This is a genomic window from Brevibacterium pityocampae (assembly GCF_039541555.1).
In the GTDB taxonomy this organism is placed as follows: Bacteria; Actinomycetota; Actinomycetes; order Actinomycetales; family Brevibacteriaceae; genus Brevibacterium; species Brevibacterium pityocampae.
Genome location: NZ_BAABGL010000012.1, coordinates 54,978 through 112,522 on the forward strand (window position 1 = coordinate 54,978; position 57,545 = coordinate 112,522).

46 protein-coding genes (1 of these 46 only partly in view) are annotated in these 57,545 nt (G+C 71.7%); 26 read left to right on the plus strand and 20 right to left on the minus strand.

Annotated features, from left to right (window positions below):
- Window positions 1–57: 57 nt before the first annotated feature.
- The 4 genes from ABD883_RS09285 to ABD883_RS09300 form a co-directional block, all read right to left on the minus strand.
- Window positions 58–1,254 carry a zinc-dependent alcohol dehydrogenase gene (locus ABD883_RS09285; RefSeq protein WP_295687520.1) on the minus strand — a complete coding sequence of 399 codons (1,197 nt, stop codon included), beginning with the start codon at window positions 1,252–1,254 and terminating at the stop codon, window positions 58–60.
- A complete protein-coding gene (locus ABD883_RS09290; RefSeq protein ID WP_137319349.1) occupies window positions 1,251–1,772 on the minus strand; it encodes a CinA family protein in 522 nt (173 codons plus the stop codon). Before ABD883_RS09290 ends, ABD883_RS09285 begins: the two co-directional genes overlap by 4 nt.
- Window positions 1,769–3,433 carry an NAD-dependent epimerase/dehydratase family protein gene (locus ABD883_RS09295; protein WP_295687523.1) on the minus strand — a complete coding sequence of 555 codons (1,665 nt, stop codon included), beginning with the start codon at window positions 3,431–3,433 and terminating at the stop codon, window positions 1,769–1,771. The genes ABD883_RS09290 and ABD883_RS09295 overlap by 4 nt, the downstream gene beginning before the upstream one ends.
- Window positions 3,434–3,552: 119 nt before the next feature.
- Complete coding sequence (locus tag ABD883_RS09300) at window positions 3,553–4,128, minus strand: PH domain-containing protein (RefSeq protein ID WP_295687525.1); 576 nt, start codon at window positions 4,126–4,128, stop codon at window positions 3,553–3,555.
- A gap of 207 nt (window positions 4,129–4,335) precedes the next feature.
- Here ABD883_RS09300 and ABD883_RS09305 point away from each other — a divergent pair, with 207 nt between their 5' ends.
- From ABD883_RS09305 to ABD883_RS09335, 7 genes are all read left to right on the plus strand, one after another.
- Window positions 4,336–6,171, plus strand: coding sequence for an ABC transporter family substrate-binding protein (locus ABD883_RS09305; protein WP_345031593.1), 1,836 nt, complete (start codon window positions 4,336–4,338; stop codon window positions 6,169–6,171).
- Between the two features lie 133 nt (window positions 6,172–6,304).
- A complete protein-coding gene (locus ABD883_RS09310; RefSeq protein ID WP_295687529.1) occupies window positions 6,305–7,846 on the plus strand; it encodes an ABC transporter permease in 1,542 nt (513 codons plus the stop codon).
- Window positions 7,843–8,949, plus strand: a complete 1,107-nt coding sequence (locus ABD883_RS09315; RefSeq protein WP_295687532.1) for an ABC transporter permease — start codon at window positions 7,843–7,845, stop codon at window positions 8,947–8,949. Before ABD883_RS09310 ends, ABD883_RS09315 begins: the two co-directional genes overlap by 4 nt.
- A gap of 1 nt (window position 8,950) precedes the next feature.
- A complete protein-coding gene (locus ABD883_RS09320) occupies window positions 8,951–10,765 on the plus strand; it encodes an ABC transporter ATP-binding protein (RefSeq protein ID WP_295687535.1) in 1,815 nt (604 codons plus the stop codon).
- Between the two features lie 113 nt (window positions 10,766–10,878).
- Entirely contained in the window at window positions 10,879–12,792 is a 1,914-nt protein-coding gene (gene typA / locus ABD883_RS09325; RefSeq protein ID WP_137319355.1) for a translational GTPase TypA, read from the plus strand.
- A complete protein-coding gene (locus ABD883_RS09330; protein ID WP_295687539.1) occupies window positions 12,789–14,339 on the plus strand; it encodes a PIG-L family deacetylase in 1,551 nt (516 codons plus the stop codon). Before typA ends, ABD883_RS09330 begins: the two co-directional genes overlap by 4 nt.
- Before the next feature lie 78 nt (window positions 14,340–14,417).
- Complete coding sequence (locus ABD883_RS09335; RefSeq protein ID WP_137319357.1) at window positions 14,418–16,136, plus strand: VanW family protein; 1,719 nt, start codon at window positions 14,418–14,420, stop codon at window positions 16,134–16,136.
- Between the two features lie 9 nt (window positions 16,137–16,145).
- On the opposite strand, the gene ABD883_RS09340 is transcribed toward ABD883_RS09335, so the two are convergent.
- A complete protein-coding gene (locus ABD883_RS09340; RefSeq protein ID WP_137319358.1) occupies window positions 16,146–17,207 on the minus strand; it encodes a GNAT family N-acetyltransferase in 1,062 nt (353 codons plus the stop codon).
- A gap of 99 nt (window positions 17,208–17,306) precedes the next feature.
- On the opposite strand from ABD883_RS09340, the gene fdxA reads away from it, so the two are divergent.
- The 3 genes from fdxA (at window position 17,307) to ABD883_RS09355 (ending at window position 20,294) form a co-directional block, all read left to right on the plus strand.
- A complete protein-coding gene (gene fdxA, locus ABD883_RS09345; protein WP_175406932.1) occupies window positions 17,307–17,624 on the plus strand; it encodes a ferredoxin in 318 nt (105 codons plus the stop codon).
- Between the two features lie 55 nt (window positions 17,625–17,679).
- Window positions 17,680–18,801 carry a succinyldiaminopimelate transaminase gene (dapC, locus tag ABD883_RS09350; protein WP_295687550.1) on the plus strand — a complete coding sequence of 374 codons (1,122 nt, stop codon included), beginning with the start codon at window positions 17,680–17,682 and terminating at the stop codon, window positions 18,799–18,801.
- 206 nt (window positions 18,802–19,007) lie between these two features.
- Window positions 19,008–20,294 (plus strand): citrate synthase, encoded by a 1,287-nt coding sequence (locus ABD883_RS09355; RefSeq protein WP_137319360.1) that lies wholly within the window; start codon window positions 19,008–19,010, stop codon window positions 20,292–20,294.
- Between the two features lie 90 nt (window positions 20,295–20,384).
- Here the strand turns inward: ABD883_RS09355 and dapD are convergent, their stop codons facing one another.
- The gene (gene dapD, locus ABD883_RS09360; protein WP_295687554.1) at window positions 20,385–21,329 is read right to left on the minus strand and encodes a 2,3,4,5-tetrahydropyridine-2,6-dicarboxylate N-succinyltransferase; all 945 of its coding nucleotides are present in this window, start codon (window positions 21,327–21,329) and stop codon (window positions 20,385–20,387) included.
- 51 nt (window positions 21,330–21,380) lie between these two features.
- Here dapD and dapE point away from each other — a divergent pair, with 51 nt between their 5' ends.
- The 5 genes from dapE to ABD883_RS09385 all read left to right on the plus strand — a co-directional run bounded on the left by dapE (window position 21,381) and on the right by ABD883_RS09385 (window position 25,341).
- The gene (dapE, locus tag ABD883_RS09365) at window positions 21,381–22,577 is read left to right on the plus strand and encodes a succinyl-diaminopimelate desuccinylase (protein WP_265808529.1); all 1,197 of its coding nucleotides are present in this window, start codon (window positions 21,381–21,383) and stop codon (window positions 22,575–22,577) included.
- Window positions 22,574–23,443 (plus strand): LOG family protein, encoded by an 870-nt coding sequence (locus ABD883_RS09370; RefSeq protein ID WP_295687560.1) that lies wholly within the window; start codon window positions 22,574–22,576, stop codon window positions 23,441–23,443. The genes dapE and ABD883_RS09370 overlap by 4 nt, the downstream gene beginning before the upstream one ends.
- A 77-nt stretch (window positions 23,444–23,520) precedes the next feature.
- Complete coding sequence (locus ABD883_RS09375; protein WP_295687563.1) at window positions 23,521–23,820, plus strand: DivIVA domain-containing protein; 300 nt, start codon at window positions 23,521–23,523, stop codon at window positions 23,818–23,820.
- Window positions 23,817–25,073: a hypothetical protein gene (locus ABD883_RS09380; RefSeq protein ID WP_295687566.1), complete on the plus strand. Its 1,257-nt coding sequence runs from the start codon at window positions 23,817–23,819 to the stop codon at window positions 25,071–25,073. The genes ABD883_RS09375 and ABD883_RS09380 overlap by 4 nt, the downstream gene beginning before the upstream one ends.
- Window positions 25,074–25,170: 97 nt before the next feature.
- On the plus strand, window positions 25,171–25,341 hold the full coding sequence (locus tag ABD883_RS09385; protein ID WP_137319365.1) for a DUF3117 domain-containing protein: 171 nt from the start codon (window positions 25,171–25,173) through the stop codon (window positions 25,339–25,341).
- Between the two features lie 68 nt (window positions 25,342–25,409).
- Here the strand turns inward: ABD883_RS09385 and ABD883_RS09390 are convergent, their stop codons facing one another.
- Both ABD883_RS09390 and ABD883_RS09395 read right to left on the minus strand, forming a co-directional pair.
- Complete coding sequence (locus ABD883_RS09390; RefSeq protein ID WP_137319366.1) at window positions 25,410–26,042, minus strand: O-methyltransferase; 633 nt, start codon at window positions 26,040–26,042, stop codon at window positions 25,410–25,412.
- A 34-nt stretch (window positions 26,043–26,076) separates the two neighbouring features.
- The gene (locus ABD883_RS09395; RefSeq protein WP_137319367.1) at window positions 26,077–26,424 is read right to left on the minus strand and encodes an MGMT family protein; all 348 of its coding nucleotides are present in this window, start codon (window positions 26,422–26,424) and stop codon (window positions 26,077–26,079) included.
- Window positions 26,425–26,464: 40 nt separating this feature from the next.
- On the opposite strand from ABD883_RS09395, the gene ABD883_RS09400 reads away from it, so the two are divergent.
- Window positions 26,465–26,893, plus strand: a complete 429-nt coding sequence (locus ABD883_RS09400) for a twin-arginine translocase TatA/TatE family subunit (RefSeq protein ID WP_137319368.1) — start codon at window positions 26,465–26,467, stop codon at window positions 26,891–26,893.
- A gap of 115 nt (window positions 26,894–27,008) precedes the next feature.
- Here ABD883_RS09400 and ABD883_RS09405 read toward each other — a convergent pair whose 3' ends face one another.
- Genes ABD883_RS09405 through ABD883_RS09415 form a run of 3 tightly spaced genes read right to left on the minus strand, consistent with a single transcriptional unit; the run spans window position 27,009 to window position 30,092 of the window.
- Window positions 27,009–28,136 carry an Mrp/NBP35 family ATP-binding protein gene (locus ABD883_RS09405; RefSeq protein ID WP_137319369.1) on the minus strand — a complete coding sequence of 376 codons (1,128 nt, stop codon included), beginning with the start codon at window positions 28,134–28,136 and terminating at the stop codon, window positions 27,009–27,011.
- Window positions 28,137–28,143: 7 nt separating this feature from the next.
- Window positions 28,144–28,788: a DUF1003 domain-containing protein gene (locus ABD883_RS09410; RefSeq protein WP_265808531.1), complete on the minus strand. Its 645-nt coding sequence runs from the start codon at window positions 28,786–28,788 to the stop codon at window positions 28,144–28,146.
- On the minus strand, window positions 28,785–30,092 hold the full coding sequence (locus ABD883_RS09415) for a magnesium transporter MgtE N-terminal domain-containing protein (protein WP_265808532.1): 1,308 nt from the start codon (window positions 30,090–30,092) through the stop codon (window positions 28,785–28,787). The genes ABD883_RS09410 and ABD883_RS09415 overlap by 4 nt, the downstream gene beginning before the upstream one ends.
- 41 nt (window positions 30,093–30,133) lie before the next feature.
- On the opposite strand from ABD883_RS09415, the gene ABD883_RS09420 reads away from it, so the two are divergent.
- Entirely contained in the window at window positions 30,134–30,595 is a 462-nt protein-coding gene (locus tag ABD883_RS09420) for a YflT domain-containing protein (RefSeq protein ID WP_295687578.1), read from the plus strand.
- Between the two features lie 126 nt (window positions 30,596–30,721).
- On the opposite strand, the gene ABD883_RS09425 is transcribed toward ABD883_RS09420, so the two are convergent.
- Window positions 30,722–31,882, minus strand: a complete 1,161-nt coding sequence (locus tag ABD883_RS09425; RefSeq protein ID WP_345031623.1) for a P1 family peptidase — start codon at window positions 31,880–31,882, stop codon at window positions 30,722–30,724.
- The gene (locus ABD883_RS09430) at window positions 31,879–33,405 is read right to left on the minus strand and encodes an aminopeptidase P family protein (protein WP_295687583.1); all 1,527 of its coding nucleotides are present in this window, start codon (window positions 33,403–33,405) and stop codon (window positions 31,879–31,881) included. Before ABD883_RS09430 ends, ABD883_RS09425 begins: the two co-directional genes overlap by 4 nt.
- 108 nt (window positions 33,406–33,513) lie before the next feature.
- Between ABD883_RS09430 and ABD883_RS09435 the strand changes: the two genes are divergently transcribed.
- Window positions 33,514–34,359, plus strand: coding sequence for a PHP domain-containing protein (locus ABD883_RS09435; RefSeq protein ID WP_137319375.1), 846 nt, complete (start codon window positions 33,514–33,516; stop codon window positions 34,357–34,359).
- Window positions 34,360–34,451: 92 nt separating this feature from the next.
- Here the strand turns inward: ABD883_RS09435 and ABD883_RS09440 are convergent, their stop codons facing one another.
- Window positions 34,452–35,960, minus strand: a complete 1,509-nt coding sequence (locus ABD883_RS09440; RefSeq protein WP_137319376.1) for a DEAD/DEAH box helicase — start codon at window positions 35,958–35,960, stop codon at window positions 34,452–34,454.
- Window positions 35,961–36,028: 68 nt separating this feature from the next.
- Here ABD883_RS09440 and ABD883_RS09445 point away from each other — a divergent pair, with 68 nt between their 5' ends.
- Window positions 36,029–36,661, plus strand: coding sequence for a ferritin-like fold-containing protein (locus ABD883_RS09445; RefSeq protein ID WP_247425302.1), 633 nt, complete (start codon window positions 36,029–36,031; stop codon window positions 36,659–36,661).
- A 26-nt stretch (window positions 36,662–36,687) separates the two neighbouring features.
- On the opposite strand, the gene ABD883_RS09450 is transcribed toward ABD883_RS09445, so the two are convergent.
- Together ABD883_RS09450 and ABD883_RS09455 are read right to left on the minus strand one after the other, a co-directional pair.
- The gene (locus ABD883_RS09450) at window positions 36,688–36,912 is read right to left on the minus strand and encodes a DUF3107 domain-containing protein (protein WP_137319378.1); all 225 of its coding nucleotides are present in this window, start codon (window positions 36,910–36,912) and stop codon (window positions 36,688–36,690) included.
- A gap of 66 nt (window positions 36,913–36,978) precedes the next feature.
- Window positions 36,979–37,617, minus strand: a complete 639-nt coding sequence (locus ABD883_RS09455; RefSeq protein WP_295689489.1) for a TetR/AcrR family transcriptional regulator — start codon at window positions 37,615–37,617, stop codon at window positions 36,979–36,981.
- Window positions 37,618–37,816: 199 nt separating this feature from the next.
- Here ABD883_RS09455 and ABD883_RS09460 point away from each other — a divergent pair, with 199 nt between their 5' ends.
- Together ABD883_RS09460 and ABD883_RS09465 are read left to right on the plus strand one after the other, a co-directional pair.
- Window positions 37,817–41,113 carry a UrvD/REP family ATP-dependent DNA helicase gene (locus tag ABD883_RS09460; RefSeq protein WP_295689490.1) on the plus strand — a complete coding sequence of 1,099 codons (3,297 nt, stop codon included), beginning with the start codon at window positions 37,817–37,819 and terminating at the stop codon, window positions 41,111–41,113.
- Window positions 41,110–44,595, plus strand: coding sequence for an ATP-dependent helicase (locus ABD883_RS09465; protein WP_295689491.1), 3,486 nt, complete (start codon window positions 41,110–41,112; stop codon window positions 44,593–44,595). The genes ABD883_RS09460 and ABD883_RS09465 overlap by 4 nt, the downstream gene beginning before the upstream one ends.
- On the opposite strand, the gene ABD883_RS09470 is transcribed toward ABD883_RS09465, so the two are convergent.
- The gene (locus tag ABD883_RS09470) at window positions 44,573–45,847 is read right to left on the minus strand and encodes a phosphotransferase (protein ID WP_295689492.1); all 1,275 of its coding nucleotides are present in this window, start codon (window positions 45,845–45,847) and stop codon (window positions 44,573–44,575) included. The two genes, ABD883_RS09465 and ABD883_RS09470, sit on opposite strands and share 23 nt — an antisense overlap.
- Window positions 45,848–45,954: 107 nt before the next feature.
- On the opposite strand from ABD883_RS09470, the gene nudC reads away from it, so the two are divergent.
- Together nudC and ABD883_RS09480 are read left to right on the plus strand one after the other, a co-directional pair.
- Window positions 45,955–46,938 carry an NAD(+) diphosphatase gene (gene nudC / locus ABD883_RS09475; RefSeq protein ID WP_295689494.1) on the plus strand — a complete coding sequence of 328 codons (984 nt, stop codon included), beginning with the start codon at window positions 45,955–45,957 and terminating at the stop codon, window positions 46,936–46,938.
- The gene (locus ABD883_RS09480) at window positions 46,935–49,025 is read left to right on the plus strand and encodes an ATP-dependent DNA helicase UvrD2 (RefSeq protein ID WP_295689496.1); all 2,091 of its coding nucleotides are present in this window, start codon (window positions 46,935–46,937) and stop codon (window positions 49,023–49,025) included. The genes nudC and ABD883_RS09480 overlap by 4 nt, the downstream gene beginning before the upstream one ends.
- A 19-nt stretch (window positions 49,026–49,044) precedes the next feature.
- Here ABD883_RS09480 and ABD883_RS09485 read toward each other — a convergent pair whose 3' ends face one another.
- Window positions 49,045–49,938: a hypothetical protein gene (locus ABD883_RS09485; protein WP_137319385.1), complete on the minus strand. Its 894-nt coding sequence runs from the start codon at window positions 49,936–49,938 to the stop codon at window positions 49,045–49,047.
- Window positions 49,939–50,491: 553 nt separating this feature from the next.
- Here ABD883_RS09485 and ABD883_RS09490 point away from each other — a divergent pair.
- Entirely contained in the window at window positions 50,492–51,046 is a 555-nt protein-coding gene (locus ABD883_RS09490; RefSeq protein WP_137319386.1) for a M48 metallopeptidase family protein, read from the plus strand.
- Between the two features lie 153 nt (window positions 51,047–51,199).
- Here the strand turns inward: ABD883_RS09490 and ABD883_RS09495 are convergent, their stop codons facing one another.
- A complete protein-coding gene (locus ABD883_RS09495) occupies window positions 51,200–51,802 on the minus strand; it encodes an NUDIX hydrolase (RefSeq protein ID WP_254668758.1) in 603 nt (200 codons plus the stop codon).
- Entirely contained in the window at window positions 51,799–53,346 is a 1,548-nt protein-coding gene (locus ABD883_RS09500; RefSeq protein WP_295689499.1) for a zinc-dependent metalloprotease, read from the minus strand. The genes ABD883_RS09495 and ABD883_RS09500 overlap by 4 nt, the downstream gene beginning before the upstream one ends.
- 330 nt (window positions 53,347–53,676) lie before the next feature.
- Here ABD883_RS09500 and ABD883_RS09505 point away from each other — a divergent pair, with 330 nt between their 5' ends.
- Window positions 53,677–54,786, plus strand: a complete 1,110-nt coding sequence (locus tag ABD883_RS09505; protein ID WP_295689501.1) for a YlbL family protein — start codon at window positions 53,677–53,679, stop codon at window positions 54,784–54,786.
- 28 nt (window positions 54,787–54,814) lie between these two features.
- Window positions 54,815–57,545: the 5' portion of a UPF0182 family membrane protein gene (locus ABD883_RS09510; RefSeq protein ID WP_425548429.1), read on the plus strand. It continues 269 nt past the right edge of the window; the window shows 2,731 of its 3,000 coding nt (coding positions 1–2,731); the start codon lies at window positions 54,815–54,817; its stop codon lies beyond the right edge, outside the window.

Below are 57,545 nucleotides of genomic sequence, written 5' to 3' on the forward strand. Positions count from 1 at the left end.
TGACAAGTTCCCTTGTGATTTCTGAGATGGCCCCGTCAGCGGTGCGCACGCTCGGTGTCAGGGCTGGACATGGTGTTCCTTCCGGGGATCGAGGACGACTTTGATGCACCCGTCGGACTTCTGCTGGAACATCGCGTACGCCTGGGGTGCGGCCCCGAGCGGCACCCGGTGGGTGACGAGGTCATCGATCCCGAGCGGGTCGGCAGGGTCCTCGACGAGCGGCAGCAGATCGTCGATCCAGCGCTTGACGTTGCACTGGCCCATCCGCAGCTGGATCTGCTTGTCGAACAGCGTGAGCATCGGCATCGGGCTCGCCTGACCGCCGTAGACGCCGCTGAGCGACACCGTCCCACCGCGGCGCACGAGATCGATCGCCGCATGGAGCGCGGCCAGCCGGTCGACGCCGCCGGTCTCCATGAGACGCCGGCCCAGGGCATCGGGCAGCAGGCCGACGGCTGCGTGCGCAGCGCCGCCGAGAGGGGACCCATGCGCCTCCATGCCGACGGCATCGACGACGGCGTCGGGGCCGCGGCCGCCGCACACCTCCCGGATCGCCGCGATCGTGTCGGACCCGGGGTCGAACACCTCGACCCCGTGGCGCGCGGCCATCTCCCGCCGTTCGGGCACCGGGTCGATGCCGAACACGCGGGCCCCCCGGTGCACGCCGATCCGCGCCGCGAACTGGCCGACCGGACCGAGGCCGAGCACGGCGAGGGTGTCCCCGGCCCCGACACCGGCGTACCTCACCCCCTGCCACGCCGTGGGGAGGATGTCGCTGAGGAAGAGGTAGCGATGGTCGGGCAGCTCCGTGCCGACCCGAATCGGTCCGAAGTCCGCGTGCGGGACGCGCAGGAACTCGGCCTGGCCGCCGGGCACCGACCCGTAGAGACGCGAGTAGCCGAACAGGGCGGCTCCGGAGCCGTGCTCGGTCACCTGCGTGGTCTCGCACTGGGAGAACAGACCGCGGCTGCACATCCAGCACCGGCCGCAGGAGATCGTGAAGGGCACGACCACGCGATCACCGACCGCCAGTCGGGTGTCCCTCCCGGCCTCGACCACGATCCCCATGGGTTCGTGTCCGACGATGTCACCGGGATCCATGAATGGGCCGAGCACCTCGTAGAGATGGAGGTCCGAACCGCAGATCGCGGTCGATGTCACCTCGATGATCGCGTCGTCGGGGCTGTGCAGGACGGGGTCCGGGACGGTCTCGACGCTCATCGTCCGCTTGCCCTGCCAGGTCACTGCTCTCATCGCTGGTCTCCTCTCGCATCGATGTCGTGGAGCGTGTCGTGCATGGTGCGGTGGAGCAGCCGGAGGGCGGCGACCTGGGTCCGGGCGAGGACCTCGACCGGGTCGCCCTCGAAATGATGGAGCGCAGTGCGCACCTGCCCGCGGACAGCAGCCGCCAGCCAGGCGGTGCCGGGCGGGTTGCCCTCCTGCTCCCCGGGCCCGCCGGACCCGGTCACCGCGACGACGGCATCGGCCCCGAGCAGCCGAGCGGCACCCGACGCCATTGCGATCGCTGCATCCTCACTGATCACCGGCCCCTCCGGGACCCCGAGCGCGCGGTGCTTGACGGCGGACTGATAGCTCACCACCGCACCGGCGAACCACGCGGAGGAATCCGGCGCGGCAGAGAACTGCACGGCGATCTTCCCGCCCGTGAGCGATTCGGCGGCGGCGACGGTGAAATCGTGGGTGCGCGCGAGCTCGGCGACCTCCACGGCGATGGCGGCCGCGGTGCTCTCGAGCTCCTCCGGTGCCGTCACGCGAGCCCGTCCGGGTCGGTGCTGTCGGCGGGATCGGTCCCGTGACCGGTCGCGGCCGCGGTGAAGCTGTCGCGACCGGTCCGGAAGGCCCGCTCGCGGGCGTAGGCGTGGACGGCATCGAGCACGGTGAGCTGCCCGTCGACCTTCTCCGAGAGCTCGGCGAAGACGTGCGGATCGAGACCGAGCAGGTCGGCGTTGGTCTCCAGCGTCTGCCAGCCGCCGCGCTTGCCGACCACCGCGCTGCGCATGAGCTCGGCCTCGAGCACGAGGGTCATGGGGGATCGGGAGAATAGGGTGCCGTTGGTCTTGAGGCGCGCGGCTCTCTCCCCGGCCCACGACAGCGCCTGACGGTGCGGAAGCTGTTTGAGCCCGAGTCGCCGGATGATCCGGCGGAGGAGCTCGCGCTCGCCGCGGATCTCCTCGGCGAGGGAGGACAGGCGGGCGAACACCGGCGAGTCCGCGTAGGCCTCGGCCATCCGCTCGATCCGCTCCACGCCCGCGGTCGCGCCGGTGAGGTGATCGGAGAGGTACAGGCCCAGGAGGTCCCGGTCGACGACCGCGGCGATCGCCGGCGTTCCCTCGTCACGATCCCGATCCGGGCCGCCCACGGCAGTCCGCAGTCGGCGCTCGTCGCTTGGCCGGAGCGGCACGGAGTCGCCGCCCTGTCCCTCGGACAGGGCGGCCAGCAGCTCGCGGAGCGTCTCCGCAGCGGTGTGCTGCGGCTCCCAGGCGAACTCTCTGCGGGCGCGGGAGCCGTCCATCACCGGGACCTGCATCCCCATGTCGAGCCACCCCGGATCCGCCGGCACGGCTCCGGTCCGATGGGCGGCGGCAAGGGCGGCGCGCACCGCCCCCACCGGCAGCTCGACGAAGCGTCCGTGATCGACGAGGTCGGCGAGCTCCTGAGCGCCGAGCACGTCATCGGTGCAGATGTTGAACGCACCGGGAGCGCGCGTGGCCACGGCCGCCGCATAGGCACGGCCGACGTCGGCGGAGTGCACCGCCTGGACGCGCAGCCCCTTTGGCACCGGCAGGGCCGGCAGGCGCCCGGCGCGCAGGGCCTGCACCGGTGCCAGGTCCCCGAGGAAGTACCGCTGGATCTCCGAGGCGGCCGCGGCCTGGAAGGTCAGGGCGGGCCGCAGACGGGTGAGGAGGATCTCGGGGTGGTCGGCGGCGAACTCGTCGAGCAGCCGTTCCTGGGCCGCCTTGTCGACGCTGTAGTGCGAGCTCGGAATGCCGCCGTGCGGCCAGGTCTCGTCGTGCGCTCGGTCGTCCTGGGCCGGCGAGTACGCGCCCACCGACGAGGCCACGACGAGGTGGGGCACGCCTGCGGCGGCGACGGCGCGGGCGACGTGGGCGGTGCCCGCGACGTTGACCCGGCGCAGCAGGGCGCGGTCCGAGTTCGGCTGGATGAGCCAGGCGAGATGGACGACCGCGTCGACCCCGGCGAACGCGCGGGTCAGCTGTGCGACGGCGGTGTCGGGGTCGGTCGCGGCCCCGATGTCGATCGAGGTCCACGCGCACCCGCTGTAGGGAGGACGGGACTCGTCCGGCAGGCGGCGCGCGATGCCGAGGACATCTGTCACCTCCGGGCGCTCGTGCAGTGCTGTGAGCACTGCGGTTCCGACGTTTCCGGTGGCGCCGACGACTGCGACTCGCATGGGATCCCCTCGGTTGGGCGGCGGTGCGGCGAGCACCGCCGGATGCATCGAACCTACCGCTCGCGGCCGCCCGCTGTCGAGAGTCGGAGCAGCAAGATCCCTTGTGATCTCCGGAGGGTTCAGAGCGTGGCGAGGCCGATCGCGAACCAGCTCGCGGCGAGGCCGAGGAGGACGAGGTTGGGAACGTTCCAGCGGGATTCGACGACCGCGCCGGCCCGGTCCGCCGGCGCCGCGGCCGAGGCGGCGCGCGCCGCGTGCACGGCGGCGATCTGCGGTGAGGTGCGGGCGGCGATGCGCGCCCGGGTGCCCGTCGTACGGACGATCCCGCGTCCGGCCGCGGGCAGCGCCCAGGCGGCGATCGGGCCGCCGTCCGTCCGTTCGACGCTGAGTCCCAGGCGCTCGTCGAGCCCGGTGATCGCCGACCACGGCACATCGTGGGTGCGCAGCGGATTGGCGATCCACAGGCCGTCGGGGGCGATCCGCAGGTGGGGGTGGCCGTAGAGGACCCAGGCGAGGACGGCCGGGGCGACGGCGATTCCCGCCAGCCCTGCCGCGCGCCCGGGAGGCGCCTGGAGCATGACGGTGACGAGGGCGATCGCGCAGGTCAGGCCCACCGTGGCGACGATGAGGCGCGAGCCGCCGGTGCGGAGCACCGAGGACTGCGGTGCGGGAGGGGGTGGGGTGTGCGCGGTCATGGCTCCGGCTCGACTCTGGCGGTGTCTCGAATTGATAACGATAGCCGATTTATTTCGGCATATGAGACGCGGATCACACGGCGCGCATTAGTGTCCTCATCAATTCGTGTTGTGCTCGAACCACTGTAGTTGACCGTTCGGTGAACTCGTGGTCGCACGACACCCGGTCGGACCGCAGGTCCACGAACCCTCGAGGGAGCGAACACGGTGAAGAGACGACTTCTCGCAAGCGGAGCAGGCCTGGCGGCCGCCGCACTGGTGCTCAGCGCATGCACTCCGCCCGGCAGCGGCGGCGACGGCGGCGGCGACGGCGGAGGAGGCGGCGGTGAAGGCGGCGACTCCGTCATCAACGTCGGCTGGAACGAGCCCTTCCGCTCGATGAACACCCTGACCGCCAACGGCAACGCGGTGGCCAACTCGATCGTCACGTACATGATGAACGACAACTTTGGATACTACGACGACGCTCTCGAGATCCAGGACGGCCAGCTGGGCTCCGTCGAGCAGGTCTCCGAGGATCCGCTCAAGGTCAAGTACACGTTCGCAGATTCCGCGCAGTGGTCCGACGGCACCCCGGTCGATGCCGCTGACCTCGTGCTCCAGTGGGCGGCGTCATCCTCGAACTTCAACACCGTCGAGTCGAACAACGACGACGAGGGCAACGTCAACGAGAACCCTGAGGGCACCGTCTACTTCGACTCCTCGAGCATCGGCCCGAAGCTCATCGAGGAGTTCCCGGAGGTCTCCGAGGACGGCAAGGAAGTCACCGTCACCTATTCGAAGCCCTTCGCGGACTGGCGAACGACCCTTGGGCTCGGTGCGGACGGGGTCGGAGTGCCCGCGCACATCGTTGCCAAGAAGGCGCTCGGCACCGAGGACGCAGCGGAGGCGAAGCAGGGGATCCTCGATGCGATCGAGAACGAGGACGCCGAGGCGCTGTCGAAGATCTCGAACACGTGGAACACCGCGTTCGACTTCACGTCGTTGCCCGATGACCCCGATCTCCTCGTCCACAACGGTCCCTACAAGATGACCGCCTTCGAGGAGGGCCAGTACCTCACCCTCGAGGTCGACGAGAACTACTCCGGCCCTATCGAGCCGCAGGTGCAGACCGTCACCTTCCGGTACAACGAGGACCCGATGGCGATGGTCCAGGCGATCGAGAACGGCGAGGTCGACATCACCCAGCCGCAGGCCACCGCGGACGTCCTCCAGGCCGCCGAGGGCATCGAGGGCGTCACCGTCGACACCGGCGACGGCGCGACCTACGAGCACGTCGATCTCACATTCAATAACAACGGCCCCTTCGACCCGGCGACCTACGACGGCGACGAGGAGAAGGCCAAGAAGGTCCGGCAGGCGTTCCTCATGACGATCCCGCGCGAGCAGATTGTCGAGACGATCATCAAGCCGCTCAACGAGGAAGCCGTCGTCCGCAGCTCCCTCTACCAGGTGCCCGGTTCCCCGATGTACGACACTGTCGTGGAGGGCAATGGCAGCGACATGTACCCGGCGGCCGCGGACGTCGAGGGCGCCAAGGCGCTCCTCGAGGAGGCCGGCGTCGAGGCGCCCGAGGTGCGCTTCCTCTACGGTGCGTCCAACCAGCGCCGCGCCCAGCAGTTCCAGCTCATCAAGGAATCGGCTGAGGAGGCCGGCTTCACGGTGATCGAGGACGGCGACGACAATTGGGGCACCCGCCTCGGTGACGGCACCTATGACGCCTCGCTGTTCGGCTGGCAGTCCGAGGGTACCGGCGTCTCCGATGCCGATCCCAACTGGCGCAGCGGTGCCCAGAACAACTACGGCGGCTACAGCAACGATGAGCTCGACGGGATGCTCGACGAGCTCCTCAGCGAGACCGACGAGGCCGCGCAGGGGGAGAAGGTCGCGGAGATCGAGAAGACCCTGCTCGAGGACGGCTTCGGTGTGCCGATCTTCCAGCACCCCGAGCTCCTCATCTACCGCGACCGCGTCCAGGGCGCCAGCTCCACCACGGTGTCCCCGACGATGTTCTGGAACTACTGGGAGTGGCAGGTCTCCTGATCACGCCCGGTCCGCGGGCCGTGAGGCCCCGCGGAACCCTCCGCCCGCCGCGTGATCGGACCCGGTGGCGCCGCTCCGTTTCGGAGTGGCGCCACCGGTGAGGTTCACCGGCCCAGAGCCCGCCGGAAGCCCTATGCTCACATTCCTGCTCCGCCGATTCCTCTCCTCGGCCCTCGTCCTGCTCGTCGTGTCGTTCGTCATCTATCTGCTGCTCGACGCGGCGATGGACTACTACTACGACCTGCGGACCTCGACCTCGCCGAACATCGCCGCGCTCTACGAGAGCCGCACCCGGCTCCTCAACCTCGACACCCCCGTCATCGTGCGCTACTTCCTGTGGCTCGGCGGCGTCGGCGGGTGCCTCATCGGCTCCTGCGACCTCGGAACCGCGTGGCAGAGCGGCCAGGAGGTCACCTCGATGCTCCCGGGCGCGATCGGCAACACGATCAAGCTCGTCACCGCCGCGACCGTCGTGTCGATCGTGCTCGGCATCGGCGTCGGCATGATCTCCGCGATCCGGCAGTACACCGGCTTCGACTACTTCATCACCTTCGTCTCCTTCCTCCTCTACTCGCTGCCGGTGTTCTGGGTCGCCGTGCTGCTCAAGCAGTACGGCGCCATCCGGTTCAACAACTTCCTCGGTGATCCGGTTGTCGGGTGGACGCCGATCATCGTCCTCACCGTGTTCGCCGGCCTGTTCTGGATGGCCGCGCTCGGCGGATCCGCGAAGCGGCGGCTCATCACCTTCCTCATCGCCGCCGCCGCGACCTTCGCGACGATCTACTACATCCTCGCCACCGGCTGGTTCCAGAGCCCGAGCGTCGGGATCGTCGGCGTCGGGGTCACCGGCCTCGCCGCGGCGATCGTCGTCGTGTTCCTCTCGACCGGCCTGAAGAACCGCCGCTCGCTGTACACCGGCCTCACCATCGCCGTGCTCGGCATCGCGCTCTACATCCCGCTCCAGTGGCTCTTCTTCTATGTGCCGATGAACTGGCTCCTCATCCTCGGCCTCGCGGTGGTCACCGTGCTCGTCGGCCTCGGCGTGGGGCTGGCGTTCGGCGGCCCGGACAAGTGGGCCTCGGCGCGCACCGGCGCGATCATCGCCGTGATCATCTCCGTCGTCGTGTTCTTCGACCGGATCTTCCAGGAGTGGGGCGCCTACAACCGGCACCCGGCGATCAACGGCCGGCCGGTCGCCACGATCGGCGCCTCGACGCCGAACATCGAGGGGAGCTTCTGGTTCCTCAACCTCGACACCTTCACCCACCTGCTGCTGCCGTCGATCGCGCTCATCCTCATCTCCTTCGCCACCTACACCCGTTACACCCGCGGGTCGATGCTCGAGGTGATGAACCAGGACTACATCCGCACCGCCCGGGCCAAGGGGCTCGGCGAGCGCACGGTGATCATGCGGCACGCGCTGCGCAACGCGCTGCTGCCGCTCGCCTCGATCATCCCGGTCGACATCATCACCCTCATCGGCGGCGCCGTCATCACCGAGACGATCTTCGGCTGGAACGGGATGGGCAAGATGTTCATCGACGCGATGAACCGCAACGAGCTCGAACCCGTCATGGCCTACATCCTCATCACCGGCATCCTCGCGATGGTCGCCAACCTCGTCGCCGACTTCCTGTACGCCGTCCTCGATCCGCGAATCCGGGTGCAAGCATGAGCACACCACTGAATACCCACGACCACCCCGACGCCCACGGCGACGGGGAGACCACCTCGATCGAGCTCAAGGAGACCGAGGGCCTGTCCCAGTCGGCCATCGTGTGGCGCAAGTTCATCCGCCACACCGGTGCGATCGTCGGGTTCACCGTGCTCGGGTTCGTCGCGCTGCTCGCCTTCACCTCGCAGGGGGTCGGTCCGATCCCCGGCTGGTGGATCCACGGCCATCAGGCGTCGAACCCGGTGATCAACCCCTCCGGCGCACCCACGTGGTCGCTCGCCGATCCGTTCGACCTTGGACCGCACCCGTTCGGGCAGGACGACATCGGCCGAGACAACTTCGCGCGCGTGATGAAGGGCACCCAGATCTCGATCATGGTCATGCTCATCATCGGCGCGATCTCCATGGTCATCGGCACCGTCGTCGGCTCCCTCGCCGGGTTCTACCGCGGCTGGCTCGACGCCGCCCTCATGCGGATCACCGACGGCTTCATCATCCTGCCGACGATCGTCGTCGGCGCGATCCTCGGCAAGCTCGTGTCGAACTCGAACGCCGTCATGCTCGGCGTGGCGCTCGGCGCCATCCTGTGGACCGGCCTCGCCCGTCTGGTGCGCGGCGAGTTCCTCGCTCTGCGCGAGCGCGAGTTCGTCGACTCCGCGCGCGTCGCCGGCGCCTCGGACTTCCGGATCATGTTCAAGCACATGCTCCCCAACGCGCTCGGCGTCGTCATCGTCAACACCACGCTGCTCATGAGCCAGGCGATCGTGCTCGAGACCGCACTGAGCTTCCTCGGGTTCGGCATCCGCTCGCCCGAGGTGTCGCTCGGCGCGCTCATCAACGAGTACCAGACCGCGTTCTCCACCCGCCCCTGGCTGTTCTGGTGGCCGGGCCTGTTCATCATCGTCATCGCGCTGTGCATCAACTTCATCGGCGACGGCCTGCGCGATGCGAACGACCCCCGCCAGAAGAAGATCCCCAGTCAGCGCCAGATGGACCGGGCGGCGAAGCGCGAGTCGCAGGCCCCGGCGGCCGGCGGCCTCCGCGGAGACGCCCTGACGAACCCGAACGCCGCCAAGCCGGGCCAGCGCCCGACGGAGGAATGACATGTTGGACACCACAGACGCAGTCGCGGCCGATGCGCCCGTGCTCTCGGTGCGCGACCTCGGGGTCCGCTTCTGGGTGGGCGGCGAATGGTTCACCGCCGCGGAGAACATCAGCTACGACGTCCGCCCCGGCGAGGTCCTCGCGATCGTCGGCGAGTCCGGTTCGGGCAAGTCGCAGTCGTCGATGTCGCTCATCGGCCTGCTCCCGGCCAACGGGCGGGCCTCCGGGTCCGCGAAGCTCCGCGGCCGCGAGCTCATCGGGATGCCGCAGGCGCAGATGCGCGAGGTCCGCGGCGACGACATCTCGATCATCTTCCAGGAGCCGATGACCGCCCTCAACCCCGTCTACACGGTGGGCTATCAGATCGTCGAGACGCTGCGCACGCACTTCGACATGGGGCCGAGCGCGGCCAGGGAGCGGGCGCTCGAGCTCATGCGGCTCGTCGAGATCCCTGACCCGGAGAAGCGCTTCTCCTCCTTCCCGCATCAGCTCTCCGGCGGGCAGCGGCAGCGCATCATGATCGCCCAGGCGCTCGCCTGCGACCCCACGCTGCTCATCGCCGACGAGCCGACGACCGCGCTCGACGTCACGGTGCAGGCGGAGATCCTCAAGCTCATGCGCGAACTCCGTGAGCGGATCGACTCCGGGATCATCCTCATCACCCACGACATGGGTGTCGTCGCCGACATGGCCGACCGGATCATCGTCCTGCGCAACGGGCGCGTCGTCGAGGCCGGCACCTCGGCGGAGATCTTCAGCGATCCCCAGCACCCCTACACTCGCCAGCTCCTCGACTCCGTGCCCCACCTCGGCGCGAACGTGCGCGGCGGGGCGCTCGGCGGGGTCGACCTCGCGGCGATGTCGGAGGACCCCGACCACACGGTGGTCGCGGCGGACCGGGAAGCCGAGACCGCCCCGCTCGAGGTGTCCCTCGACTCCACCGACATGCTCGTCCACCCGGGTGGGGAGAGCCCCGACACGGGGGTGCCGGCGCTGCGCCTGCGCGGGGCGTCCATCGAGTACCCGGCGAGCGGTCGGCAGAAGGCGTTCCGCGCCGCCCACCGGATCGACCTCGGGATCGGACCCGGCGAGGTCATCGGCCTCGTGGGGGAGTCCGGTTCCGGCAAGACGACGATCGGGCGCGCCGCGCTCGGCCTGCTGCCGGTCGTCGAGGGCTCGATCGAGGTCGTCGGCACCGACATCACGGGGCTGAAGAACTCCCAGCTGCGCAAGCACCGCCGCGACGTCGGGATCGTGTTCCAGGACCCCGGCTCCTCCCTCAACCCGCGCCTGCCGGTGGGGGAGAGCATCGGGGAACCGCTGCTCCTCCACGAGAACCTCAAGGGCAGGCCGCTGAGCGACCGGGTCGAGGCGCTCCTCGACTCCGTCGAGCTGCCGCGCTCCATGCGCAACCGCTACCCGCACGAGCTGTCCGGCGGTCAGCGGCAGCGGATCGGCATCGCCCGGGCGCTCGCGCTCAAGCCCAAGCTCCTCATCGCCGACGAGCCGACCTCCGCGCTCGACGTGTCGGTGCAGGCGAAGGTGCTGCGGCTGTTCTCCGACCTCCAGGCCGAGTACGGCTTCGCCTGCCTGTTCATCTCCCACGACCTCGCGGTGGTGGAGAGCGTGGCGGCGCGGATCGCGGTCATGCGCCACGGCCACATCGTCGAGGTCGGACCGTCGCCCGCTGTGATCTCCGCTCCGCTCCACCCCTACACCCGCCGGCTGCTCGCCGCGGTGCCGGTGCCGGATCCCGAGGAGCAGCGCCGTCGCCGCGAGACGCGCGATGCGATGCTCGAGGCGACTGCGGAGTGAGGCCGCCCCGGCTGCGGCGCCGGGGCGGGCCCGCGCCGTGCGCGTCACGGAGGCGGGTCCGGCGACCCTATACTGGACTGTTGGACACCTGACTGCATCTCCAAAGGGAATCGATGACTGAACTCACCTCACGCCGCGCCGACCGCCGCAACGTCGCGATCGTCGCGCACGTCGACCACGGCAAGACCACCCTGGTCGACGGCATGCTCCGCCAGGCCGGCGCCTTCGGCGACCACGGCGAGGTGCTGGAGCGGGTGATGGACTCCGGCGACCTCGAGCGCGAGAAGGGCATCACGATCCTCGCGAAGAACACCTCGATCAGCTACAGCGGCCCCTCGGCCGACGGCGAGACCATCATCATCAACGTCATCGACACCCCCGGCCACGCCGACTTCGGCGGCGAGGTCGAGCGCGGCCTGTCGATGGTCGACGGCGTGGTGCTCCTCGTCGACGCCTCGGAGGGCCCGCTGCCGCAGACCCGGTTCGTGCTGCGCAAGACGCTCGCCGCGAAGAAGCCGGTGATCCTCGCGATCAACAAGACCGACCGGCCCGACGCCCGCATCGACGAGGTGCTCGAGGAGGCGCAGGACCTGCTCCTCGGCCTCGCCGGCGACCTCGTCGACGAGGTCCCCGACATCGACCTCGACGCCGTCCTCGAGGTGCCCGTCGTCTACACCTCCGGCAAGGCCGGGCGCGCCTCGACGCACCAGCCCGCCGACGGCGAGCTGCCCGACACCCCGGACCTCGAGCCGCTGTTCGCGACCATCCTCGAGCACATCCCGGCACCGGCCTACAACGACGACGGGGTCCTCCAGGCCCACGTCACCAACCTCGACGCCTCGCCGTTCCTCGGCCGCCTGGCGCTCCTGCGGATCTACGGCGGGACCCTGCGCAAGGGTCAGCAGGTCGCGTGGATCCAGGGCGACGGGACGGAGAAGACCGCGAAGATCACCGAGCTGCTCGAGACCCAGGGCCTCGACCGGGTGCCGGCCGAATCCGCCTCCGCCGGAGACATCGTCGCGATCGCCGGCATCCCGGAGATCATGATCGGCGACACGATCACCGACCCCGAGGACCCGCGCCCGATGCCCGCGATCACCATCGACGATCCCGCGATCTCGATGACGATCGGCATCAACACCTCGCCGCTCGCCGGCCGCGAGAAGGGCACGAAGGTCACCGCCCGGATGGTCAAGGACCGCCTCGACGCCGAGCTCGTCGGCAACGTGTCCCTGCGCGTCCTGCCCACCGAGCGCCCCGACGCCTGGGAGGTCCAGGGCCGCGGCGAGCTCGCACTCGCGATCCTCGTCGAGCAGATGCGCCGCGAGGGCTTCGAGCTCACCGTCGGCAAGCCGCAGGTCGTCACCCAGGAGATCGACGGGGTCGTCCACGAGCCGCTCGAGCACGTGACGATCGACGTCCCGGAGGAGCACCTCGGCGCCATCACCCAGCTCATGGCCGCCCGCAAGGGCACGATGGAGACGATGTCGAACCACGGCAGCGGCTGGGTCCGGATGGAGTTCAAGGTGCCGGCCCGCGGTCTCATCGGCTTCCGCACCCGCTTCCTCACCGAGACCCGCGGCACCGGCATCTCGAACTCGATCTCCGCCGGCCTCACCCCGTGGGCCGGGGCGATCGAGCTGCGGACCAACGGCTCGCTCGTCGCCGACCGCCCCGGTGCGGTCACCCCGTTCGCGATGATCAACCTCCAGGAGCGCGGCACGTTCTTCGTCGAGCCCACCTCCGAGGTGTACGAGGGCCAGGTCGTCGGCGAGAACTCGCGCAGCGATGACATGGACGTCAACATCACCAAGGAGAAGAAGCTCACGAACATGCGCTCGGCGACCGCCGACTCGTTCGAGAACCTCACCCCGCCGCGCAAGCTCACGCTCGAGGAGAGCCTCGAGTTCGCCGGCAACGACGAGTGCGTCGAGGTCACCCCGGGCACCGTGCGGATCCGCAAGGTCGTGCTCGACCAGAAGGAGCGGCAGAAGCTCTTCAACGCCCGCCGTCGCCAGAACGCATGACCGTTCGCCCCGCCGCTGCCGCCACCCGCTCGCTGTCCGCGGCCGAGGCGCGCGTCCTGTTCGTCCACGCCCACCCGGACGACGAGTCGATCCTGACCGGCGGGACGATGGCGCAGCTGGCCGCCGCCGGCGCGGCCGTCACCCTCCTCACCGCCACCCGCGGCGAGGGGGGCGAGGTCATCGGGGAGGAGCACGCCGCGCTGTTCGGGGACCGCCCGGGGCTCGCCGCCCACCGCGAGACCGAGCTCGCCGCCGCCGTCGCCGCGCTCGGCGTGAGCGACCACCGGTTCCTCGGCGACGGTGAGGCCGGGGGCGCGCGCGGCGGTCTGCCCGCCCGCCGCTTCGAGGACTCCGGCATGGAGTGGGGTCCTGACGGCCACGCCCGGGAGCCCGCCGAGATGCCGGCCGCGGCGCTCTGCCGCACCCCGGTGGGCGAGGTCGCCGCCTACATCCGCGAGGTCGTCCGCGACGTCGACCCCCACCTCGTCATCACGTACTCCGACGGCGGCGGCTACGGCCACCCCGATCACCGACACGTCCACCGCGCCACCGTCGAGGCGCTGCGCGGGATCGTGCCCGCACCGGGGGAGCCGGGTGCCGCGGCGGCCGCGGTCCCCGCCGCCCACACCCCGCCGGTGCTCCTCTTCGCCGACACCCCCGCCGAGGTCGCCGCCCAGGCCTTCGACCCGCAGCGCCCCGGCTTCGACCTCACGGGCTTCGCGCCGGCCGAATCGATCCCGACGATCGCCGCCGAGGCGCCCATCAGCGTCATCGAGGACGTGTCCGCCTTCGCCGGGGCCAAGGCCATGGCGATGGCCGCCCACGCCACCCAGGTCACCGTCGCCGGGGAGTTCTTCGCCCTGTCGAACGGGGTCGGGCAGCACATCGGCGACGTCGAGTACTACACGTCCGCCGCGTTCCCCGGACCCGTTCCGGATCCGCACGGCCCCTACGAATCCGTGCTCGACACCGTGCGCGTCCCGCTCGCCCCGGCGGCAGCGGCGGGCGAGCGCGACGAGCGCGGGCCGGGCGCCCCAGGTTCCGATGCCGCGGCAGGCGCTGCGGGTGCCGGTGCGGCCGCCGGGACGACCGCGGGCTCCGACTCGGCGGACGCCGCGGGAACCCGCCGGAAGGTCGGTGTGGGCGCTGCGATCCATGCGATCATCGTCGGCGTGCTCATCGGCGCGCTCGGGACCGCTCAGCACCTCAACGCGACCGCGGTCGACCTCGCCGGGCAGGACGTCGTCGTCCCCTGGGGGCTCGTGCTCGCCCTGGTCCTCGTCACCGCCGGGCTGTGGCACATCGCCACGCTCTACCGGTCCACCGGGCTCGTCGTGCTCACCGCCGCGGTGATCTCCGGCATCGGGTTCCTGTTCGGGCAGCCCGCTCTGCTGCCCGGCAGCGATCTCCTCGTCACCGGCTCGCTGCGAAGCATCACCTGGATCTTCGCGCCGATGATCATCGCCGCGATCCTCGCCTTCACCCTGCCCGCGCTGCGCCGCCGGCGGTCCGCTCCCGAGCCGCAGTCGTCAGCTGACCGAAACTGAACAGAGATCGGACAGGTGACCCTGCTGTAGTAGATTGTGCTGAACCGTCCGCCCGCACACCTCGACAGTGAGACCTCCATGGCCGCCCGCACCGCAGCGCCGAACCGCGCCCGCACCACCGCTCTCGTCCTCCTGGGCATCGTCGTGCTGCTCGCCGTCGTGTACGTCGTCGCGGCCTTCTTCGCCTCCCGGCAGATGCCCTCCGAGGCCTCCGTGGGCGGGGTCGACATCAGCGGACAGAGCGAGGAGGAGGCCGTCGCCACCCTCGAGCGCGAACTCGGTCCGCGGGCCGCGGAGGAGTTCCGGCTGCAGGCCGGGGACATGGAGGCGACCGTCGTCCCGGCCGACGCGGGTCTGGGCTTCGACGCCGCCGCCACGATCTCCGGTATCACCGACTTCACCCTCGACCCGCGGGTGGTCGTGGAGAAGCTGTTCGGCGACCGCGTCTACGATCCCGCGCTCGTCGTGGACGAGGACGCCTTCACCCCTGTCGCGCGCACCGTCGCCGAGGACTTCACCGTGGACCCCGTGGACGCGGAGCTCGCGTTCGACGACGGGGAGATCGCGCTGAGCGAGGGCGAGGCCGGCACGGTGGTGACGGAGGACATGATCCGCACCGCCGTCGCCGAGCAGTGGCTCCGCAGCGAGGACGCGCTCGCCGTGCCCGCCGAGGAGACCGCGCCGGACATCACCACCGAGGAGGCGCAGACCGCGCGCACCGAGGTGGCCGAGCCCGCGATCAGCGGCGACGTCACCCTGCGCGCCGCCGAGGAAGACGAGGAGGGGCAGCCCGTGGGCGAGCCCTCCGAGCTCGTCGTGTCCCCGGAGGTCATTGCGAGCACCCTGTCGTTCGAGGCCCACGAGGGCGCGCTGCGCCCGGTCCTCGACGTGGAGAAGCTCCAGACCGCGGTGCTCGAGGACAACCCCGACGTCGGTGCCGAGGCGAAGGATGCGAGCTTCCGGATCGTCGACGGGAAGCCCGAGGTCGTCCCCGGCGAGAGCGGCATCTCGGTGGAGGAGCAGGAGCTCGCCGACGCGGTGCTGCCCGCACTGACGTCCGAGGAGCGCAGCGGCGAGGTGGCGCTCAAGGAGTCCGAGCCGGAGTTCACCACGGAGGAGGCCGAGAAGGCCGAGGTCAGCGAGGAGATCTCCGCGTTCTCCACCTCCTACAGCTCCGAGCCGAACCGCGACACCAACCTCCGGGTCGCCTCGGAGAAGGTGTCCGGCACCGTCGTGCAGCCCGGCGAGCAGTTCAGCCTCAACGAGGCGATCGGCCAGCGCACGGCGGCCAACGGCTACCGCCCGGCCGGTGTGATCTCCGGCGGGCAGATGAAGGAGGACTACGGCGGCGGCGTGTCCCAGGTGTCGACCACGCTGTTCAACGCCGCGTACTTCGCCGGGTTCCAGCTCGACGAGCACCAGGCGCACTCCCGCTACATCTCCCGCTACCCGGAGGGCCGGGAGACCACCCTCGACTGGCAGTCGATCGACCTCAAGTTCACCAACGATTCGGAGACCCCGGTGGTGCTCGACATGTACCTCGCCGGGGGAGAGGTCCACGCCCGCGTGTTCGGCGTCAAGACCGTCGACGTCGAGTCCTCCTCATCGGGTCGCTTCGCCTTCATCTCGCCGTCGACGATCACCGAGTCCGGTCCGAGCTGCCGTCCGCAGTCGGCGCGCGAGGGCTGGTCGATCACGATCTCGCGCACGATCAAGGACCACGACAGCGGCTCGGTCGTCAAGCGCGACGAGTTCACCACCGTCTACCGGCCGGTCAACCGGGTCGTCTGCGAGTAGCCGGATCGCTCACGAGCGCAGCGCGTACCAGTAGCGATGATGCTCGACGGCGCCGAGCGCACCGAACAGCCCGAGCGAGGCGGCGTTGTCCGCCTCGACCTCCGCGAGCAGCGAGCGCACGCCCCGCTCGGCGGCGGCGGCCGCCGCCGCGACGACGAGCGCCCGGCCGGCGCCGCGCCGGCGGACACCGGGGTCGACGACGAGGTTCGACACCACCGCCCACTTCTGGGTGATCGCCAGGCGCACCGTGCCGACGAGCGTGCGGGAGCCGTCGGGGTGGAGCGCGAGCGCGGAGTAGAACCGGTGCTGCTCCGGGGAGGTGACGAGCCGGGCGAAATCCTCATGGGTCGGGGAGTCGACCGGGTGGCCCCATGCGGTCCAGTGCACCGCGTGCGCCTCCTCGCTCTCCACGATCTCGAGGCCGGGCAGCGCCGCATCGGCGGCGCGCCCGACCGGGCCTGCGACCTCCCGGGTCGCGGCGGTGAGCGCCAGCGTCGCCCCCGAGGGCGCGAAACCGGCGGCCCGGAGCAGCGGGCCGAGCTCCGCGCACGGCTCGGCGAGCTCGGAGGTGCCGTGGGCGGAGTAGATCTGGAGCTGCGGGGGCAGTCCGCGCTGCTCGTACCAGCGGATGATGAGCTCGAGGGCCTCAGCCGCGGGGATCCCCGTCCGGCCGAGCGGGAGCGCGGAGTTGCCGCGCGTGGAGACCCCGCCGGCGGCCCGCAGCAGCACCCCGGTCTGGGTGAGCGGCACCTCGGCGCCGGCGCCCTCGGCCTCGTGGTGCAGATTGTCCGTGTGGAGCCACGCGATATCGGCGGGCAGCCACACCTGCGCGGAGATCCGGCGCAGGTCGAGCGGGGACACGATCTCATGGAGCCGGCCCGGGCGCTGCGGGGCCGGCGGCACCTCGTGCACGAGGAGGATGTCGGCGCGTGCCACGGTCACCTCGCCGCGCCGGGTGTCCACGGTCACGCTCGCCTCGTCCGCGGCCGTCACGGTGCCGAGCGCATCGGTCGGCTGCCCGTCGGCGGCGTACCGCAGGACCACGCGCATACCGGCGCGGGGAGTGAGCATGTGTGACCTCTTCGACTGGGGGACCGGGCCGGTGTCCAGCCTATAAGGGAGTACCCTGGGAGGGCGCACACCATGCCCGTTCGATGAGGAGACAATCCCGTGACGTACGTCATCGCCCAGCCCTGCGTGGATCTCAAGGACAAGGCCTGCATCGATGAGTGCCCCGTCGACTGCATCTACGAGGGCGAGCGCTCGCTCTACATCCACCCCGACGAGTGCGTGGACTGCGGTGCCTGCGAACCGGTCTGCCCGGTCGAGGCGATCTACTACGAGGACGACGTGCCGGAGCAGTGGGCGGAGTACTACAAGGCCAACGTCGAGTTCTTCGACGACATCGGCTCCCCGGGCGGTGCCGCGAAGCTCGGCAACACCGGCAAGGACCACCCGATCATCTCCGCCCTGCCCCCGCAGCAGTGACCCGCGCCGGCCACACCACCGAGCGGAGCCGGAGCCTGAACCCAGGAGCGCCAGCGTGAACTACGGACTCGACCTGCCCGATTACCCCTGGGACACCCTCGCCCCCTACCGGGCGCGCGCCGCCGAGCACCCGAGCGGCATCTGCGATCTGTCGATCGGCACGCCGGTCGACCCGACGCCCGCGGTGATCCGCGAGGCTCTCGCCGCGGGATCGGACTCCCACGGCTACCCGACGACCGCCGGCACGCCCGAGCTGCGCGCCGCCATCGCCGGCTGGTACGAGCAGTGGCACGGGATCGCGCTCGACCCGCGGACCCAGGTCATGCCGACGGTCGGCTCGAAGGAACTCGTCGCCTGGCTGCCGACCCTCCTCGGCCTGCGGCAGCGCGGGCTCGCGGTCGCCTGCCCGTCCGCGGCCTACCCGACCTACGAGATGGGGGCGACTCTCGCCGGCGTCGACTGCGTGCGCCTCGACGCCGCGGACATCGCCTCCGGTGCCGCCGGGCTCGAGGGCATCGGGCTGCTCTGGCTCAACACCCCGGGCAATCCCACCGGCACGGTGCTCGACGTCGAGGTGCTCGCCGCGGTCGCCGAGCGCGCGCGGGCCGCCGGGGTCGTCGTCGCCTCCGACGAGTGCTACGCGCTCCTCAACTGGCAGGGTGAGGACGCGACGCCGTCGATCCTCCACCCGGCCGTCACCGGCGGCGATCCCACCGGTCTGCTCGCGGTGTACTCGATGTCCAAGCAGTCGAACCTCGCCGGCTACCGCGCGGCCTTCACCGCCGGCGACCCCGCGCTCGTCGGCGACCTGACGAACTCGCGCAAGCACGCCGGGATGATCGTGCCGGGCCCCGTGCAGACGGCGATGATCGCCGGGCTCGGCGACACCGCCCACGTCCGCGCCCAGAAGGAGACCTACCGGGCGCGCCGCGACACGTTGCTCCCGGCGGTCACGGAGTTCGGCCTGCGGGTCGAGCACTCCGAGGCCGGACTCTACCTCTGGTGCACCCGCGACGAGGACTGCTGGGACACCCTGGCCGCGCTCGCCGAGCGCGGCATCCTCGCCGGCCCCGGAGCGTTCTACGGGGACGCCGCGGGCCGCTTCGTGCGGATCGCGCTCACCGCGAGCGACGAGCGGATCGCACAGGCCGCCGATCGCCTGCGCGCGGGGGGCTGAGCGCCCCGGGTGCGGCTGAGCGCGCCTCGGGTGCGGGAACCGGCCGGGTGCCCACCGAGCGGACCGCGTGCGCCGGTCCGCGCCTCGGACGCGGGAGCGCTCGCAGGGCGGGCGCGATTTTCGCTCAGGCCGGGGAGTCGGTAACCTCTACCGTGACTGTGAATGAATACTCAGGAACTTCTTGAGGTGACCCCAGAGGAGCGAATATGGCAGAGGATGCAGTTCTGCGCGTCGACGGCACGGATCTCTCCCTCCCCACGGTGACGGGGACCGAAGGCACAGCAGGGCTGCGAATCGGATCGCTGCTCAAGGACACCGGCCGGGTCACCTACGACCCCGGGTTCGCGAACACCGCCTCGACCTCCTCGGCCGTGACCTACATCGACGGCGACGAGGGCATCCTGCGCCACCGCGGCTACTCGATCGAGGACCTCGCGGAGAACTCGACCTTCGTCGAGGTCGCCTACCTCCTCATCTACGGCGAGCTCCCCACGCAGGAGCAGCTCGATTCCTTCGACGCGCGCCTGCGCCGCCACACGATCGTCCACGAGGACCTCCGCCGCTTCTTCCAGGCGTTCCCCTACGACGCCCACCCGATGCCCATGGTGTCGGCCTCGATCATGGCGATGTCGACGTTCTACCAGGACAACCTCTCGGTGTTCGACGACGAGCAGATCGATCTCTCGACGATCCGCCTGCTTGCCAAGATGCCGACCATCGCCGCGCTCGCGCACCGCAAGGTCGCCGGCCTGCCGGTGGTCCACCCGGACAACTCGCTCAACATCGTGGAGAACTTCCTCCGCGTGAACTTCGGCTTCCCGTCCGAGCCCTACGAGGTCGACCCGCTCATGGCGAAGGCCATGGACCAGCTCTTCATCCTCCACGCCGATCACGAGCAGAACTGCTCGACCTCGACGGTGCGGATGGTCGGGTCCTCGCAGGCGAACCTCTTCCAGTCGATCTCCGCCGGTGTCAACGCCCTGGCCGGGCCGCTGCACGGCGGCGCGAACTCCGCGGTGCTCGAGATGCTCGAGGAGATCTCGGAGTCCCACGACGGCCCGCAGAAGTTCATGGAGCGGGTGAAGAACAAGGAGCAGGGCGTCCGGCTCATGGGCTTCGGCCACCGGGTCTACAAGAACTACGACCCCCGCGCGGCGATCATCAAGAAGACCGCCCACGAGATCATCGACCAGATGAGCGGTGCGGACGAGATGCTCGACCTCGCGATGAGCCTCGAGGAGATCGCGCTCGCCGACGACTACTTCGTCGAGCGCAGCCTGTACCCGAACGTCGACTTCTACACCGGCCTGATCTACAAGGCGATGGGCTTCCCGACGAACATGTTCACCGTGCTGTTCGCCGTCGGTCGACTGCCGGGCTGGATCGCCCAGTGGCGCGAGATGATCAAGGACCCGGAGACGAAGATCGGCCGCCCGCGCCAGATCTACACCGGCGAGCCCGAGCGGAAGTACGTGCCGATCGCCGAGCGCTGATCCCCGCTCCACATCCCAGAATCCGAAGGTTCCTGAGAAGGGAACCTTCGGATTCTGCGATGTCAGGGGCGGTGTGCAACGGGTGCTGGGTCAGTGGAGGTCGGGGTTGAGCGCGATGCCCTTCGCGGTCCGTCCGAGCGCCTCGATCGACCCGGTCGTCGAATTGCGGCGGTACAGTACGTTGTCCGCCCCGTCGAGCTCGCGCGCCTTGACGACGCGGCCGCCCTCGTCGACGAGCGACACCCGCGAGCCGGCGGTGAGGTAGAGGCCGGCCTCGACGATGCAGTCGTCGCCGATCGAGATCCCGATCCCGGAGTTCGCGCCGAGCAGCGTTCCCGAGCCGACGGAGATCCGGTGCTCGTTGCCGCCGGACAGGGTGCCCATGGTCGAGGCGCCGCCGCCGATGTCCGAGCCGTCGCCGACGACGACGCCCTGCGAGATCCGGCCCTCGATCATCGCCTGCCCGAGGGTGCCGGCGTTGAAGTTGACGAAGCCCTCGTGCATGACGACGGTGCCCGGCGCCAGGTGCGCGCCGAGTCGGACGCGGTCCGCATCAGCGATCCGCACTCCGGCGGGCACGACGAAATCGGTCATCCGCGGGAACTTGTCGACCCCGTGGACGGTGACGTACCCGCGCGCCGTGAGCTTGGCGCGGGTGAGCTCGAAGTCCTCGACCGCACAGGGGCCGTGCGAGGTCCACGCGACGTTCGCGAGCTTCCCGAACAGCCCGTCGAGGTTGACCTCGTTGGGCGCGACGAGCCGGTGGGACAGTGCGTGGAGGCGCAGGTAGCCGTCGGCGGCGTCCGCCGGCGCGGCGTCGAGATCGATGGTGTGCTGCACGACCTCGGTGCGAGTGCCGCGCAGCTCGTCGGCGCCGACGAGGGCGTCGAGCCCGGCGGTCGCGACACCGGACGCGGCGTGCTGCTCGGCCTGCGCGGAGTCGTCGAACAGGGCAGGGGTGGGGTACCAGACGCTGAGCACGGTGTCGCCGTGCGCGGTGGACACTCCGGCGGAGGATACGAATCGTTGAGTCATGTGTCCCAGCCTACTGCTCGCCCTCGCGCAGCCGGTACTAGGCTGGGCTCCATGAGCAGTGATCCCCACGACCCCGCGCCCGCCGCCGAGACCGCGCCCGGCGCACATCCCACCCCCGACGCCGATGCCGCCCGTCTCATCGAGGCGCTGGCCGACCCGGTCGAGCTCACCGCCCGGCTCTGCGACATCCCCTCGGTGTCCGGGGACGAGGCGCGCCTGGCCGATGCCGTCGCCGGCGTCCTCGCGCACATCTCCGCCGGCCCCGGCCCGGACCTCGACATCCACCGCGACGGCGACACGGTCGTCGCCGCGACCCGGCTCGGCCGCGGCGAACGGATCGTCATCGCCGGCCACCTCGACACCGTCCCGATCGAGGACAACGTGCCCGCGGAGCGTCGCACGCTCGACGGGGCCGAGGTGATCTGGGGGCGCGGCGCCTGCGATATGAAGGCCGGAGTCGCGATGCAGCTGTGCACGGCCGCCGCCCTGCGCAGCCCCGAGCGCGACGTCACGTGGATCTTCTACGACCACGAGGAGGTCGAGGCCGAGCTCAACGGGCTCGGCCGGGTGGCCCGCAGCCATCCCGAATGGCTCGCCGGCGACTTCGCGATCCTCGGGGAGCCGAGCAACGCCGGCATCGAGGGCGGCTGTAACGGCACGATCCGCATCGAGGTCACCACCGAGGGCGTGCGGGCCCATTCGGCACGCGCCTTCACCGGGGTCAATGCGATCCACCGGGCCGCCGACATCCTCACCCGTCTCGCCGAGCACACCCCGGACACCGTGACCGTCGACGGACTCGAATACCGCGAATCGCTGTCGGCTGTCGGGATCCACGGGGGAGTGGCCGGCAATGTCATCCCCGACGCCTGCACCGTCGTCGTCAACTACCGGTTCGCCCCGGACAAGTCCGCCGCGGACGCCGAGGCGCACCTCGCCGCGTTCTTCGCCCCGCACCCGATCCGCGTCACCGACTCCGCCGAGGGCGCCCGTCCCGGTCTCGACCAGCCCGCCGCCCGGGCCTTCATCGACGCGATCGGGGGAGAGCCCCAGGCCAAGCTCGGCTGGACCGACGTCGCACGCTTCTCCGCGCTCGGCATCCCCGCGGTGAATTTCGGCCCCGGCAGCCCGCTGTTCGCCCACAAGGCCGACGAGCACGTCCCGTGCGCAGAGGTGGAATCGGCGAGCGCTGACCTGCTGCGCTTCCTCGAACCCGCCCGCAGCGCACCGGAGGCCCCCGCCCGATGACCCCCGACTCCCCGATCTACAGCAAGGGACCGCTGCGCCTGCGCCGCGCCCACGTGCCGGCCACCACCACCGATCAGCGCCTGCTCGAGGGCGGCGGCACCGCCGACTGGGTGCACCAGGACCCGTGGCGGGTGCTGCGCATCCAGGCGGAGTTCGTCGAGGGCTTCGGCTCGCTCGCGGAGATCGGCCCGGCGGTGTCCGTGTTCGGCTCCGCCCGCCTCCATGAGGGCACCCCGGAGTACGGGCTCGCCCGCGAGGTGTCCGGCGAGCTCGCCCGCGCCGGCTACGCCGTCATCACCGGCGGCGGGCCCGGGATCATGGAGGCGGGCAACCGGGGTGCCGTCGACGCCGCCGGCTCCTCGGTGGGTCTCGGCATCGAGCTGCCCTTCGAGTCCGGGCTCAACCCCTACGTCGACCTCGGCATCAACTTCCGGTACTTCTTCGTCCGCAAGACGATGTTCCTCAAGTACTCGCAGGGCTTCATCGTGCTGCCCGGCGGATTCGGCACGCTCGACGAGCTGTTCGAGGCGCTGACCATGGTGCAGACCGGCAAGCTCTCCCGATTCCCGATCGTGCTCATGGGCACCGAGTTCTGGGGCGGCCTCGTCGACTGGATCCGCGACACGCTCGTGGGCGTCGGCACGATCAGCCGCGAGGACATCGACCTCCTCACGCTCACCGACTCCCCGACCGAGGCGGTCGCGTTCATCACCGGTGCCGACACGAGCGATCCGGTCTCTGCCGAGCCCGGGCCCGAGGAGCCGGCCGAGGTGGTGTCGGGCCTGACCGCCGAGCACCGGACCGGCCGGCGCCCGGCTCCCGGCGGCGCCGACCGTCCGGACTTCTCCGCCCACGACGCCTGGTGAGCACTGCGGGCAGCCGCGACGGCCGCACGCCCGCTGGGTCCGAGGTGCCCGCGAGTCCGATATGAGACCATGGGCGCATGCCAATGTGGATCGTTCTCGGAGTCTGCGCCGCGGTCTTCTTCATGGCCGTCGCCGTCGCAGGCGCCTTCAACCTCTTCAACGGGGGCATGCCCGCGGCCGGTGACGAGCGCCCGCGTCGTCTCCTCGCCTCCGATTTCACCGCCGGGGATCTCGAGGCCGTCGCCTTCTCACCGGCGATCCGCGGATACCGGATGGACGAGGTCGACGCGGTGTACAGCGAGATGGCGCACCGGATCCGCCTGCAGGAGGACCGGATCGCGGTCCTCGAGAGCCGCCTCCCGGCGCCCGAGGCATGACCCGGCCCGCACCGGACGTCTCCGTGCTGCCCGAGTACGACCGCGCCCCCCGCTTCGCCCCGACCGTCTTCGACGCCTCCCGTGCCGGGCGCTGGGCTCGGGAGATCCTCGCCCTGCCGGTATGGCTGCAGGCGCTCGCGGTCTATCTCGCCTCCCGGATCATCAGCGTCGGGATCTTCGCCGCGGTCGTCCGCACCCAGGACCGCACCCCGTGGACCACCGGGTTGGACACCTCGCTCGGGGACTTCCTCAACTTCTGGGACGGCGGCTGGTACCAGCGCATCGCCGACGAGGGCTACCCCGATGTCCTGCCGCGCGGCGCCGACGGCACGGTGATGGAGAACGCGTGGGCGTTCTATCCCCTCCATCCCTGGATGGTGCGCGACTTCGCGCAGCTCACCGGCCTCGACTACCAGGTCGTCTCCCCGCTCCTGTCCACGGTGTTCGGTGCCGTCGCGGCGATCGTCGTGCTCCACCTGTTCCGCCGGCACACCACGCCCGGCCGGGCGCTGTTCGGCCTCGCGGTCCTCTTCGTCTTCCCCGCCTCGGCGATCTTCAGCACCGGCTACGCGGAGTCGCTCACGCTCCTGCTCCAGGCTCTCGCCCTCCTGCTCGTCATCGACCGGCGCTATCTCATGGCGGTCCCCGTCGTCGTCCTCATGGACCTGTCGCGGCCGATCGGCGTGGCGTTCTCGTTCTTCATGCTCATCCACCTCATCGACCGGTTCCTGCGCCGCCGGACGATCCCCTACCCGGCCGGTGAGGTCGTGCGCTCCTGGACGCTCGGCGTGCTGTCCTGCGCCGCCGCGCTCGTCCACCCGGTGCACGCCTGGCTCCGCACCGGGGAGCTCACCGCCTACACCGACACCGAGGCCGCCTGGAGCGGCGGGCACACGCGCATCATCGTCCAGTGGTTCGCCCGGGGGAACGATCTCGTGGGGCCCTTCGGGCCGCTCCTCCTGTTCGCCGCGATCGCGCTCATGCTCGTCCTCATCTACTCCCCGGCCGGCCGGCAGATGGGCCGGACGCTGCAGCACTTCTGCCTCGCCTACTGCATCTACATCCTGCTGTTCTTCAATCCGCAGACCTCGACCCTGCGCCTCCTCCTCCCGCTGTTCCCGATCGCGCTCACTCTCGCCTGGTGCCGGGCAGGGATGTACCGGGCGGTGCTGCTCGGCTGCCTCGTGCTGTTCCAGGTCGTGTGGGTCGGCTTCCTCTGGCACTTCACCCCGCCGGCCGACCTGCCGCCGTGACCCGGCAGGCGCCGATTCGCGCCCGATCCTCCTCAGCCGGGGCGAAATGGTGGATAATCGACAGTGACACAGTCGGGAATGGAAGGAAGAACTCTTCATGGCAGCTCAGAAACCGCGCACCGGTGACGGACCCCTCGAAGTGACCAAGGAGGGTCGCGGATACGTCGTCCGTCTCCCTGTCGAAGGCGGCGGACGTCTGGTCATCGAAGTGAGCAAGGACGAGGCCACGAACCTTCAGAACACCCTCGGCGAGGCGCTCGCACAGTGAGCTGAGACCGGTGCACGGAGGAGGGGAGCCCCGAGCGGACCCCCTCCTCCGGCGTTCCCGGGCCCGGCTCAGACGCGGGTGAGGACGAGGAGCCCGTCGTCGACGGGCAGGATGAGGCGGGCGACGTCGGTGCGCTCGACGATCCGGTCGAGCATCGTGCGCACCACCTGGGTGCGCGGGGCGCGGTTGGCCGGTTTCGCCACCGCCCCGCCAAGCAGCGCGTGGTTGACGACGAGCAGGCCGCCGGGGGCCAGCCGCTCGATCGCGAGCGGCACGAGCCGGTCGTAGGTCAGGGGCTCGGAGTCGACGAACACGAGGTCGTAGCCGCCGGCGGCGAGCCGGGCGAGCGCATCCTCGCCGCGCCCGTGGATCATCCGCACCCGGTGGGCCCGGATCCGGGCGACGCCGATGAGGTCGCGCGCTACGGCCTGCTTGTCGGCGTCGATGTCGATGCTCGTGAGGATGCCGGAACTCGGCATGCCGCGGAGCAGGGCGAGGGTGGAGACGCCGGTGCCGGTGCCGACCTCGATCGCGGTCGCCGGCCGTGCCATCCGGGCGAGCAGGGTGAGGGTCCCGGCGGTGGTCGTCGACACCGGGACGGTCGAGTACTCCGCGGAGATCGTGCGGGCGGCATCCATCACCGGATCGGAGGGGTTGAACCGATCAGCGTAGTGGGCGTCGATCGCCCGGTCGCGTGACATGGTCTCCTCCTCTCCTCGGACGGCGCTCGCCAGTCTATCCCGGTTCCTCCGAGGTGCGGAGGTCGCGACTCGCGGCCTCCCAGGACTCCCGCAGCAGCGCCTCGTCGGCGGCGCAGTCCTCGATCCGGGCGCGGCCGTCGGCGTGGGGGATGCCCTCGGTGTCCCAGCGGCGTGCGGCCTCGGTGCGGATCGGCGCGGGCAGGACGCCGCGCACGTTCGTCACCCTCCACCACGGCACGAAGGATCCGTGGGTGGCGAGCACCCGGCCGACGAAGCGCGCCGAGGTGCCGGTCACCCGACCGAGCATCCCATAGGGGGCGATCCGGCCGGCGGGCACGCACTCGACGGCGCGCAGCACCAGCTCCGTCCGGCGTTCGTCCATAGGGGGATTGTGCCACGGGCCCGCTGATAGACTGGCGCCCATGTTCGGCATCAACGGCACTGAGATGATCATTCTCGTCGTCGTGGTGCTCCTCGTCGTGGGGCCCAAGCGCCTGCCCGAGTACGCCCAGCAGCTGCGCGACCTCGTGCGCTCGCTCAAGCGGAAGGCCGACGAGGCCAAGGCCGACGTCCAGCGCGACCTCGGCGACGACTTCTCCGACGTCGACTGGCGCAAGCTCGATCCGCGCCAGTACGACCCGCGCCGGATCGTGCGCGAAGCGCTCATGGAGGAGGAGGCCGACTCCCGCGCCCGTCAGGTCTCGGCAGGCGCGGCGGCCGTGGCCGGGGCCCAGGTCGCCGGTGCGGGCTCCCCGGTGAGCACCCAGGCGGGCCCGCTCGAGCGGTTTCAGGCCCAGGCCGCGCTGCGCGACGTCGCCGTCGCCGCGCCCTTCGACCCCGAGGCCACCTGATCGGAGCGCCTGACGCAGCGCGCTCGATCCACTCGGTTCGCCCGGTCCATCCGGAGCGCCTGAACCGCCCCGAGCCGGAGAGGCCCGGGGCGGGCTCGGGCCCACGGCTTCCCGATCAGACGGGGGACAGCCCCAGGGAGCGGCCTGCGAGCCCCCGCGTGCGCGAGGTCAGCTGCGAGGCGATCGAGCGCAGGGCCACCGAGGCCGGAGCATCGGGGGCGGCGAGCACGGCGGGGCGCCCGGCGTCCGCGCCCGAGCGCACCTCGGTGTCGAGCGGGATCCGACCGAGCAGCGGCACCTTCGCCCCGACCGTGCGGGTGAGGTTCTCCGCGACCTGGTCCCCGCCGCCGGACCCGAACACGTCCATCCGGGTGCCGTCGGGGAGCTCGAGCCACGACATGTTCTCGATCACGCCGGCCACCCGCTGGCGGGTCTGCACGGCGACCGAACCGGCGCGCTCGGCGACCTGCGCGGCCGCCTGCTGCGGGGTGGTGACGACGAGCAGCTCGGAGCCGGGCAGCAGCTGGGCCGCCGAGATCGCGATGTCGCCGGTGCCCGGGGGCAGATCGAGGAGCAGCACGTCGAGATCGCCCCAGAACACGTCGGTGAGGAACTGCTGGAGCGCGCGGTGGAGCATCGGGCCGCGCCACACGACGGGCTGGCTGGGAGGGACGAACATGCCGATGCTCATGATCTTCACGTCGTGCGCGACCTGCGGGATGATCATGTCGTCGACGCGCGTGGGGCTGCCGGTGACCCCGAGCATGCCGGGGATCGAGAAGCCGTAGATGTCGGCGTCGACGACTCCGACGCGCAGACCGTCGGCGGCCATCGCGGCGGCGAGGTTCGCCGTCACCGAGGACTTGCCGACCCCGCCCTTGCCGGACGCGATCGCGTAGATCCGGGTGAGCGAGCCGGGCGCGTTGAACGGGATCTCACGGGACGCGCCGGCGCCCTGGAGCTTCTCGCGCATCGCCTGCCGCTGCTCCGGGGTCATCACGCCGAGCTTGACCGTCGTCCCGGTGACGCCGGGGACCTTCCCGACCGCGGCCTCGGTGTCGCGGGTGATGGTGTCCTTGAGCGGACAGCCGGCCACGGTGAGGAGCACGGTGACGGTGACGTGGCCGGAGTCGTCGACGACGACGTCGTCGACCATGTCGAGCTCGACGATGTTGCGCTTGATCTCCGGGTCGAGCACGGTCTCGAGTGCACTGCGGAGCTGGTCCAGGGTGGGTGCGGGCATCGGTGTGCTACGCGTCCTCTCTGTTCTCGGGGGGTGTCTGCACGGCGTCGCGGGCCGCCTTGAGCGCGGTGGCCTCGGCAGTCGCCTGCGCCTTCTTCACGGCCTTCTTCACGGCAACCTTCTTCACGGTCTCGAGGTCCTCGCGGTGCTCGGCCCGGCGGTCGGCCTCCCGCGCCTCCTCCATCTCCTCGAGCAGGTTGCGCAGCTCGGAGCGGATGAAGTCGCGGGTCGCCATCTCGCGCATCGCGATGCGCAGGCTCGCCACCTCGCGGGTGAGGTACTCGGTGTCGGCGAGGTTGCGCTCGGCGCGCTGCCGGTCGTTCTCGAACTCCACCCGGTCGCGGTCGGCGCTGCGGTTCTCCGCGAGCAGGATGAGCGGCGCGGCGTAGGAGGCCTGGAGCGACAGGATGAGGGTGAGCAGGGTGAAGTTCAGCGCCCGCGGGTCGAACTGGAGGGGTTCGGGCATGAGCGTGTTCCACGCCAGCCAGACGAAGCAGAACACCGTCATCCCGATGAGGAACTGGGGTGTGCCCATGAACCGGGCGAAGGACTCCGAGGCCTTGCCGAACGACTCCGGGGACATCCCGATCGACGGCAGCCGCCGCTTCTTGATGCGCGGGACGTCGAGTGCGTCGTAGTCGCCCTTGCTCACTGCTTGCCCTCCTTCGCCAGGTCTCCGGTGATCTCCTCGGCGCGGACCTCGTCGGGCGCCTGCCGCCAGTCCTCGGGGAGGAGCTGGTCGAGCACGTCGTCGACGGTGACGACGCCCACGAGGTGGTCGTTCTCGTCCGCGATCGGGATCGACACGAGATTGTAGGCGGCGAGGATCCGGGTGATGTCGCCGAGCGGGGCGTCGGCCCCGAGCGGTTCGACCTCGTCGTCGAGGATCGTGCCGACGGCCACGTGCGGCGGTTCGCGCAGCAGCGCCTGGATGTGGACGAGGCCCAGGTACTTGCCGGTGGGCGGCTCGAGCGGCTGCCGGCACACGAACACGGCGGCGGCGAGCGCCGGATCGAGGTCCTCTCGGCGGACATGGGCGAGCGCCTCGGCGACGGTGGTCTCCGGGGCGAGGATCACCGGCTCGGTGGTCATCAGGCCGCCGGCGGTGTCCTCGTCGTAGGACAGCAGGTGGCGGACGTCCTTGGCCTCCTCGGGCTCCATCGCGGCGAGCAGCACCTCGGCCTGCTCGTCGGTGAGCTCGCCGAGGAGGTCGGCGGCGTCGTCGGGGTCCATCGCCTCGAGGACGTCGGCGGCACGGTCCATCCCGAGCATCGACACGATCTCGACGCTCGTCTCCTCCGGCAGCTCCTCGAGGACGTCGGCGAGGCGCTCGTCGTCGAGCTCGCGGGCCACCTCGAGCCGACGCTTGGGGGTGAGCTCGAGGAGCACGTCGGCGAGGTCGGCGGGCTTGGTGCCCTGGTACGCCGCGATGAGCTGGGTGGCCTCCTGGTCGACGGCGGAGTCGATCGGGTGGTCGACCTCGGACCAGTCGACCTGGAGGGTCTCGCCGCGGCGGCGGAAGCCGAAGGTGCCCTGGCGGTCGGTGACGCGGCGCACGAACAGGCGGGTGACCTCCCACTCGCGGTTGCGCTGCTGCTCGATCGCGACGTCCTCGACCTGCACGGCCGTCCCGTCGGAGCGCAGCCGCAGGCGCCGGTCGAGGAGCTCGCCGAGCACGAGGGTCTCCGAGCGGCGCTGCTCGAAGCGGCGCATGTTCACCAGGCCGGTGGTGATGACGGCGCCGGCGGCGATCCCGGTGACCCGGCCCATCGGCACGAACACGCGGCGGCGACCGGGCACCTCGACGACGAGGCCGATCGCCTTGGGCTGCTGGCGCATGGTGGCGCGGTAGACGATGACGACATCGCGCACGCGCCCCACCTGATCGCCGAGAGGGTCGAAGACCGCGGTGGAGGCCAGGCGGGCGACGAAGACGCGATCAGCTGAACCACTCACCCCACAAGACTACGCCAGTCGCTTCGGTCATACTGGACCCCATGGCGAAACCATCGATGCAGCTCCCCGGGGGAGAGGTCCTCGGCTCCTACCGCACCCATGACGAGGCGAACGGAACGGTCCAGTTCCTCGCCCAGCACGGCTTCCCGGTGGCCTCCCTGTCGATCGTCGGCACCGACGTCCGGATCGTGGAACAGGTGACGGGCATGCTCACGTGGGCCGCGGCCGCCGGTCGGGGAGCGCTGACCGGCGCCTGGATGGGGCTGTTCGTCGGCCTCCTCCTCGCACTGTTCGGCGGGAACGAATCGCTGACCTCCGGGGCCCTGCTGCCCGGCATCGTCATCGGCGTGGGCTTCGGCATGCTCTGGGGCATCCTCGTCAAGGCGCTCGGGCGCAAGAAGGCCTCCGTCATGCTCCGGCCGCAGGTCATCGCCGGCACCTACGAGATCGTGTGCCCGCCGGCCCGGGTGAACGAGGCCCGCGAGATCCTCTCCCGCCGCTGAACCGGTGCGCGAACTGCGCGGTATCCGACTTCCGAGCGCGCAACTGCGCGCCTGCCTTCGGATAACGCGCAGTTCGATGAGGGGGCACAGTTCGACGAGGGGACACAGTCCGACGCGGGGGCGACCTCAGGGGAGTGCGCGCCAGGCCTCCGCGGTCGTCGGGTCGACCTCGACGAGCGCCGGGGGAGCGGGCACGCCGGCGGCGGTGACACGGCCGGGCACGGTGTCCGGTTCGGCGCTGAGCACCGCGTCGACGATCGCGGCCGACAGGACGTCAGCGGCGGCGATGTTGAGCTCGACGAGCGCGGCGGCCTCCGGATCGTCGAGCGCGCGCTCACCCGTGGCGAGCGCGAACACCGCGTCGCCGTCGAACAAGGTGTGCGAGGGGTGGATCGCCCGCGCCAGGCCGGCGTGGGCCGACTGCGCCAGGCGTGTCGTCTGCGCGGCGTCGAGGCGGGCATCGGTGACGATGCACGCGATCGTCGTATTGCGGGCGCCGGCGTTCTCCCCGCCGCCGTTCCCGGTGCTGCCACCGGGATCCCCGCCCCCATCGCCGCCACCGGGATCCCCGGTCCCGCCGTGGAACTCCGTGAACCGTGCGCGCAGGCCGTGCGCCTGCGGCACGCCGATGCCGTAGCGGGCGAGCACCGAGGCGCAGTGGAGCCGACCTGCGGGGTCGAGGACGCCTCCCATCGGGTTCGCGACGACGAGCGCGGCGACAGTGTGCCCGGCGGGGGTCGTGATCGACGCCTGCCCGAGGCCGCCGCGCAGCAGTCCGCGCCCGGTCCAGGCGCCGACGCCGGCGCCCACGGAGCCGCGCAGGTGCGGCTGCTCGGCACGGGCGTCGCCGTAGGCGGCCAGGCCGTCCTCCTCGACCGGCGGAGCGGCCGGCTCGCCGCCGCGCCCGAGGTCGAAGATCCCGGCGGCCGGCACGATCGGCACGGTGACGCCGGGCAGCCCGGGGGCGGGGAAGCCGCGGCCGTCGGCACGAAGCCCGCGCTGCACCCCGTGGGCGGCGACGAGCCCGAACGCGCTGCCGCCGGTGAGGACGACGGCGTCGGCGCCGTAGCCGAGCGTGCCGGGGGAGAGGATGTCGGTCTCGTGGCTCGCCGGTCCGCCGCCGCGCACGTCGACCCCGGCGAGGGTGCCGGGCGGGGGCACGATCACGGTGGTCCCGGTGAGCCGGCCCTCCCCGGTGCGCGCGGTGTGGCCGAGCGCGACCCCGGCGACCTCGAGGACGCCGCGCCCGCGGCGCAGCGTGCCCAGGGGGAGATCGGGGGAGCTCATTGCGCGCCCTGCACCCAGGCCTCGACCTCGGCGCGGGTGCGGGGGAACCCTGCGGACAGGTTCTCCACCCCGTCCGCGGTGACGAGGACGTCGTCCTCGATCCGCACGCCGATCCCGCGGAACTCCTCGGGCACGAGCATGTCCGCGGCCTTGAAGTACAGACCCGGTTCGATGGTGAACACCATGCCCTCGCGCAGCTCGGCCCCGAGGTACATCTCCGCGCGCGCCTGCGCGCAGTCGTGGACGTCGAGACCGAGGTGGTGGCTGGTGCCGTGGACCATCCACCGGCGGTGCTGCTGCCCGGTCGGGGCGAGCGCCTCCTCCGGGCTCACCGGCAGCAGGCCGAAGTCCGCGAGCCGGTGGGCGATGACCCGCATCGCGGCGTCGTGGACCTCGCCGAAGCGCACCGTCCGGTGGACGTGTTCGGCGGCGACGGCGAACGCGGCATCGGCGGCCTCGAGGACCGCGTCGTAGATCCGGGCCTGCACCGGGGTGAAGGTGCCCGACACCGGCAGGGTGCGGGTGACGTCGGCGGTGTAGAGCGAATCGGCCTCCGCCCCGGCATCGACGAGCACGAGGTCTCCGGGGGCCACCGCGCCGGTGTTCTTGATCCAGTGGAGGGTGCAGGCGTGATCGCCTGCCGCGGCGATGGTGTCGTACCCGACGCCGTTGCCGTCGGCGCGCGCGGCGAGCGCGAAGGCCGTCTCGATGACCCGCTCGCCGCGGGTGTGGGCGAGCGCGCGCGGCAGGCTCGCGACCACGGAGTCGAAGCCGGCGCGGGTGATGTCGACGGCACGGCGGAGCTCGCCGATCTCGTACTCGTCCTTGATGAGACGCATCTCGGAGAGGTGCTGGGCGAGCTCGTCGTCGCCGGCGCGGGAGACCTCGAGGTCCGCGGCGACCTGGGTGCGGGCGGTCTCGATCTGCGCCTCGACCACGGTGTCCGCCCCGCGCAGCAGGCGCACCGACACGGAGCCGAGGTCCTTGGCGATCGCCTCGGGCGCCTCGCGGATGTCACGGCAGGCGATGCCGAGCTTCGCCTCCATCGTCGGCAGGTCCTCGCGCGGACCCACCCAGTACTCGCCGTAGCGGGCGTCGGAGAAGAACTCCTCGGTGTCCGCGCCGGCCCGGGGCCGGAAGTAGAAGGTCTGCTCGTGGCCGTCGTCGGTGGGCTCGAACACGAGCACCGAATCGGGCTCGGAGTCGGTCTCGAGGCCGGTGAGGTGGATGAAGGCGGAATGGGCGCGGAAGACGTAGTCGGTGTCGTTCGAGCGCACCTTGAGATTGCCGGCCGGGATCACCAGGCGTTCGCCCGGGAAACGGGCCGAGACCGCCGCACGCCGCGCCGGCGTCCAGGCGGATGCGGGCAGGGGCGTCGGGTCGCCGGCGCTCGTGCGGTCCCAGCCGGAGGCGATGAAGTCGCGGAAGGCCGCCGACTGCGGGCGGCGGGAGCGGGTGTTGACGCGCTCCTCGAGCGGCGGGTCGGACGGGGCGGCGGCGGGTGCGGATTCCTTGGTCGTCATGTCTCCAGTCTAGGGGTGGGGGAGACGTTCGGGTCCAGGGGTGAAATCACCGGTCAGAGGCGGGAGGGCGGAGCGACGGGCCGTGCGGACAGCCCTACAATCGGAGTCATGGCGATCGACCTCCACACCCATTCGCGCTTCTCCGACGGCACTCAGAGCCCGACCGCGCTCGTCGAGGAGGCCGCGGAGCTCGGGGTCGCCGTGCTCGGCCTCACCGACCACGACACCACCGCCGGCTGGGACGAGGCGGTGCGCGCCGCGCAGGCCGCCGGGATCGCACTCGTGCGCGGGATGGAGGTCTCCTGCCGGTACGACGGGATCAGCGTCCACCTGCTGAGCTACCTCCACGACCCGGCCGCCGCCGAGCTCACCGCGGCCGTCGCCGACGCCCGCCGGGCGCGCCTCGACCGGACCCGCACGATGGTCGAGCGGCTCGCCGAGGACTTCCCGCTGTCCTGGGAATCCGTGCTCGAGCAGGCCGGTGCCGAGGCGACGATCGGCCGCCCCCACATCGCCGATGCGCTCGTCACCGCCGGCATCGTCGGGGACCGCTCGGCGGCCTTCGCCGGGCTGCTGTCCTCCCATTCGAAGTACTACGTGTCGCTGCCGACGATCTCCCCGATCGAGGCGATCCGGATGGTCCACGAGGCCGGGGGCGCGGCCGTGTTCGCCCACCCGCGGGCGTCGCTGCGCGGCCGCACGGTGCCCGACGCCGGGGTGCGCGCGATGGTCGAGGCGGGTCTCGACGGGCTCGAGGTCGACCACCGCGACAATCCGCCGAGCGCGCGCGTGGCGCTGCGGGCGACCGCCGAGGCGCACGGCCTGCTCGTCACCGGCTCGAGCGACTATCACGGCACCGGCAAACCCAACCGGCTCGCCGAGCACACGACGGACCCGGAGATGCTCGAGCGGCTCGTCGCGGTGACCTCGGGCGTGCCGCTCATCGACGCCTGAATGCCGGAGGGCCGGTGATCCGTGGGGATCACCGGCCCGGTGCGCGGTGCTGTGCTGACGATGCTGCGCCCGCAGGGGAGCGGCGCGGGCGCTCAGCCCTCGCGGCCGCCCTCGGCGCGCGAAGCACGGCCCTGCGGCTTGCCGCGGCGGGTGCGCCGGCGGTTGCGGCGCGGACGGTCCCCGCTGCCGGCGGAGTCGCCGGAGCGCTCGGCGCCGGCTCGACCGCCGTCGCGCGAGCGATCGCCGCGACCCTCGGAGGAACGACGCCGGGAGCCGCTGCGGCGGGGCACCTCGGCCCCGGTCTCCCCGTCGACCTCCTGGCCGGCGGCGGGCTTGCGGCGACGCAGTCGGCCCTTGGTGCCCGCCGGGATCCTGAGGTCCTCGTAGAAGTGCGGGGAGGTCGAGTAGGTCTCCACCGGCTCGTCGAGTCCGAGGTCGAGCGCCTTGCTGATGAGGCGCCAGCGCGGCATGTCGTCCCAGTCGACGAAGGTCACCGCGATGCCGGTGTTGCCGGCGCGACCGGTGCGGCCGATCCGGTGGACGTAGGTCTTCTCGTCGTCGGGGCACTGGTAGTTGATGACGTGGGTGACGTCGTCGATGTCGATGCCGCGGGCGGCGACATCGGTGGCGACGAGCACGTCGACCTTGTGCTCGCGGAACGCCTTGAGGGCGCGCTCGCGCATCTGCTGGTTGAGGTCGCCGTGGAGCGGCCGCGCGTTGAAGCCGCGGTCGACGAGCTCCTCGGCCAGCCGGTCGGCCGTGCGCTTGGTGCGCGCGAAGATGATCGTGCGCTCCCGGCCCTCGGCCTGGAGCAGGCGGGCGACCATCTCGCTCTTGTCCATCGCGTGCGCCCGGTAGACGTACTGCTTGGTGTTCTTCGCCGTCTTCGTGTGGTCGTCGGGATCCTGCGCCCGGATGTGGGTGGGCCGGTTCATGTAGCGGCGGGCGAGCGAGATCACCGGACCGGGCATGGTGGCGGAGAACAGCATCGTCTGGCGGTGCGCGGGCAGCGCGTCGACGATCCGTTCGACGTCGGGCAGGAATCCCAGGTCGAGCATCTCGTCGGCCTCGTCGAACACCGCGGTGTTGACCCGGTCGAGGCGCAGCGCGCGGCGGCCGTAGAGGTCGAGCAGGCGGCCCGGGGTGCCGACGACGACGTCGACGCCGGCGCGGAGCGCGGCGAGCTGGGGGTCGAAGTCCTTGCCGCCGTAGATCGTGATGATCGACAGGTTCCGCTTCGTCGAGGCGGTGCGCAGGTCCTCGGCGACCTGCTGCGCGAGCTCACGGGTGGGGACGACGACGAGGGCCTGCGGGGCGCGGCCTTCGATCTGGGTGGCGCCTTCGTCGGGGCCGACGGCGCGCTGGAGCAGCGGGATGCCGAAGCCCAGGGTCTTGCCGGTGCCGGTCTTCGCCTGCCCGATGATGTCCGCGCCGGTGAGCGCGACGGGCAGGGTGAGCGCCTGGATGGGGAAGGGGGTGGTGATGCCGGACTCGGCCAGTGCGGCCACGATCGGTTCGGCGACCCCGAGGTCGGCGAAGGTCTGCTCCGGGGGAGTCTCGACGTCCTCGACGTCGATGGTCTCGGCTGCGATCTCTGTCATTGCTGTGCTCCTCACGGTGCTCCCGCAGGAGCACGTTCTGTCATGGTGCGTCGCGGTAGGCTGTCCGCATGTCTGCTGCCGCCCTGCCCGCCGACGTCCGGTCGACCACCCTGGCGATCCTCGCGTTCGGGGAGCTCACGTCGGTCGAACGCGCCGCCGCCGATGCGCAGGCGGCCCCGAGCATCCGGGACCGGGTCGATCTCATCGCCGTCGCGGGCGTCGCCCTGAGCCACTACGAGGCGCTCGCCGCTCGCGTCGAGGCGCTCGGCGGGGACATCGCGGAACTCATGGAGGGCGTCGAACCGTCGTTCACCGCGCTGCGGGAACGCACCCGGCCGCGTGATTGGTACGAAAGCCTCATGAAGGGGTACGTCTTCGACGGGATCAACAGAGATTTCTATCGCGCGGCCCTGGTCAATCTCGATGAGACGAGCGAACGGGTGGCCACTGCCGTACTCGATGATACACGGCAGGCCGATCACCTCCGCAGCCGGCTGGCCCGCGCCATCGCCGAGCAGCCGGAGCTGTCCTCCCGGTTGGCGCTGTGGGGGCGGCGGCTCGTCGGGGAGGCGCTCGTGCGCGGCCGGCACCTCATCACGGCCTTCGACCTCGCGGTCGACGACGAGGCCGTCTCGGCGATCGCGCAGCGGGTGATGACGAATCACTCGCGCAGGATGGCCGCGCTCGACCTCGTCGCCTGACCGGAGCTCACGCCCGGGGCGACGTCTCAGCCCACCCCGAACCCGACGCGGCGCTGCTGCTCCTCGCCGGTCTCCACGTAGGCGAGGGCGGCGGCGGGCACGAAGACCTGCCGACCCTTGGCGTCCGCGAGGCTGAGCATGCCACCGTCCTGCAGAGCCGCCTTCACCTGTTCGTTGACCTCGTCGGCCGTCGCGGTGCTCTCGAGCACGAGTTCGCGGGGGGCGTTCTGCACGCCGATCCTGATCTCCATGGGTCTCCTTCGTCGATTTCGGCGCAGCCGGTCGGCTCCACGCTCGGGGGTGGGTCCGGGACCACTCTAGTCCGCGGGAACGGGAGCGGCGGAGCCCCCTCCGGCCTCGGCCTCCTCGGAGTCGGACAGCGAGCCCACGCCGTTCCACAGCACTCCGGAGATCAGATGGGCGGCGGCGTCGGCCTCGAACTCGGCGGTCTCCGCGAGCTGGAGCGCGGCGGCCTCGGCCATGCTCGTGATCGCGACGGCGAGGAGCTTCGCCTCGGCGGTCGTGGCGGCGGACTCGCGCTCGATGAGCTCGGCGATCCACATCGCGGCCCGATCGGTCGAGCTGCTCGCACGTTTGACCGCGCCGGGCTCATAGGAATCGGCGCGGGCGATGATGAGGAACTCCGACCGATGATCGGTGACGAAAGAGAAGTAGGCCGAGATCGCCGCGGCCACTCGCTCCTCGTTGTCATCGCTCGAGTGCAGCGCCTCGGTGAGCACGGAATCGAAGACCGCGTTGGCGGCATCGATCACGGCGAGGTAGAGGGACTGCTTCGAGTCGAAGTGCTGGTAGAGGACCGGCTTCGAGACCCCGGCGGCGATCGCGACGGCATCCATCGAAGCCGTGCGGTATCCCGAGCGGGAGAAGACCTCGGTGGCCACTGCGACCAGCTGGTCCCGACGCTGGGCCTGGGGCATTCTCTGAGATTTCGTCATCCTCTCAGTTTATCGCCAGAATCGCTGACCCAAAGGCAAATGTCCAGACCAGAGAGTACAAGTCGTGGAGATCACACCCGTGTCCGTGCCGCGTGATGGAATGGGCGGCATGGGAACGAGCAGGGGAACATCACCGTCGGGCACACCCTCGGAAGCGCAGGCCGACGCACCGGCCGATGCAAGGCCAAGGCCGGACGCATTGCCGAGCGCGCCGGGAGCGGCTGCCGGGAGCGGCGCGGACCCCGCGGCGCTCGCCGCCGCGCTGGCCGCCGGGCAGGCGGTCAGCGTCGTCGGCGCTCCCGGGACCGGGAAGACCGCGCTGCTCCTCGCCGTCCACGCCCGGCTCGCGGCGCTGCCGGGGACGGGGCCGGACGACACGCTCGTGCTGACCCCCACCCGGGACCACGCCACGGATCTGCGCGACCGGATCGCACTCGACCCTGAGCGGGTGCGCACGGCCCCGGCCGCCCGGAGCATCCACTCGCTCGCTTTCGGGATCGTGTCCGCCCACGCCGCGGTGCGTGACGGCGCCGGCACGAAGTTCGTGTCCGGGCCGGACCAGGATGCGCTGCTCGCCGCGCTCCTCGAGGGATACGAGGAGGGCCGGGCGGCACCGCCGGCGTGGCCCGCCCACATGACCGCCGAGGTGCGCCGCACCGCGGGCTTCCGCGACGAGCTCCGCGAAGTGCTCAACCGGGTGATGGAGCGCGGCTTCGCGCCCGCGGACGTGCTCGACGCGGCACAGGCGGCCCGTCGCCCCGAGTGGACCGCCGTCGCCCAGGTCCTGCAGGACTACGAGGACCAGCTCGCGGTGCCGGTGTTCGGCGGTGTCGACACCGCCGCCGTCCTCGCCGAGGCCGCGGCGGTGCTGCGGGAGGAGCGCGACGCCGGCACCGTCGCCGGTCGGCGGTGGAGCTTCTCCGGTGAGATCGTCCCGCGCTATGTGCTCGTCGACGCGGCGCAGGACCTCCCCGACGCCGCCGTCGCGGTCCTCAGCGGGCTGCGTGACCTCGGCACTCGGATCGCCGTCGCCGCCTCCCCGGACACCGGCACCCAGGGCTTCCGGGGCGGCTCGGGCTCCGTCGTCGCCGCGGTGACCGCCCACGGCGCCCCGGCGATCGCCGGACCCGCGGGCCATCGGCCGATCGTCCTCGAGGCCGCGGCCGGGCACGTGCGCGGCGCCGGGGCGATCGCCGCGGTGTCCCAGGACTTCGCGCGGCGGATCTCCACGGACCTCGCGCGCGGCCACGTCCCGCGCGCGGCGGCTGACGCACCGGACGGGGGCTCCCGCGTGCGGGTGGCGCTCTCCCGCTCCGCGGCGGAGCAGTCACGCACCGTGGCCGCACTGCTGCGCGCGTGGTTCCACGACGTCGGGACGGATTGGTCCGACATCGCCGTCATCGGACGCACCTCCGGCACCGCGGCCGCACTCCGGCAGGAGCTCGGGCACCTCGGGATCCCGGTCGGCGCCGTCGAGCTCCCGCTGCGCACCGACCCGGCCACCGCCCCGCTGCTCCGGGCCCTCACCGTCGATCTCGGGGACCCGGACGCCCTCGACGGGCTCGTGCGCGAACTCCTCACCGGTCCGTATCTCGGCGTCGATCCGGTCGCGCTGCGCGGACTCGAGCGGGAGGCCGCCGTCCTCCTGTCACGGCATGCGGGTGGCGCTCCGGACGATGGCGGGGAACGTTCCGCACCGCACCGCTCCGTGCTCGTGCGCGCCCTGCAGGAGCTGCCGCCGGCGCAGCTGCCCGACACGCTGCGGACCCTCGCGACGGTCCTCGACACCGCCGCGGATTCCGCCGACGCAGACGCGCACACCGCGGTGTGGCGGCTCTGGCAGGCCACCGGGGTCGCCCGGGCGTGGCGGGCGCGGGCGCTCAGCAGCCCCGGTGACCCGATCAACGACCGCCTCGACGCGGTCCTGCGCCTGATCTCCCTGGCGGAGAAGCTGGGGGACGACCTCGCGGACCGGGAGTCGCTGCGGGCGCGGTCCTTCGCCGCCCTCGTCGCCGACCAGGAGTTCGCGCAGGATTCGCTCGCCGCCCGCCGCACGCAGGCTGCTGTGGCAGTCGACTCACCGGCGGCACTGGCCCACCGGAGCTTCTCCCGGGTCGTCGTCGTCGACGTCGACGAGGGGCAGTGGCCCGACCCCCGTGTGCGCGGCTCGATGTTCGCCACCGAGGCCCTCCTGCTCGGCCTCACCGGAGGAGAGCCCGACCCGGACCCGGGCGCGGAGTACGCCCGCCGGCGCCGTGCGACGATCGTCGACGAGGGCCGGCTGTTCCTCAGCGCGATCACCCGCGCCGCCGACGAACTCGTCGTCATGGCTCTCGAGGACGGCGACACGTCGCCGAGCGCGTTCTTCGATACCGTGGCTGCCCACCCCGCGGTGGAGGAGCTCACCGCTCCCACCGCTCCTCTCGATGACGGCCCGGATGCCGGTGCGGACATGGGCGGGGGCGGCAGTGCCGTATCGGACCTCCTCCCGGTGAGCGCGCGCCAGGCCGCCGCCCGCGCCCGCAGCCGCTTCGTGGCAGCGGCGGATTCCGGCGCGGACACCGAGGAGTGGGCGGACCTCCTCCACGCGCTCGCCGCGCACGGCGTGGCGGAGGCCGCCCCGGAGAACTGGACGGCCTGGCAGGAGGTGACGACGTCGACCCCGCTGCTCGGGCCGGACGACGAAGCCAGGATCTCCCCCTCCACCGCGGAGGACTTCACCTCCTGCGCCCTGCGCTGGTTCCTCACCCGGCACGGGGGGCGCACCGCGAGCTCGCGGGCGCAGAGCCTCGGCACCCTCATCCATGCGATCGCCGAAGCCTACCCCCGTGGCGGCTTCGCGGACATGATCGCGGACTTCGACGAGGGGTTCGCCGAGATCGCGTTCGATGCCGCATGGGAGCGCGACCGCGAGTACGCGACCGGGCGGCGCATGGTGGAGAACCTCGACCGGTACCTGCGCGAGTCGTTCGAGCAGCGCCCGGGTCTCGAGGTCGCCGTGGAGGTGGGCGTCGACGCCGCGGCCCCACAGGGCGCCCCGGGTGCGCCCTGGCGGATCACCGGCCGGATCGACCGGCTCGAGATCATCCCCGGGCGTGCGGGTGCCCCGGACGGTGTGCGCCCGGTCGACTTCAAGACCGGGAAGACCATCGTGTCCCGAGCCGACGGCACCACGCACCCGCAGCTCGGGGTCTACCAGTTCGCGCTGCGGGCGGGGGGTACGGAGCGCGCCGACGGCACCCGCGTCGACGGCGAGCCCGCCGGGGCGGAGCTCGTCTACCTGCGCAACACCAAGCCGACCACCCGGGAGCAGCCGGCGCTCGGCGACGCCGCGGACCCCGCCTGGGCGGAGACCCTCGTCGGAGGCATCGCCGAGGGCATGCGCTCGGCGCGCTTCGTCGCCACCCCGAGTCCGGACATCTGCCGCAGCTGTCCGGTGAGATCATCGTGCCCGGCCTTCGCCGGCGCACCAGTTGCAGGAGCCGATGACGCATGAGCCCCACCGCACCGCGCTACACCGCCCTCCGACTCGCCGAGATCATCGGCGTCGAACCGCCCACCGAGGAGCAGCAGCGGATCATCGAGGGCCCGCTCGACACCGCCGTCGTCATCGCCGGAGCGGGCTCGGGCAAGACCACCGTCATCGCCCAGCGCGTCGTCTACCTCGTGGCCAACGGGATCGTCGACGCGGAGTCGATCCTCGGCCTCACCTTCACGCGGAAGGCCGTGGGGGAGCTCAACGAGAGGATCCGCCGGCTGCTCCACCGTTTCCGGGCGGCGGAGGGCGACCGGCGCGGCGCCACGGACCTGCCCGGGCTCGACGTCCCCACCGTGACGACGTACAACTCCTTCGCCGCCGGGATCGTGTCCGACCACGGGGTGCGGATCGGCGTCGAACCGGAGTCCCGACTGCTCGACATCGCCGACGCGATGGAGCTCGCCGGCGCCGTGGTCGACGCCGCGACGGACCGGGAGATCCCCCCGAACGTCGCCCGCTCGACGGCCATCGACCAGATCCTGGGCCTCTCCTCCCAGATCAACGAGCACCTGCAGACCCCGGAAGCGGTGATCGACCACCTCGACGACTGCCTCGATGCGTTCCTCACCGGGGAGTCCTTCACCGCGCATCTCGACGCCATCCGCCGGAAGAGGATCCCCAAGGAGGAGAAGGAGCAGCTCGTCGACGAGGCGGAGGCGCTCGCAGCCCGCGCCGGGCTCGGCGAGGTCCCCGCCGGTCCGCGCAGCCGGGCGCGCACAGCGGATCCCGCGCGCCTCGAGCTCATCGATCTGCTCGCCGGGGGCGGCCTCGGCCCGGACACCGTCCTCCCGCTCGCCCACAAGCGCCGGGTCGCGGTCCTCGCCCGCCGCTATCTCGATCTCAAGCGCGCCGGCTCGGCCATGGAGTTCTCCGACCAGGTGGCCTTCGCCCACCGGATCATGACCGAGGTGCCGGCCGTGCGCGGCATCGAGCGCGCGCGCTGGAGCGTCGTCATGCTCGACGAGTACCAGGACACCTCGGACTCCCAGTTCGAGCTGCTCCGCACCGTGTTCGCCGGCCTGCCCGTGATGGCGGTGGGCGACCCCCGGCAGTCGATCTACGGCTGGCGCGGGGCGAGCGCGCGCAACATCGGGGAGTTCCCGCTCCACTTCCGCTCCCCGGACGGCACACCCGCCCGTTCGCTCACGCTGAGCACGAGCTGGCGCAACGACGTCGACGTCCTCGCTGTGGCGAACCGGCTCGCCGCCGCGCTGCCCGACGCTGACCCGGACGACGCGCTCACCGCACGACCTGGCGCCGGACCCGGTCGCGTCGACATCTCCGCCACCCCCGGTGATCCCGATCCGGAGTACGGCTCCGACCAGTGGGCCGGGCTCGCGCAGTGGTTGGTGGAGATCGGGAAGGAGACGCCTACCCGGACGCGGGCGGTGCTGTGCCGCAAGCGCAGCCAGTTCCCCCCCGTCGCCCACGCGCTCACCGCCGCCGGGCTCGACGTCCACATCGCCGGATCCACCGGTATGCTCGACGACCCCTTCGTCGCAGACGCGCACAGCGCCCTCCAGGCGCTCGTCGACCCCGGTGCCGGCGACCACCTCATGCGGCTCCTCAGCGGTACGGTCTGCGGGCTCGGTGTATCCGACATCGCCGCCCTCGACCGCTTCACCCGACACCGCAGCCGCCGCCTCCGGGAGCGGCTGTCGCCCGCCGGGCCCGAGGCCGTCGGAGCTCCGGGCCCGGGAGGTGCCGGCGACGCGGAACCGGCGCCGGAGATCGAGGACATCACCCTCGTCGAGGGCATCGACGACCTCCTCACCACCGGCGCGCAGGCTGATGCCCGGGCCACCGGGCTGTCTCCGGCGGCACTGCGCAGGATCACCCGGCTCGCCGCAGCCCTGCGCACCCTGCGGCGGTCGACGACGACGATCCCCGGGCTCGTCCGCGAGGTCATCCGCGAGCTCGACATCGACACCGAGGTCGACGCGCTGCCCGCCGCCGCGGCTCAGGTGCACCGCGCCTCGCTCGACGCCTTCGTCTCCCTCGCCCTCGACTACTCCGCCCAGCACCCGGAGGGCACCGTGCGCACCTTCCTCGACTGGGTCACGGTGCTCGAGTCGAAGGACGCGCTCGCGAACCCGGAGAGCGAGCCGGACCCGACGGCGGTCACGGTGATGACGATCCACTCCTCCAAAGGCCTCGAGTTCGACGCGGTCGCGATCCCCGACTGCGTGGTGGGCGACCTGCCGACCGGGCTCCGGGAGACGAAGGGGTGGCTCGCCCCCGGGGCACTGCCCTACCCCCTGCGCGGCGACCAGGCGAAGCTGCCGCCACTCGATCTGCTGGCCCACGGTGGCTCCTCACCCGCGGAATTCAAGGAGTGGCTCGCGACGAACGTCCGACCGCGGCTCGAGGAGCACCACCTCATCGAGGAGCGCAGGCTCGCCTACGTCGCAGTGACCCGGGCCAAGGCCCGCCTGTGGCTCGGCGGTGCTCTGCACACGACCCGCACGAAACCCAATGAGTTCTCCCCGTTCCTCCACGAGGCGATGGAGGTGCTCGGCCACGACGAGAGCGAGCTGCCGGAGGCCGAGGATCCCGGCGAGCGCGCGACCGCCGCGACCACCGGCATCCCGTGGCCGGTCGTCGACACCGCGCGCCTCGAGAAGCAGCGCGCCCACCTCGACCTGCTGGACGCGCGCCGGGCGGAGCACCCCGACCTGCAGTCCCTCGCGGAATCCGCTGCGGACCCGGAGGTCAGGGCGCTCGCCGCTCGGGTGATCGCGCTCGACGAGGCCCGGACCGCAGGCGGCGCAGACTTCGCCGTCCCCGCGCGCCTGTCGACGACGGGGATCGTCGCGTTCCTCGACGATCCCGCCGGGTTCGCCGCGAGCACGCGCCGCCCGATGCCCTACGCCCCGAACGAGGCCACCGGCCTGGGCACGGCCTTCCACACCTGGGTGGAGAACTACTACGGGCAGGCCGCGCTCGGCGATGTCGACGTCGACCCGGCGGTCGCCGCGCTGTCCGGCGCGGCCCGGCGGCGGCTGGCCGAGCTCACCGAGGTATTCGTGGCCTCGGAGTTCGCCCGCCTCGAGCCGGCGGAGATCGAGCTCCCCTTCGAGCTCGTGCTCGAGCGGGCCGACGGCCCCGCCATCCACGTGCCCGGCAAGATCGATGCGGTGTTCCGCACCCCTGAGGGTCTGCGGGTGGTCGACTGGAAGACGGCGCGGGCGCCCGGGGAGGAGCAGCTCGGGACCATGGCGGTCCAGCTGTCCGTCTACGCCCTCGCGCTGTCCCGGATGCCGGAGTACGCCGGACTCCCGATCGACGCGGCCTTCTACTTCCTCGGCAGCGACCGGGTGGTGCGCGCTCCACGCCTGCTCGGGGCCGCGGAGCTCGTCGCCGCCCTCGAATCCGGCGCCGACGACCTCGCGCAGCAGGGACGGGAGGGCGGCGGGGTCAGCGGTCCTCGGGGCCGGTGATCCGCTCCGTCGGGACTGCCGAGGCCGACTCCTCGTCGATGTCGTGCGTCACCGGTGCGGTGGGACGGAAGACGTCGCCGGCGCGCACCGCGGTGCGACGCGGGGCCGGGGGAGAGGTGGTGGCCGCGGGGTCGGCTCCGGTGTCTGCGCCCGTACCGGACAGAGGCTCGGGCCCGGGCACGGGCTTCGGTTCGGGCCCGGTCGCGTCTGCGGGCTGCTCGGCCGCGGCGCCCGGCTCCGTGATCGCCTCTGCCGACTGCTCGCCAGGGGGTGCCGCGGGCGCAGCGCCCTGCGCATCCTCGGGGCCCGTGCCGCCGTAGGGGCCGGGATGCCCCTCGGCCGGTGCATCGGTGAGCTCGGCGAGCGAGGCGAGGAGCGCGACGGCATCGGCGATCTCGCCGTCGTCGCCGCCCCGGCGGGCCTCGAGGAGCCAGTCGAGGGCGGTGAGCTCCGAGCGGAGCTCGACCCGTGTGCGCAGGCCCGGGTCCGGGCCTGCGCGGTGACCGCGGTAGACGGTGAAGAACTCCTCGACCGCATCGGGGTGCAGGAGTGCGGTGACGGCGGCGAGGTCGGTGGCCGGGTCGCCGATGTGCAGCCGCCCCAGGTCGGTGACCGCGGCGATCCGGCCACCCTCGGTGCGCAGTGCGTCCTCCGACAGGCCGCCGTGGACGGCACACGGGAAGAAGCGCCAGGTCGCGACATTCTCCAGGGCGGTCTCCCAGCGCGAGAGCAGGACGGAGGGCACCTGGCCGGTGGCGGCTCCGGCGTCGAGCGCATCGAGGAGGCGCTGCCGCTCCTCGGCGCTGTCGAGCACGGCGAGGCCGGAGTCCGCGATGTCCCCGGGGTCGGCATTGTGGAGCTCGGCGAGGAACTCCGCGAGCGCCGTCACGAGGGCGGGGGAGTCGGCGAAGGCGACGGTGGAGGCCGGCGTGCCCGGCAGGGGTGCGCACACCCGGATCTCCTCCCCGCGGGAGTCGAACTGCTCAGCGGGCACCGCGAGCCGCCCCAGGATCTGCGGGAAGGTCACCGAGGTGCCCGGCAGCAGCCCGCGGAGCAGTGCGGCGGCGTACTCCTCCGCATCGGCTCCCTCCGCGCCTGCGCTCGGCACGAGGACGGCGACGACGGAGCGCTCGCCGTCGGACACGAGCACGCGGTGGCCGCGCGGGTCGTCGAGCGCGAGCCACGACTGCGGTTCGAACCCGTCGAGGATTCCGGCGGTGGCGGCAGCGATCTTGAGGTCGAGAGTCTCCACCCCTCCAAACTACCGCCGCAGGGCGGCCCTGGCGATGAGGCGCACGGATCCGCACCCGGAAACCCGAAGGACGGGCCGTGTCCGTCCGGTTCGCTATCGTGGACACCATGAGACCCCTGCCGCTCCTCGAGCCCGCCAGCCTGGCACGCAGCAGCGTGCGCCGCAACCACCTGTCGCGCGGCACGGACGGCGACCTCTCCGCGGTCTGGGCGCGGTCCGGGACGCGCGGCGTCCTCGCCCATCGCGGCTACCTGCTCATCGCCTCCGGGCACCTCGTCACCGTCACCGCGGACCAGGTCCCGGAGGGGGGCACCCAGATCTACCTCGGGATCGACCCCGACGGCGCCGACAGGATCGGCATCGACCTCGACGACGCCGGCCGCTCGGCCGTCGACGCACGGCTCGCCGCGGAGCGCGACCGCGATGCCGAGGACTTCCTCGACGGACCGACCACCGGCATCCACGTCACGGAGCCCACTTGGCTCGACCTCCGCCATGTCGCCACCGAGCTCGACGACCTCGACATCGGGCTCGCCTGCAGCCTCGTCGCAGTCGGCAACTGGCACCGCACGCACACCCATTCGCCCCGCAACGGGTCGCCCACCCGACCGGCTGTGGGAGGCTGGGTGCGCCGTGACCCGGAGACCGGCAGCGAGCACTTCCCGCGCACCGATCCCGCCGTCATCATGGCCGTCGTGCACACCGACGGGGACGGCACCGAGCGCCTCCTGCTGGGCAACAACGCCCAATGGCCGGCCGACCGCTATTCGCTCCTCGCCGGGTTCGTCGAGCCCGGGGAGACGCTCGAAGCAGCGGTGATCCGCGAGGTCTGGGAGGAGGCCGGGGTGGACTGCGTGCGCCCGGTCTACGTCGGCTCGCAGCCGTGGCCGTTCCCCTCCTCGCTCATGCTCGGTTTCACCGCCGAGGCCGTCTCGCGCGACACCCGTGCCGACGGCGACGAGATCACCCGCGTGCGCTGGTTCACCCGCGAGGAGCTCACCGCGGAGACCGCGGCCGGCACCGTGTGGGTGCCCGGCGACGTCTCGATCGCCGGGCAGATCCTCTCCGCCTGGCTCTCCGGGGGAGCATGACCGCAGTGCAGCCGGCGGCCGCCGCCGCACTGCTCGAGCATCTCGACCCGGAGCAGCGGCGGGTCGCCGAGCACGTGAGCGGCCCGCTCGTCGTCCTCGCCGGCGCCGGGACGGGCAAGACCCGCGCGATGACGCATCGGATCGCGTACGGAGCGGCCACCGGCGCCTTCTCCGTCCGCCACGTCCTCGCGCTGACCTTCACCTCGAAGGCCGCCGGCGAGATGCGGGCGCGGCTGCGTGCACTCGGCGTGCCCGGGGTGCAGGCCCGCACCTTCCACTCCGCCGCGCTGCGCCAGCTGCGGTACTTCTGGGACGCGTTCGCCGAGGGACCCTTCCCCGAGCTCCTGGGCCAGAAGGCGGGGGTCCTCTCCCGCGCGATGGCCGAAGCCGGATTCGAGGTCGAGCGGGAGGTGGTGCGCGACGTCGCCGCCGAGATCGAGTACGCCGCGGTCTCGATGCTCGCGGTCGACGACTATCTGGCGCAGGCCGCGCACCGCGAGCTGCCCCCGGGCATCACCCCGGCCGGCATGGAGCAGATCATGCGCGCCTACAGCGAGATCAAGTCCCGTCGGCGTCTCCTCGACTTCGAGGACATCCTGCTCACGCTCACCGGCCTCCTCGCCACCCGGGAGGACATCGCCGCGCAGGTCCACGAGCAGTACCGCCACTTCGTCGTCGACGAGTTCCAGGACGTCTCCCCGCTCCAGTACGACCTCCTCATGCGCTGGCTCGGGCGACGCGAGTCCCTGTGCGTCGTCGGCGACCCCGCGCAGACGATCTACACCTTCGCCGGCGCCACCGACTCCTTCCTGCTGCGGCTGCCCTCGCGCCTGCCCGGAGCGCAGAGCATCTCGCTCGTGCGCAACTACCGATCGACCGAGCAGATCGTGCAGGCGGCGAACGCGGTCCTGTCCCACACCGGGCGCACCCCGCTCGTGCTCCGCAGCACCGGGCGCAGCGGCCCGGCTCCGGTGTTCACCGAGTACGCCGACGACCAGGCGGAGGCCGAGGCTGTCGCCGCCCGGATCGCCGAGGAGATCTCCCGGGGCCGGCGGGCCTCGGACATCGCGGTGCTGTTCCGCACGAACGGGCAGAGCCGCGCGTTCGAGGACGCGCTCGGAGCCCGGGGAGTGGGATACGTGCTGCGCGGGGGAGAGCGGTTCTTCGCCCGACGCGAGGTCAAGGAGGGGATCGCGCTGCTGCGCGCCTCGGCCGCCCGGCTGGCTCCGCGGCCGCTGCCGGAGCTCGTCGGCGAGGTGCTCGATGCGATCGGCTGGGCACCGCGCCCCCCGAGCGGGGCCGGGGCGAGCCGGGAGCGCTGGGAGTCGCTCGACGCCCTCGTCGGGCTCGCCGCATCGATGCAGGAGAAGTCGGAGCTGCCCGTACCCCTGCAGGATTTCCTCAGCGACCTCGCCGACCGTCAGGAGCACCAGTTCGCCCCTCCCGTCAACGGCGTCACGCTCGCCTCGGTGCACGCGGCCAAGGGTCTCGAGTGGGAGAGCGTGCACCTCGTCGGGCTGTCCGAAGGGCTCGTGCCGATCAGCTATGCGACGACGCCGGCGGCGGTGGCCGAGGAGCGGCGGCTGTTCTACGTCGCGCTCACCCGGGCCCGCACCGAGCTGTCGCTGAGCTGGTCGCTCGCACGTCAGGAGGGCCGCCGGTCCCGGCGCTCGCCCTCGCGCTTCATCGGGGAGATGCAGAGTGCGCACGGGGCCTCCACCCGGCCCGCCGGACAGCGTGCGGGAACCCGGAACCCGCGGGCGCGGACGGCCCCGGTGCGGTGCACGCGCTGCGGGAGGACGCTCGTGACCGCGGTGGAGCAGAAGCTGCAGCGCTGCGGCGACTGCCCCGGCGAGGTCGATGCGAACCTGCTCGTGGCGCTGCTCGACTGGCGCCGGGAGCAGTCGGAACGGCTCCGGATGCCCGCCTACATGATCCTCACCACCGCGACCGTCAACGCGATTGCCGAGGTGCGGCCGCGCACGGCGGCGCAGATGGACCGGATCCCGGGGATCGGCCCGGTGAAGTGCGAGCAGTTCGGCGCGGACATCATCGCGCTCGTCGAGGCGCACTCCGGTTCGATGTGAGGCCCGGGGGAGCGCGGGATCAGGCGGGGACGTGGAACCGTCCGGCGACGGGGATCCGGCAGTCGCACTCGCCGTGGAAGTCGACGCCGATCTCCGTCACCGCGCCGCTCGGCAGGGTGACGACGGCGTCGACGGGGACCGGGGTGCAGCCGAGCAGATGGTTGCGCAGCACGAGCGCGGTGTGGGCGACCGCCAGGGTGCTGAGCACCGGATCGGTGCGCGCCGGCCGGGGAGACTGCTTCCACAGCGTCCGCCAGGCGAGGAGCCAGTCGGCGTCCTCCTCGGTGCGGAGATTGACCCGGCAGCGGGTGCACGGTGTGGAGCCGGGCACGATGACGTGGGAGATCGTCGCCTGCGCCTGCCCGACGACGACCTGCTGGTGGTCGATCCCGTTCTCCACGAGGTATCCCGCCGAGACCGCGTCCTCCACCCAGACCCCGGTGAGGACGACGAGCGGGGAGCGGTACCCGGTGGACTCCTCCGCCCGGCCGATCCGATGGGCGTCGAAGCCGGCGGCCGCGAGCACCGGGAGGAGCTCCTCGGCGTAGGGGCCGAGCACGAGCACCGGGGTGGCGGCGAGCGTGGCGGCGATCTGCGTGGGGGAGACGCCGAGGTTCGCGGCGAGGGGATCGACGTGGACGGTGGGGCGCCGAGGCGCCGCGTCCGGGCCGAGCGGCACGAGGACCCCGGCCTCGTCGAGGAGGGCGAGCAGGGAGGAGGCGCGGGCCGAGGACACGCCCAGATGCTCCGCCCGGTCGAAGAAGTCGTCGATCCCGATCCCCATCCGGAGGACGGAGATGAGCTCCGTGTCCTGTGGGGTGAGGCCGTCGATGAGGATCGGTTCGTCGATCCCGAACTGTACGCACCGGTCGCTGCGCCAGACCACCGGCACCGAGTGAAAGAGCTGATACACCGCTGATGCACCTCCTGATCCGGAGGCTACCGACTGGCGGTGCGCGCGAACAGTCCCCGGACGCGCCTGTGGATAACCTCTGCGGGAGAGTCCCGGACCGGGTCCGGGCAGGGTCGGAGCCCACTGCGCATCCGATGATCCGCAGGAGCTGACCGGCCCTGCCCGGGTGGTCGACCCCCAGCCGCGCTCGGGATCTCATGAGCCTTCCCCTTGCCCATGAAACCCGGGTTTTCCGGGGGTCTGACACCTCAAACTATGCGGCCCCCGCGGTGCCGTCAACACCGGGCGTCCCGGCGCCTGTGCACAAGCCGGCGCCAGCTGTTGACGAGTGTGCCCGCGCCTGTGGATGACGGTGTGGATGCGGGAACGCGCGAGATTCCGAGGGTGCCCGATCCGCCCCGGTGGGCGCGGCGTGTCGCGGGCTGGGTGAGCGGGGACAGGGGCGGGGGCGAAAATTTCCGCCGGAAGTTCGGCGCCCGGGGCCCCGCACCCGACCGGGGTGCCCCGGTGCACGTGGCGGGCCCGTGTCAGCGGCGCACTCTAGGGTGGTGGTATGGAGGCACGAGAGGTCATCGCCGCACTCGCGGACGGCACGATCACGGTCCGGCGGTCGGCGCGCCGGCGCAAGACGATCTCGGTGAGCCGCGATCACGGCTCGTACGTCGTCGCGGTGCCCGCCCGGTACGACGTCGACCGCCATGCCGGTGACATCGGTTCGCTCATCGCGCGACTGGAGAAGCGCGCCCGCACCGCGCCCCGCGGCGACGCCGAGCTCGAACGCCTCGCAGCCGAGCTCAACGACCGCTGCTTCGACGACGGGATCGCGCCCGCCTCGGTGCGCTGGGTGACGAACCAGCGCCATCGCTTCGCCTCGGCGACCTCGGCGACCCGGGAGATCCGGGTCTCCGACCGGCTGCGCGAGGTGCCGCGCTGGGTCCTCGAATCGGTGCTCGTCCACGAGCTCGCGCACCTGCGTGTGCCGGACCACTCGGCGGCGTTCACCGCGCTCACCCGCCGCCACCCGGACACCGACAGGGCCGAGGTCTTCCTCACCGGCTTCTCCTACGGGGAGACCGCGGCGGAGGCCTCTGCGCGTCACCGGGACTGAGTCGCGCTGCCGGGTTCGTGGTGCGCCGCCGCGGCCGAGGAGCGCCGCCGGGTCGACGGCGCAGGGCCCGGACCGAGGTGGGTCGCCGGGATCGAGTCGCGGCACCGGCACCTGGACCCGTGAGCAGGATCGGCCAGGGCACGAGGGAGCGGATCAGGAGCGTCCCGCATCGACGGTGCGGGCGGAGTGTGCCGCCTCGAACAGTCCCGGCAGGCGGCCGGGCAGGTCGGGCAGGATGTTCTCCGGCAGCTCCTCGAGGTCGAACCATGCCACGGCGAGCGACTCCTCGGAGGCGCTCACCGGCGCCGCTGCGTCCACCGACGCGCCGTAGACGACATCGCGGTGCACCCGGCACGCGCCGAAGGCCGCGGGCAGGCCGTGGACATGGAGGTCGATCGGGGCGGGGGAGAACCAGTCGACGCGGGTCAGGCCGGACTCCTCGAGGCACTCCCGCAGGGCCGCGGCCCGCAGCGAGGAGTCCGCGGCCTCGATGTGTCCGCCGAACTGCCCCCAGGCATCGGCCTTGCGGTGGTGGTGGAGGAGCACACGCCGGGCATCGAGGTCGAACACCACGCAGCTCGCGGTGAAGTGCTCGGGCCCGCCGTCGCGGTCGAGGGCGGCGGCCCCGGCGGAGGCGAGGAAGGCCCGGGCCGCAGCCTGTTCATCGATCCGGTCGGCAGGCGCGGGCCAGGAGCGCAGCTCGCGCGCCGCGAGCTGTGTGCGGGCCCCCGGGGCGCTGCCGCCGGTGGGCGTCACGGGGACGGCGGGGTGGAGCCGCTGGGACGATCGTCGTCCCCGTCGCCGGGGTCGCCGCCGTCGGCGGGGCCGTCCCCGGCCGCGGAAGCATCGCCATCGTCCGGGGTGGATGCATCCGTGCTCGGGGCGGCAGCTGCGTCGGCGGGGCCGGTGGTCGGCGAACCGGTGTCGTCGTCACCAGCGGAGCCGGCGCCCTCGTCGGCGAGCAGCCGGGCGAGCGCCTCGTCCATCGAGGAGTCCGTCGACCATTCCTGGCTGCGACGCTCGCGGTAGCCCAGCGGGTCGTCGAGGTCCTGCGTCGTCGGCAGCAGGTCGGGGTGGTTGAATACCGCGTCGCGCGCCTCGGGCCCCTCGGTCTGCTCGAGGTAGGAGAACAGCGCCGCGGCATCGCGGAGCCGGGCCGGGCGCAGGTCCATGCCGACGAGCTGGGCGAAGGTCCGGTCCGCCGCGCCCTCGGTGGCCTGGCGCTCGCGGAGCGCCTCGCGGATGGTGTCGCGCGAGCCGAGCTGTGCGCACGCCCGGTAGGCCACGACATCGGCCCAGCCGGCGATCACCGACAGGAGGTTCTGCAGGCTGGTGAGCGCCTGGTGCTGCGCCTCGGTGGGTTTCGGGTCGAACAGGCCGCGGCGGATCTCCTCGCTCATCTCCTGCATGCGGCTGGGATCGATCGAGCCGGCCATGCCCTGGATTCGATCGAGGTCGAGCTCGATCCCGGAGGCGTACTTGCTCAGCGCGGTCTCCACGTGGCCGGCGAGCCAGGGGGAGCGCTTGAACAGCCAGAGGAGTGCGAGCTCGCGCACGGCGAGGTGGATGCGCAGCTCGGTGGCCTCGACGCCGATCTCGGAGGCCGCACCGGTGATGTTCGCCTCGATGAGAGCGGGCCGGCTGCCCTTGATGAGCGGCAGACCGTACTCGGTGCCGCTGAGCACGGAGCCCGACAGCGCGCCGAGCGCCTCGCCCAGCTGCATGCCGAACATCGACTCGCTCATCGAGGTGAACATCTGACCCGCGCCGGCGAGCATCGGCTTGAGCTCCTCGGGCGCCTGCTCGGCGATGCTCGCGGTGAGCGCGGAGGACATGTTCGACTGGATCGGTCGCACCAGCCGCTGCCAGCCCTCGAAGGTCTGCTCGACCCACTCGCGGCGGGTCAGTGCGATCGCTTCCGGAACGCCGACGGCGGAGGTCGTGACGTCCTCGAGCCAGAGCTCCGCGAGGCGGAACGCGTCGTGGGAGGCGCGGGTGACCTCCTCGGTGACCTCCGGGTCGGGCTGCGGGATGTGCTGCTCGGCCGCGCGCATGCCCCCGGTCTGCGAACCGCCGGAGAGCATGCCCTGGAGCTGCTGCATGATGCCGCCGAGCATCGCCGGATCGAACGGGAGGCCGCCGGGGCCCGCCTGTCCGGCCGAACCGGACTGCCCACCCGAACCTGACTGCCCGAAGGCACCGCCCATCTGGCCGCCGGGACCGAAGAGCATCCCGAAGATGTTGCCGAGCGGGTCGTTGTTGTCGTCGGGCTGGTCGCCTTCGCGGTTCTTGTCGGTCATGCCATTCCCTCGGTCGTCCGCGGAGCCTCGGCTCCGCTGATGTGCTGGTCGGTGCTGCTCGCGGTGCGCGCGTGCCGCGTGCCGTGCACGGGCGGCGCGCTGGTGCTGTGCTGTGCGCGGTGAGCGATCCCGTGCGATCCACGGGCCTGCTGAGAAGCCTACCGAGCGAAGCTGGTCAAACCTTCCGAACCGGGGGCGCGAATCGCCGGTGTCCGCCCGTGGCTGAATCGTCGCCCGGGCGGCGAGGGCGCCGGCACCCGGTCACGATTGGGTCACCGCGATCGCCGTGGCCTACACTTCACTAGAGCCGAGACCGAAAGGAACCCCTGCGTGAGCGAGCCTGCCGTCACCGGCCCCGAAGCGCCCGCACGGTCGCGCCGGAAGCGGTCCGACGGCACCATCGTCTCGGGGATCGTCACGTATCTCCTCGTGCTCGTCGCGGCCCTCGTCCCGGTGCCCTATCTCATCCAGATGCCCGGGCCTGTCGTCAACACCCTCGAACCCGTCGAGGGCGACGAGCTCATCACGATCACCGGCACCGAGACCTACGAGGCCGAGGGCACGCTCGACCTCCTCACCGTCGCCGTCGCCGGCGGGCCCGGCCGCAGCCTCAACGCCTCCCAGGTGCTCCGCTCCGTCGTCAGCGCCGAGGACACCGTGGTGCCGACCGAGGCGTACTATCCGCTGACCACCACGCGGGAGGACGTCACCGGGCAGAACGCCGCCGAGATGGCCTCCTCCCAGGACACCGCCACGGCCGCCGCGCTCGGCGAGCTCGGCATCGACTACCGCTCCGTCATCACCGTCGCCGAGGTCGTCCCCGGCTCGGCGGCCGAGGGCCAGGTGCAGCCGGGGGACATCATCACCGCCGTCGACGGTGCGGAGATCGGCGGCGACGAGGCCGCCGCGCAGACCGTGGCCGACGCCGTGCGGAGCTCGGAGAGCACGGTCGTCCTCGGCCTGGAGCGCGCCGGGGAGCCGCTCGACGTCGAGGTCGCCCCGGTGGAGGCGCACGGCCAGAAGATGATCGGCGTGACGATGACGCAGGCCTTCGACTTCCCGTTCGACGTCACCTTCAACGTCGAGGGGATCGGCGGACCGTCGGCGGGGACGATCTTCGCCCTCGCGATCATCGACGAGCTCACCCCGGGCAACCTCACCGGGGACCGGGCGATCGCCGGCACCGGGGCGATCAGCCCCGACGGCACCGTGGCCCCGATCGGAGGCGCCCGCCAGAAGGTGTCCGCCGCCGCGGAGTCGGGCGCCGAGTTCTTCCTGTCCCCGACCGACAACTGCGCCGAGGTGCTCGGCGCCCGGGGTGCCGACGCACTCGCCGTCGTCGCCGTGGGCACCCTCTCAGAAGCTCATTCCGCGGTGCAGGACATCGCCGCGGACCGTACCGGGAACCTGCCGTCCTGCCAGGACGCCGCGGCCAACTGATGTCCGACGCTGCTAGGAAAGGACACGCGTGACCTTCGCTGCCCCACCAGGAGGCCGTTCGACCGGCATGAAGCCGAAGAAGCCCTCACCGCTCATGCTCACCCTCATCGCGGTCGCGGTGCTGCTCGTGCTCTTCGTGATCTTCGCGCAGGTCTACACCGAGGTGCTGTGGTTCGACCAGCTCGGCGTGCTCTCCGTCTACGCCACCGAGTGGATCACCAAGGTCGTCCTCTTCGTCATCGGCTTCCTCGTCATGGCGGTGCCGGTGTGGTACTGCCTGCGGATCGCCCACCGGAACCGTCCGGTCTACGCGCCCGTCACCCCGCGCCAGGAGAACCTCGACCGGTACCGCGAGGCCGTCGAGCCGCTGCGCCGGATGATGACGATCGCGCTGCCGGCCGTGCTCGGACTGCTCGGCGGCGTCGCGCTCTCGGCGGCCTGGACCCAGGCCCTCATGGTCCTCAACGCCACTCCCTTCGGCACTCCCGATCCGCAGTTCGGCCACGACATGTCCTTCTACGTCTTCGTCCTCCCGGTGATCCGGGTGGCGCTCGACTTCCTCGGCATGGTGACGCTGCTGGCCTTCATCGCCTCGGTCGTCTCCCACTACCTGTTCGGCGGAATCCGTCCCGGCGAGGAGCGCGGTCTCCACCTGACCAGGACCGCGCGCGTGCAGCTCGCGATCACCGCCGCGCTCCTGCTGCTCGTGCAGGCCGGCCGGCTGTTCGTACTGCGCTACGAGAACCTCACCAACACCTCGGGGATCGTCACCGGCGCCACCTACACCGGGGACAACATCACGCTCCCGGCGATGCTCATCGTGTCGCTCGCGACCGTGGCCGTCGCGGTGCTGTTCGCCGCGAACGCCTTCGCGAACGTGTGGAAGCTGTCGGTGGTCGCGGTGATCATGCTCGTCGTGCTCGGCGGGATCTCGATCATCGGTCTGCCCGCCGGGGTCCAGCAGTTCCAGGTGCAGCCCTCGGAGCAGAGCCTCGAGAACGAGTACATCCAGCGCAACATCGATGCCACCCGCAGCGCCTACGGCATCGACGACGTCGAGGTCATCCCCTACAGCCCCACGGTCGAAGGGGAACCCGGTGCGCTGCGGGCCGACGCGGAGACCGCCGCCTCGGTGCGCCTGCTCGACCCGAACCTCGTCTCCGACACCTTCCGCCAGCTCCAGCAGCAGCGTCCCTTCTACGGCTTCCCCGAGCAGCTCGACGTCGATCGGTACGAGATCGACGGGCAGATGCAGGACACCGTGATCGCGCTGCGCGAGCTCAATCCCGGTTCCCAGGCGGATTCCTCGTGGCTCAACCAGGCCGTCGTCTACACCCACGGCTTCGGCGTCGTCGCCGCCTACGGCAACCAGCAGGGCAACGACGGGCAGCCGGCCTTCCTCGAGGCGAACATCCCGCCCACCGGTGAGCTCGGCGAGTACGAGCCGCGCATCTACTTCGGCGAGCGCTCCCCGCGCTACTCGATCGTCGGTGCGCCGGAGGACTCGGACCCGCGCGAGATCGACTACCCGGCCGACGGCGAGGACGGCTCCGCCCAGGTCTACAACACCTTCTCCGGCGAGGGCGGCCCGGCGGTCGGCTCGTTCTTCCACCGCCTGCTCTACGCGATCAAGTTCCAGGACGAGCAGATCGTCCTGTCCGATGCGCTCAACCCCGAATCGCAGATCCTCTACGAGCGGAACCCGCGCGAGCGGGTGCAGCGCGTCGCGCCGTTCCTCGAGGTCGACGGCGATCCCTACCCGGCTGTCATCGACGGGAAGATCAAGTGGATCGTCGACGCCTACACGACCTCGCCGGAGTACCCGTACTCCACGCCGCAGGTCCTCCAGGAGGCGACGCAGGACTCGAACACCGAGCGCTCCGGCGCCACCCAGGCGCTGCCACCGCAGCAGGTCAACTACATCCGCAACTCCGTCAAGGTCACCGTCGACGCCTTCGACGGGTCCGTCGACCTCTACGCCTGGGACGAGAAGGACCCCGTCCTGCAGACGTGGATGAAGATCTTCCCCGACCTCGTGCAGCCGGTGGAGAACATGAGCGCGGATCTCATGAGCCACGTGCGCTACCCCGAAGATCTCTTCAAGGTCCAGCGCTCCCTGCTCACCCAGTACCACGTGGAGGACTCGAACTCGTTCTACACCGGGCAGGACTTCTGGACCCAGCCGCTCGACCCGACGGTCAACGCCGAGCGCAACCTCGTGCAGCCGCCGTACTACCTCACGCTGCGGATGCCCACCCAGGAGGCGCCGTCGTTCTCGCTGACCTCGTCGTTCATCCCGCGGCAGTCGAACGGGCAGACGCGCAACAACCTCACCGGCTTCCTCGCCGCGTCCGCGGATGCGGGCTCGGAGGAGGGCGCGCCGAGCGAGGAGTACGGCAAGCTCAGGCTCCTCCAGCTGCCGCGCAACACGACGTTCCCCGGCCCCGGCCAGGCGCAGAACAACTTCAACACCGAGCCGGAGATCCAGACGAGCCTCAACCTGCTGCGGCAGGGCGAGTCCGAGGTGCAGAACGGCAACCTGCTCACGCTGCCGGTGGCCGGCGGTCTGCTCTATGTGCAGCCGGTCTACGTGCGCTCCGCGGGCGAGACCTCGTACCCGGTGCTCCAGCGCGTGCTCGTGGCCTTCGGCGAGGAGATCGGCTTCGCGCCGACGCTTGACGAGGCGCTCGACCAGGTGTTCGGCGGCGACTCCGGTGTGCAGGCCGGCGATGCCGACAAGGCCGGTCAGGACACCGAGG

Bases quoted from the DNA above. Each gene is read 5' to 3' on its own strand.
- ABD883_RS09285 (WP_295687520.1), bottom strand. From the start codon at position 1,254: ATGAGAGCAGTGACCTGGCAGGGCAAGCGGACGATGAGCGTCGAGACC.
- ABD883_RS09295 (WP_295687523.1), bottom strand. From the start codon at position 3,433: ATGCGAGTCGCAGTCGTCGGCGCCACCGGAAACGTCGGAACCGCAGTG.
- ABD883_RS09300 (WP_295687525.1), bottom strand. From the start codon at position 4,128: ATGACCGCGCACACCCCACCCCCTCCCGCACCGCAGTCCTCGGTGCTC.
- ABD883_RS09310 (WP_295687529.1), top strand. From the start codon at position 6,305: ATGCTCACATTCCTGCTCCGCCGATTCCTCTCCTCGGCCCTCGTCCTG.
- ABD883_RS09315 (WP_295687532.1), top strand. From the start codon at position 7,843: ATGAGCACACCACTGAATACCCACGACCACCCCGACGCCCACGGCGAC.
- ABD883_RS09320 (WP_295687535.1), top strand. From the start codon at position 8,951: ATGTTGGACACCACAGACGCAGTCGCGGCCGATGCGCCCGTGCTCTCG.
- typA (WP_137319355.1), top strand. From the start codon at position 10,879: ATGACTGAACTCACCTCACGCCGCGCCGACCGCCGCAACGTCGCGATC.
- ABD883_RS09330 (WP_295687539.1), top strand. From the start codon at position 12,789: ATGACCGTTCGCCCCGCCGCTGCCGCCACCCGCTCGCTGTCCGCGGCC.
- ABD883_RS09335 (WP_137319357.1), top strand. From the start codon at position 14,418: ATGGCCGCCCGCACCGCAGCGCCGAACCGCGCCCGCACCACCGCTCTC.
- ABD883_RS09340 (WP_137319358.1), bottom strand. From the start codon at position 17,207: ATGCTCACTCCCCGCGCCGGTATGCGCGTGGTCCTGCGGTACGCCGCC.
- ABD883_RS09355 (WP_137319360.1), top strand. From the start codon at position 19,008: ATGGCAGAGGATGCAGTTCTGCGCGTCGACGGCACGGATCTCTCCCTC.
- dapD (WP_295687554.1), bottom strand. From the start codon at position 21,329: ATGACTCAACGATTCGTATCCTCCGCCGGAGTGTCCACCGCGCACGGC.
- dapE (WP_265808529.1), top strand. From the start codon at position 21,381: ATGAGCAGTGATCCCCACGACCCCGCGCCCGCCGCCGAGACCGCGCCC.
- ABD883_RS09370 (WP_295687560.1), top strand. From the start codon at position 22,574: ATGACCCCCGACTCCCCGATCTACAGCAAGGGACCGCTGCGCCTGCGC.
- ABD883_RS09375 (WP_295687563.1), top strand. From the start codon at position 23,521: ATGCCAATGTGGATCGTTCTCGGAGTCTGCGCCGCGGTCTTCTTCATG.
- ABD883_RS09380 (WP_295687566.1), top strand. From the start codon at position 23,817: ATGACCCGGCCCGCACCGGACGTCTCCGTGCTGCCCGAGTACGACCGC.
- ABD883_RS09385 (WP_137319365.1), top strand. From the start codon at position 25,171: ATGGCAGCTCAGAAACCGCGCACCGGTGACGGACCCCTCGAAGTGACC.
- ABD883_RS09390 (WP_137319366.1), bottom strand. From the start codon at position 26,042: ATGTCACGCGACCGGGCGATCGACGCCCACTACGCTGATCGGTTCAAC.
- ABD883_RS09395 (WP_137319367.1), bottom strand. From the start codon at position 26,424: ATGGACGAACGCCGGACGGAGCTGGTGCTGCGCGCCGTCGAGTGCGTG.
- ABD883_RS09400 (WP_137319368.1), top strand. From the start codon at position 26,465: ATGTTCGGCATCAACGGCACTGAGATGATCATTCTCGTCGTCGTGGTG.
- ABD883_RS09405 (WP_137319369.1), bottom strand. From the start codon at position 28,136: ATGCCCGCACCCACCCTGGACCAGCTCCGCAGTGCACTCGAGACCGTG.
- ABD883_RS09420 (WP_295687578.1), top strand. From the start codon at position 30,134: ATGGCGAAACCATCGATGCAGCTCCCCGGGGGAGAGGTCCTCGGCTCC.
- ABD883_RS09425 (WP_345031623.1), bottom strand. From the start codon at position 31,882: ATGAGCTCCCCCGATCTCCCCCTGGGCACGCTGCGCCGCGGGCGCGGC.
- ABD883_RS09430 (WP_295687583.1), bottom strand. From the start codon at position 33,405: ATGACGACCAAGGAATCCGCACCCGCCGCCGCCCCGTCCGACCCGCCG.
- ABD883_RS09435 (WP_137319375.1), top strand. From the start codon at position 33,514: ATGGCGATCGACCTCCACACCCATTCGCGCTTCTCCGACGGCACTCAG.
- ABD883_RS09440 (WP_137319376.1), bottom strand. From the start codon at position 35,960: ATGACAGAGATCGCAGCCGAGACCATCGACGTCGAGGACGTCGAGACT.
- ABD883_RS09445 (WP_247425302.1), top strand. From the start codon at position 36,029: ATGTCTGCTGCCGCCCTGCCCGCCGACGTCCGGTCGACCACCCTGGCG.
- ABD883_RS09450 (WP_137319378.1), bottom strand. From the start codon at position 36,912: ATGGAGATCAGGATCGGCGTGCAGAACGCCCCCCGCGAACTCGTGCTC.
- ABD883_RS09455 (WP_295689489.1), bottom strand. From the start codon at position 37,617: ATGACGAAATCTCAGAGAATGCCCCAGGCCCAGCGTCGGGACCAGCTG.
- ABD883_RS09465 (WP_295689491.1), top strand. From the start codon at position 41,110: ATGAGCCCCACCGCACCGCGCTACACCGCCCTCCGACTCGCCGAGATC.
- nudC (WP_295689494.1), top strand. From the start codon at position 45,955: ATGAGACCCCTGCCGCTCCTCGAGCCCGCCAGCCTGGCACGCAGCAGC.
- ABD883_RS09480 (WP_295689496.1), top strand. From the start codon at position 46,935: ATGACCGCAGTGCAGCCGGCGGCCGCCGCCGCACTGCTCGAGCATCTC.
- ABD883_RS09490 (WP_137319386.1), top strand. From the start codon at position 50,492: ATGGAGGCACGAGAGGTCATCGCCGCACTCGCGGACGGCACGATCACG.
- ABD883_RS09500 (WP_295689499.1), bottom strand. From the start codon at position 53,346: ATGACCGACAAGAACCGCGAAGGCGACCAGCCCGACGACAACAACGAC.